The organism is Histidinibacterium aquaticum (assembly GCF_008710275.1).
Lineage (GTDB): Bacteria > Pseudomonadota > Alphaproteobacteria > Rhodobacterales > Rhodobacteraceae > Oceanicola > Oceanicola aquaticus.
Genome location: NZ_VYQE01000001.1, coordinates 993,308 through 1,047,205 on the forward strand (window position 1 = coordinate 993,308; position 53,898 = coordinate 1,047,205).

64 protein-coding genes and 1 tRNA gene (1 of these 65 running past the window's edge) are annotated in these 53,898 nt (G+C 67.3%); 16 read left to right on the top strand and 49 right to left on the bottom strand.

Annotation, left to right across the window (positions count from 1 at the left end; translation table 11 throughout):
- The 7 genes from F3S47_RS05050 to chvE all read right to left on the bottom strand — a co-directional run.
- Positions 1-1,310, bottom strand: the 5' portion of a protein-coding gene (locus tag F3S47_RS05050) for an aldehyde dehydrogenase (NADP(+)) (protein ID WP_150444094.1). The gene continues 217 nt to the left of window position 1, outside the view; 1,310 of the gene's 1,527 nt are visible here — the first part of the coding sequence; the start codon lies at positions 1,308-1,310; its stop codon lies off the left edge, out of view.
- A 13-nt stretch (positions 1,311-1,323) separates the two neighbouring features.
- Positions 1,324-2,238 carry a dihydrodipicolinate synthase family protein gene (locus tag F3S47_RS05055; RefSeq protein ID WP_150444095.1) on the bottom strand — a complete coding sequence of 305 codons (915 nt, stop codon included), beginning with the start codon at positions 2,236-2,238 and terminating at the stop codon, positions 1,324-1,326.
- Between the two features lie 7 nt (positions 2,239-2,245).
- Positions 2,246-3,187: a Gfo/Idh/MocA family protein gene (locus tag F3S47_RS05060; RefSeq protein ID WP_191090073.1), complete on the bottom strand. Its 942-nt coding sequence runs from the start codon at positions 3,185-3,187 to the stop codon at positions 2,246-2,248.
- Positions 3,187-4,926 (bottom strand): L-arabinonate dehydratase, encoded by a 1,740-nt coding sequence (araD, locus tag F3S47_RS05065; protein ID WP_150444096.1) that lies wholly within the window; start codon positions 4,924-4,926, stop codon positions 3,187-3,189. Before araD ends, F3S47_RS05060 begins: the two co-directional genes overlap by 1 nt.
- A gap of 38 nt (positions 4,927-4,964) precedes the next feature.
- Positions 4,965-6,173 carry a multiple monosaccharide ABC transporter permease gene (gene mmsB, locus F3S47_RS05070; protein ID WP_150444097.1) on the bottom strand — a complete coding sequence of 403 codons (1,209 nt, stop codon included), beginning with the start codon at positions 6,171-6,173 and terminating at the stop codon, positions 4,965-4,967.
- 10 nt (positions 6,174-6,183) lie between these two features.
- Positions 6,184-7,704 carry a multiple monosaccharide ABC transporter ATP-binding protein gene (mmsA, locus tag F3S47_RS05075; RefSeq protein WP_150444231.1) on the bottom strand — a complete coding sequence of 507 codons (1,521 nt, stop codon included), beginning with the start codon at positions 7,702-7,704 and terminating at the stop codon, positions 6,184-6,186.
- A 61-nt stretch (positions 7,705-7,765) separates the two neighbouring features.
- On the bottom strand, positions 7,766-8,836 hold the full coding sequence (chvE, locus tag F3S47_RS05080) for a multiple monosaccharide ABC transporter substrate-binding protein (protein WP_150444098.1): 1,071 nt from the start codon (positions 8,834-8,836) through the stop codon (positions 7,766-7,768).
- Between the two features lie 205 nt (positions 8,837-9,041).
- Here chvE and F3S47_RS05085 point away from each other — a divergent pair, with 205 nt between their 5' ends.
- From F3S47_RS05085 to F3S47_RS05095, 3 genes are read left to right on the top strand one after another with little or no spacing between them, the layout of a single operon-like run.
- Entirely contained in the window at positions 9,042-9,872 is an 831-nt protein-coding gene (locus F3S47_RS05085; RefSeq protein ID WP_150444099.1) for a BKACE family enzyme, read from the top strand.
- 32 nt (positions 9,873-9,904) lie between these two features.
- On the top strand, positions 9,905-10,372 hold the full coding sequence (locus tag F3S47_RS05090) for a low molecular weight protein-tyrosine-phosphatase (protein ID WP_150444100.1): 468 nt from the start codon (positions 9,905-9,907) through the stop codon (positions 10,370-10,372).
- Positions 10,369-11,136 (top strand): fructosamine kinase family protein, encoded by a 768-nt coding sequence (locus F3S47_RS05095; RefSeq protein ID WP_223877719.1) that lies wholly within the window; start codon positions 10,369-10,371, stop codon positions 11,134-11,136. The genes F3S47_RS05090 and F3S47_RS05095 overlap by 4 nt, the downstream gene beginning before the upstream one ends.
- Positions 11,137-11,162: 26 nt before the next feature.
- Here F3S47_RS05095 and F3S47_RS05100 read toward each other — a convergent pair whose 3' ends face one another.
- From F3S47_RS05100 to F3S47_RS05120, 5 genes are all read right to left on the bottom strand, one after another.
- Positions 11,163-11,645 carry a DUF411 domain-containing protein gene (locus F3S47_RS05100; protein ID WP_150444102.1) on the bottom strand — a complete coding sequence of 161 codons (483 nt, stop codon included), beginning with the start codon at positions 11,643-11,645 and terminating at the stop codon, positions 11,163-11,165.
- A 163-nt stretch (positions 11,646-11,808) separates the two neighbouring features.
- A tRNA-Arg gene (locus F3S47_RS05105) sits at positions 11,809-11,885 on the bottom strand.
- Between the two features lie 62 nt (positions 11,886-11,947).
- A complete protein-coding gene (locus tag F3S47_RS05110) occupies positions 11,948-13,348 on the bottom strand; it encodes a sensor histidine kinase (RefSeq protein ID WP_150444103.1) in 1,401 nt (466 codons plus the stop codon).
- A 13-nt stretch (positions 13,349-13,361) separates the two neighbouring features.
- Entirely contained in the window at positions 13,362-14,780 is a 1,419-nt protein-coding gene (locus tag F3S47_RS05115) for a dihydrolipoyl dehydrogenase family protein (protein ID WP_150444104.1), read from the bottom strand.
- 2 nt (positions 14,781-14,782) lie between these two features.
- Positions 14,783-15,517, bottom strand: coding sequence for a TVP38/TMEM64 family protein (locus F3S47_RS05120; RefSeq protein ID WP_150444105.1), 735 nt, complete (start codon positions 15,515-15,517; stop codon positions 14,783-14,785).
- A gap of 273 nt (positions 15,518-15,790) precedes the next feature.
- Here F3S47_RS05120 and rpmH point away from each other — a divergent pair, with 273 nt between their 5' ends.
- The 12 genes from rpmH to F3S47_RS05180 all read left to right on the top strand — a co-directional run bounded on the left by rpmH (position 15,791) and on the right by F3S47_RS05180 (position 27,176).
- Positions 15,791-15,925: a 50S ribosomal protein L34 gene (gene rpmH, locus F3S47_RS05125; protein ID WP_150444106.1), complete on the top strand. Its 135-nt coding sequence runs from the start codon at positions 15,791-15,793 to the stop codon at positions 15,923-15,925.
- A 3-nt stretch (positions 15,926-15,928) separates the two neighbouring features.
- Entirely contained in the window at positions 15,929-16,339 is a 411-nt protein-coding gene (rnpA, locus tag F3S47_RS05130; protein WP_150444107.1) for a ribonuclease P protein component, read from the top strand.
- Positions 16,336-16,557 carry a membrane protein insertion efficiency factor YidD gene (gene yidD / locus F3S47_RS05135; RefSeq protein WP_150444108.1) on the top strand — a complete coding sequence of 74 codons (222 nt, stop codon included), beginning with the start codon at positions 16,336-16,338 and terminating at the stop codon, positions 16,555-16,557. The genes rnpA and yidD overlap by 4 nt, the downstream gene beginning before the upstream one ends.
- A 67-nt stretch (positions 16,558-16,624) precedes the next feature.
- Positions 16,625-17,119 carry an NUDIX hydrolase gene (locus F3S47_RS05140; protein ID WP_150444109.1) on the top strand — a complete coding sequence of 165 codons (495 nt, stop codon included), beginning with the start codon at positions 16,625-16,627 and terminating at the stop codon, positions 17,117-17,119.
- The gene (locus F3S47_RS05145) at positions 17,116-18,597 is read left to right on the top strand and encodes an inorganic phosphate transporter (RefSeq protein WP_223877720.1); all 1,482 of its coding nucleotides are present in this window, start codon (positions 17,116-17,118) and stop codon (positions 18,595-18,597) included. The genes F3S47_RS05140 and F3S47_RS05145 overlap by 4 nt, the downstream gene beginning before the upstream one ends.
- A 48-nt stretch (positions 18,598-18,645) precedes the next feature.
- Positions 18,646-19,509 carry a tRNA 2-thiocytidine(32) synthetase TtcA gene (ttcA, locus tag F3S47_RS05150; protein WP_150444110.1) on the top strand — a complete coding sequence of 288 codons (864 nt, stop codon included), beginning with the start codon at positions 18,646-18,648 and terminating at the stop codon, positions 19,507-19,509.
- Positions 19,510-19,625: 116 nt separating this feature from the next.
- Entirely contained in the window at positions 19,626-21,080 is a 1,455-nt protein-coding gene (locus F3S47_RS05155) for a putative bifunctional diguanylate cyclase/phosphodiesterase (protein ID WP_191090074.1), read from the top strand.
- 173 nt (positions 21,081-21,253) lie between these two features.
- A complete protein-coding gene (gene yidC, locus F3S47_RS05160; protein WP_150444112.1) occupies positions 21,254-23,068 on the top strand; it encodes a membrane protein insertase YidC in 1,815 nt (604 codons plus the stop codon).
- Positions 23,069-23,137: 69 nt separating this feature from the next.
- Positions 23,138-25,084 (top strand): c-type cytochrome, encoded by a 1,947-nt coding sequence (locus F3S47_RS05165; protein ID WP_191090075.1) that lies wholly within the window; start codon positions 23,138-23,140, stop codon positions 25,082-25,084.
- A 40-nt stretch (positions 25,085-25,124) separates the two neighbouring features.
- The gene (gene yihA, locus F3S47_RS05170; protein WP_150444114.1) at positions 25,125-25,772 is read left to right on the top strand and encodes a ribosome biogenesis GTP-binding protein YihA/YsxC; all 648 of its coding nucleotides are present in this window, start codon (positions 25,125-25,127) and stop codon (positions 25,770-25,772) included.
- A 23-nt stretch (positions 25,773-25,795) separates the two neighbouring features.
- Positions 25,796-26,674: an acetylglutamate kinase gene (gene argB, locus F3S47_RS05175; RefSeq protein WP_150444233.1), complete on the top strand. Its 879-nt coding sequence runs from the start codon at positions 25,796-25,798 to the stop codon at positions 26,672-26,674.
- Between the two features lies 1 nt (position 26,675).
- Positions 26,676-27,176: a SixA phosphatase family protein gene (locus F3S47_RS05180; RefSeq protein WP_150444115.1), complete on the top strand. Its 501-nt coding sequence runs from the start codon at positions 26,676-26,678 to the stop codon at positions 27,174-27,176.
- A gap of 127 nt (positions 27,177-27,303) precedes the next feature.
- Here the strand turns inward: F3S47_RS05180 and F3S47_RS05185 are convergent, their stop codons facing one another.
- The 10 genes from F3S47_RS05185 to F3S47_RS05230 all read right to left on the bottom strand — a co-directional run bounded on the left by F3S47_RS05185 (position 27,304) and on the right by F3S47_RS05230 (position 37,010).
- Positions 27,304-28,101, bottom strand: a complete 798-nt coding sequence (locus F3S47_RS05185; protein WP_150444116.1) for an amino acid ABC transporter ATP-binding protein — start codon at positions 28,099-28,101, stop codon at positions 27,304-27,306.
- An 11-nt stretch (positions 28,102-28,112) separates the two neighbouring features.
- Positions 28,113-29,429 (bottom strand): amino acid ABC transporter permease, encoded by a 1,317-nt coding sequence (locus tag F3S47_RS05190; protein ID WP_150444117.1) that lies wholly within the window; start codon positions 29,427-29,429, stop codon positions 28,113-28,115.
- A gap of 1 nt (position 29,430) precedes the next feature.
- Positions 29,431-30,870 carry an amino acid ABC transporter permease gene (locus F3S47_RS05195; protein WP_150444118.1) on the bottom strand — a complete coding sequence of 480 codons (1,440 nt, stop codon included), beginning with the start codon at positions 30,868-30,870 and terminating at the stop codon, positions 29,431-29,433.
- Between the two features lie 145 nt (positions 30,871-31,015).
- Entirely contained in the window at positions 31,016-32,035 is a 1,020-nt protein-coding gene (locus tag F3S47_RS05200) for an amino acid ABC transporter substrate-binding protein (RefSeq protein WP_150444119.1), read from the bottom strand.
- A 207-nt stretch (positions 32,036-32,242) separates the two neighbouring features.
- The gene (locus F3S47_RS05205) at positions 32,243-32,953 is read right to left on the bottom strand and encodes an ATP12 family chaperone protein (RefSeq protein WP_150444120.1); all 711 of its coding nucleotides are present in this window, start codon (positions 32,951-32,953) and stop codon (positions 32,243-32,245) included.
- Entirely contained in the window at positions 32,950-33,996 is a 1,047-nt protein-coding gene (locus F3S47_RS05210; protein ID WP_150444121.1) for an RluA family pseudouridine synthase, read from the bottom strand. Before F3S47_RS05210 ends, F3S47_RS05205 begins: the two co-directional genes overlap by 4 nt.
- The gene (gene crcB / locus F3S47_RS05215; RefSeq protein WP_150444122.1) at positions 33,993-34,370 is read right to left on the bottom strand and encodes a fluoride efflux transporter CrcB; all 378 of its coding nucleotides are present in this window, start codon (positions 34,368-34,370) and stop codon (positions 33,993-33,995) included. The genes F3S47_RS05210 and crcB overlap by 4 nt, the downstream gene beginning before the upstream one ends.
- A gap of 31 nt (positions 34,371-34,401) precedes the next feature.
- Positions 34,402-35,712, bottom strand: coding sequence for a replication-associated recombination protein A (locus F3S47_RS05220; RefSeq protein WP_150444123.1), 1,311 nt, complete (start codon positions 35,710-35,712; stop codon positions 34,402-34,404).
- A 59-nt stretch (positions 35,713-35,771) separates the two neighbouring features.
- Complete coding sequence (locus F3S47_RS05225; protein ID WP_150444124.1) at positions 35,772-36,362, bottom strand: acyl-homoserine-lactone synthase; 591 nt, start codon at positions 36,360-36,362, stop codon at positions 35,772-35,774.
- A gap of 75 nt (positions 36,363-36,437) precedes the next feature.
- Complete coding sequence (locus F3S47_RS05230; protein WP_317978255.1) at positions 36,438-37,010, bottom strand: autoinducer binding domain-containing protein; 573 nt, start codon at positions 37,008-37,010, stop codon at positions 36,438-36,440.
- Between the two features lie 123 nt (positions 37,011-37,133).
- On the opposite strand from F3S47_RS05230, the gene F3S47_RS19300 reads away from it, so the two are divergent.
- Positions 37,134-37,286: a hypothetical protein gene (locus F3S47_RS19300; RefSeq protein ID WP_191090076.1), complete on the top strand. Its 153-nt coding sequence runs from the start codon at positions 37,134-37,136 to the stop codon at positions 37,284-37,286.
- Positions 37,287-37,360: 74 nt separating this feature from the next.
- Here F3S47_RS19300 and rplQ read toward each other — a convergent pair whose 3' ends face one another.
- From rplQ to rplB, 27 genes are all read right to left on the bottom strand, one after another.
- Complete coding sequence (rplQ, locus tag F3S47_RS05235; RefSeq protein ID WP_150444126.1) at positions 37,361-37,780, bottom strand: 50S ribosomal protein L17; 420 nt, start codon at positions 37,778-37,780, stop codon at positions 37,361-37,363.
- Positions 37,781-37,930: 150 nt separating this feature from the next.
- The gene (locus F3S47_RS05240; RefSeq protein ID WP_150444127.1) at positions 37,931-38,947 is read right to left on the bottom strand and encodes a DNA-directed RNA polymerase subunit alpha; all 1,017 of its coding nucleotides are present in this window, start codon (positions 38,945-38,947) and stop codon (positions 37,931-37,933) included.
- A 113-nt stretch (positions 38,948-39,060) separates the two neighbouring features.
- Positions 39,061-39,465: a 30S ribosomal protein S11 gene (gene rpsK, locus F3S47_RS05245; protein WP_150444128.1), complete on the bottom strand. Its 405-nt coding sequence runs from the start codon at positions 39,463-39,465 to the stop codon at positions 39,061-39,063.
- Between the two features lie 15 nt (positions 39,466-39,480).
- Positions 39,481-39,849 carry a 30S ribosomal protein S13 gene (gene rpsM, locus F3S47_RS05250; protein ID WP_150444129.1) on the bottom strand — a complete coding sequence of 123 codons (369 nt, stop codon included), beginning with the start codon at positions 39,847-39,849 and terminating at the stop codon, positions 39,481-39,483.
- Between the two features lie 214 nt (positions 39,850-40,063).
- On the bottom strand, positions 40,064-40,711 hold the full coding sequence (locus F3S47_RS05255; RefSeq protein ID WP_150444130.1) for an adenylate kinase: 648 nt from the start codon (positions 40,709-40,711) through the stop codon (positions 40,064-40,066).
- Entirely contained in the window at positions 40,708-42,078 is a 1,371-nt protein-coding gene (gene secY, locus F3S47_RS05260) for a preprotein translocase subunit SecY (protein WP_150444131.1), read from the bottom strand. The genes F3S47_RS05255 and secY overlap by 4 nt, the downstream gene beginning before the upstream one ends.
- A 104-nt stretch (positions 42,079-42,182) precedes the next feature.
- The gene (gene rplO, locus F3S47_RS05265; protein ID WP_150444132.1) at positions 42,183-42,659 is read right to left on the bottom strand and encodes a 50S ribosomal protein L15; all 477 of its coding nucleotides are present in this window, start codon (positions 42,657-42,659) and stop codon (positions 42,183-42,185) included.
- 142 nt (positions 42,660-42,801) lie between these two features.
- The gene (locus F3S47_RS05270) at positions 42,802-44,079 is read right to left on the bottom strand and encodes a hypothetical protein (protein ID WP_150444133.1); all 1,278 of its coding nucleotides are present in this window, start codon (positions 44,077-44,079) and stop codon (positions 42,802-42,804) included.
- A gap of 123 nt (positions 44,080-44,202) precedes the next feature.
- The gene (locus tag F3S47_RS05275; protein ID WP_150444134.1) at positions 44,203-44,988 is read right to left on the bottom strand and encodes an MBL fold metallo-hydrolase; all 786 of its coding nucleotides are present in this window, start codon (positions 44,986-44,988) and stop codon (positions 44,203-44,205) included.
- 70 nt (positions 44,989-45,058) lie between these two features.
- On the bottom strand, positions 45,059-45,682 hold the full coding sequence (locus F3S47_RS05280; protein WP_191090077.1) for a class I SAM-dependent methyltransferase: 624 nt from the start codon (positions 45,680-45,682) through the stop codon (positions 45,059-45,061).
- Positions 45,683-45,799: 117 nt separating this feature from the next.
- On the bottom strand, positions 45,800-45,988 hold the full coding sequence (gene rpmD / locus F3S47_RS05285; RefSeq protein WP_150444136.1) for a 50S ribosomal protein L30: 189 nt from the start codon (positions 45,986-45,988) through the stop codon (positions 45,800-45,802).
- A 3-nt stretch (positions 45,989-45,991) separates the two neighbouring features.
- Positions 45,992-46,573, bottom strand: coding sequence for a 30S ribosomal protein S5 (rpsE, locus tag F3S47_RS05290; protein ID WP_150444137.1), 582 nt, complete (start codon positions 46,571-46,573; stop codon positions 45,992-45,994).
- Positions 46,574-46,790: 217 nt separating this feature from the next.
- A complete protein-coding gene (gene rplR / locus F3S47_RS05295) occupies positions 46,791-47,150 on the bottom strand; it encodes a 50S ribosomal protein L18 (RefSeq protein ID WP_150444138.1) in 360 nt (119 codons plus the stop codon).
- Positions 47,151-47,161: 11 nt separating this feature from the next.
- Positions 47,162-47,695: a 50S ribosomal protein L6 gene (gene rplF / locus F3S47_RS05300; protein WP_150444139.1), complete on the bottom strand. Its 534-nt coding sequence runs from the start codon at positions 47,693-47,695 to the stop codon at positions 47,162-47,164.
- Positions 47,696-47,706: 11 nt separating this feature from the next.
- The gene (gene rpsH / locus F3S47_RS05305; RefSeq protein ID WP_150444140.1) at positions 47,707-48,099 is read right to left on the bottom strand and encodes a 30S ribosomal protein S8; all 393 of its coding nucleotides are present in this window, start codon (positions 48,097-48,099) and stop codon (positions 47,707-47,709) included.
- A 13-nt stretch (positions 48,100-48,112) separates the two neighbouring features.
- Positions 48,113-48,418 carry a 30S ribosomal protein S14 gene (rpsN, locus tag F3S47_RS05310; RefSeq protein ID WP_150444141.1) on the bottom strand — a complete coding sequence of 102 codons (306 nt, stop codon included), beginning with the start codon at positions 48,416-48,418 and terminating at the stop codon, positions 48,113-48,115.
- Between the two features lie 11 nt (positions 48,419-48,429).
- Positions 48,430-48,990: a 50S ribosomal protein L5 gene (rplE, locus tag F3S47_RS05315; RefSeq protein WP_150444142.1), complete on the bottom strand. Its 561-nt coding sequence runs from the start codon at positions 48,988-48,990 to the stop codon at positions 48,430-48,432.
- A complete protein-coding gene (gene rplX, locus F3S47_RS05320; RefSeq protein WP_150444143.1) occupies positions 48,990-49,295 on the bottom strand; it encodes a 50S ribosomal protein L24 in 306 nt (101 codons plus the stop codon). Before rplX ends, rplE begins: the two co-directional genes overlap by 1 nt.
- Positions 49,295-49,663: a 50S ribosomal protein L14 gene (gene rplN, locus F3S47_RS05325; RefSeq protein WP_150444144.1), complete on the bottom strand. Its 369-nt coding sequence runs from the start codon at positions 49,661-49,663 to the stop codon at positions 49,295-49,297. The genes rplX and rplN overlap by 1 nt, the downstream gene beginning before the upstream one ends.
- Before the next feature lie 75 nt (positions 49,664-49,738).
- Positions 49,739-49,969 carry a 30S ribosomal protein S17 gene (gene rpsQ / locus F3S47_RS05330; RefSeq protein WP_150444145.1) on the bottom strand — a complete coding sequence of 77 codons (231 nt, stop codon included), beginning with the start codon at positions 49,967-49,969 and terminating at the stop codon, positions 49,739-49,741.
- Positions 49,970-49,972: 3 nt separating this feature from the next.
- Positions 49,973-50,179, bottom strand: coding sequence for a 50S ribosomal protein L29 (gene rpmC / locus F3S47_RS05335; RefSeq protein WP_150444146.1), 207 nt, complete (start codon positions 50,177-50,179; stop codon positions 49,973-49,975).
- Positions 50,180-50,435: 256 nt separating this feature from the next.
- Positions 50,436-51,056, bottom strand: coding sequence for a TIGR02466 family protein (locus F3S47_RS05340; protein ID WP_150444147.1), 621 nt, complete (start codon positions 51,054-51,056; stop codon positions 50,436-50,438).
- 196 nt (positions 51,057-51,252) lie between these two features.
- Positions 51,253-51,666 (bottom strand): 50S ribosomal protein L16, encoded by a 414-nt coding sequence (gene rplP / locus F3S47_RS05345; RefSeq protein WP_150444148.1) that lies wholly within the window; start codon positions 51,664-51,666, stop codon positions 51,253-51,255.
- A gap of 12 nt (positions 51,667-51,678) precedes the next feature.
- Positions 51,679-52,383 (bottom strand): 30S ribosomal protein S3, encoded by a 705-nt coding sequence (gene rpsC / locus F3S47_RS05350; protein ID WP_150444149.1) that lies wholly within the window; start codon positions 52,381-52,383, stop codon positions 51,679-51,681.
- Positions 52,383-52,763: a 50S ribosomal protein L22 gene (gene rplV / locus F3S47_RS05355; protein ID WP_150444150.1), complete on the bottom strand. Its 381-nt coding sequence runs from the start codon at positions 52,761-52,763 to the stop codon at positions 52,383-52,385. The genes rpsC and rplV overlap by 1 nt, the downstream gene beginning before the upstream one ends.
- A gap of 5 nt (positions 52,764-52,768) precedes the next feature.
- Positions 52,769-53,047, bottom strand: a complete 279-nt coding sequence (gene rpsS / locus F3S47_RS05360) for a 30S ribosomal protein S19 (protein ID WP_150444151.1) — start codon at positions 53,045-53,047, stop codon at positions 52,769-52,771.
- Positions 53,048-53,050: 3 nt separating this feature from the next.
- Positions 53,051-53,893, bottom strand: coding sequence for a 50S ribosomal protein L2 (rplB, locus tag F3S47_RS05365; RefSeq protein ID WP_150444152.1), 843 nt, complete (start codon positions 53,891-53,893; stop codon positions 53,051-53,053).
- Between the last annotated feature and the right edge of the window lie 5 nt (positions 53,894-53,898).

A 53,898-nucleotide genomic window follows, 5' to 3' on the forward strand; every position in this document is an offset into this window, starting at 1 on the left:
CGCCGGCCGGTCTCGGTATCGCCCTCGTCCATCTGCAGCGTCGCGGTCAGCTGACCCTCGAAGCCGCGGGCGAGCGTCTCCATCTGCTCCGGGCCGTCGACGCGCACCACGAGCCCGAAGGGCCCGAAGACCTCCTCGCCCAGGGCGTGGTCCTGCAGGTAGGCGTCCGCGTCGGTCTCGTAGAGGTTCGGACTCGCGGTCCGGCCCTCGCTCTCGGTCCCGAGCACTTCGCGGACGGCGTTACGGGTACCGAAACGCTCCTTGCCCGAGCGGTAGGCCTCCGCGATGCCGTCGGTCAGCATGGTCTGTGCCGAGACTTCGCCCAGGGCCTCCTTCGCAGCCGCGACGAAGGCGTCACCCGCCTCGCCGCGCTCGACGACCGCGATGCCCGGATTGGTGCAGAACTGGCCCACGCCCATGGTCAGCGAGCCCGCCCAGCCCTTGCCGATCTCGCCGCCCCGGGCCTTCGCGGCCTCGGGCAGGACGAACATCGGGTTGACCGAGCCCATCTCGCCGAAGAACGGGATCGGCTCGTCGCGCTGCATGCAGAGGTCGAAGAGAGCCTTGCCGCCCTTGAACGAGCCGGTGAATCCCACGGCCTTGATCAGCGGATGGGTCACCAGCCGTTGGCCGGTCTCAAGCGTCCCGCCCTGAACCAGCGAGAAGACGCCGCGGGGCATCCCGCAGCTCTCGATCGCGGCGAGGATGGCCTCGGCGACGATCTCGCCGGTCCCGGGATGCGCGCCGTGTCCCTTGACCACGACGGGGCAGCCGGCGGCGAGCGCGGCTGCGGTGTCGCCACCAGCGGTCGAGAAGGCGAGCGGGAAGTTCGACGCGCCGAAGACGGCGACCGGGCCGATCGGCCGCTGCACCAGCTTCAGGTCCGGGCGTGGAAGGGGCTCGCGGTCGGGCAGCGCGGCATCGTGGCGGCGGTCGAGATAACCGCCATCTCGGATGTGGCTGGCGAAGAGCCGGAGCTGGCCGGTGGTCCGACCCCGCTCGCCCTGCAGCCGCGCCGCGGGCAGGCCGGTCTCGGCCGTGCCGATCTCGGTGATCCGGTCGCCGCGTGCCTCGATCTCGTCGGCGATGGCCTCGAGAAAGGCCGCGCGGTCCTCTCGGCTGGTCCAGCCGTAGGTCCAGAAAGCCTCCTCGGCGGCCTCGCAGGCCGCGTCAACATGCTTGGGCTCGCCGACCGAGTACTCATGCGGCGTGCCGCTTGCGGGTTCGCTGCTGAACGTCTCTCCGCCGGCGACCCAGTCGCCCGCGATCAGGTGCTTGCCGTGCGGGGTGAATCCCGTCGCTCCGTCCATGATCGTCTCCTTCTCACTTGCCCCAGGTCAGGGCGAGGATGTCGAGGTCCCGCGCGAGGCTCATGAGCCGCGCGCGCGTCCGGTCCGAGAGAGGGGCCAACGGGTGACGGACATGGTCCGAACCGATGATCCCGCCCTCCTTGTAGACCGCCTTGCAGGCGCGCAGCCCGCACTGGCGGTTCTCGTGATTGATGAGCGGCAGGCAGGCCTGCCAGTGGCCGAGAGCCGAGTCCGTATTGCCGGCCAGGTACTCCGCAACGATAGGCCGGATCCTGTCCGGGAACATGCCCGAGGTCATCGTGCCGGTGCAGCCCGCGTCAAGATCGGCCAGAAGGGTCACCGCCTCCTCGCCGTCGAAAGGTCCGACGATGTGCTCGCCGCCCGCCTCGATCAGCGCCGCGAGCTTGTCGGCGGCGAAGGGGCACTCGATCTTGAAGTAGGAGACGTTCTCGATCTCCTTCGCCATCCGCACCAGGAGCGGCACCGAAAGGTCGACGCCCGAGAGAGGCGCGTCCTGCACCATGATCGGGATCGAGATCGCGTCGGAAACCGCGCGGAAGTGCTCCATGATGCCCTCCGGCCCGGCCCTGAGACCGGTGCCGTGATAGGGCGGCATCATCATCAGCATCGAGGCGCCCATCGCCTCGGCCGACTTCGCCCGCTCGACGGCGATGTCGGTGGAGAAATGCGAGGTGGTCACGATCACCGGCACGCGGCCCGCGACCTGCTCGAGCGCGGTCTTCTGGGTCTCCTCCCGCTCCGCGTCGGTCAGCAGGAACTGCTCGGAATAGTTGGCCAGGATGCAGATCGCGTCGACGCCCGCGTCGATCAGGAAGTCGCAGGTGCGGCGCATGCCCTCGGGATCGAGCGAGCCGTCGTCGTGAAAGGGCGTGGGCGCCACGGGCAGAATGCCGGTCAGTCGGTCCATCGGGTCCTCAGAATTGGAAAGGGTCGGTCGTCAGCCGCCGGCCCAGGGTGAAGGCATCGGCCACATGGACCATGGGCGACAGGTCCACATCGCTCTCGCCGCGCGAGACCAGGTCGTGAAGGCGCGCGTAGAGGCCGGGGTACTCGCCGCCGAGGGCGTCGGCCTCGGGCGTCTCGAGCCGGTTGCCGTCGACATGCAGTTTCGCGCCACCCTCGGACAGCACCGCCTCGCCGGCGTCGGTCGAAATGCGGATGTCCCAGGCGGGATCGCCCTCCTTGCGCCAGTCGAAGTCGGCGGAGACCTCGGCGCCGCCGGGATCGGCAAAGGACAACCGGGCGGCGATGGGTGTGTCGCGGTTCTCGGGGAAGGTCAGCGTCGCGTTGGAGAGATGCAGCGCGCGTGGGTAGATCGCGGTCAGAATGGACAGCGCGTTGATGCCCGGGTCGAAGACGCCGAGACCGCCCGCCTCCCAGATCCACTCCTGCCCGGGATGCCAGTAGCGGACGTCCTCGTGCCAGGTCACCTCGAGGCTGCGGATCGTCTTGTCGGCGAGCCAGTCACGGGCCGCGGAGACCGCGGCCGCGTGGCGCGAGTGCCAGGTGGCGAAGAGGGTCACGCCGCTCTTTCGCGCGAGGTCGATCAGGTCATGCACTTCGGACAGGGTGGCGCCCGGCGGCTTCTCCAGCATGACGTGCCGCCCGGCTTCCAGCGCAAGCCGCGCGTCGGCGTAGCGGTACTGCGGCGGCGTGCAGAGCGAGATGACCCCGATGTCCGGCCGGGCCTCCAGCAGAGAGGCCAGGTCGGTATGCGCCTCGACGCCTTCGACCGAAGCATTGCGGCTGGCCGTTGCGGCGAGGGTCAGGCCCTCGTGCCCGGCAATGGCGGGGATGTGCTGGTCGCGGGCGATCTTGCCGACGCCGACGAGCGCGATTTTCATCGGTTCCGACATCAGTGCGAATCCTTCGGCACGGGCGCACCCCGGCACCCGCGCAGGAAGTCGAAGTCGGCGCCGGTATCGGCGCCCATGACATGCTCGTGAAAGAGCCGGGCGTAGCCGCCGACGGGCGTTTCGATCGGGTTGCGCCAGGCGGCGAGACGGCTCGCGATCTCCTCGTCGCTCAAGTCGAGGTGCAGCGTGCGGTTCGGGACGTCGACCTCGATCATGTCGCCGTTCTGCACGATTGCGAGCGGCCCGCCGGCCGCCGCCTCGGGCGAGGTGTGGAGGATCACGGTGCCGTAGGCCGTACCCGACATCCTCGCGTCGGAGATGCGGACCATGTCGGTGATCCCCTTGCGCAGCACCTTCGGCGGCAGACCCATGTTGCCGACCTCGGACATGCCCGGGTAGCCCTTGGGCCCGCAGTTCTTCAGCACCATCACGCAGGTCTCGTCGATGTCGAGATCCTCGTCGTCGATCTTGGCCTTGTAGTCGTCGATGTCCTCGAAGACGACTGCGCGCCCCCGGTGGACCATAAGCTCCGGCGTCGCGGCGGAGGGCTTCAGCACCGCACCGTCCGGCGCGAGGTTGCCGCGCAGCACGGCGACGCCGCCGCTCTTCGTCAGCGCCTTCTCGACCGGCAGGATCACGTCCTCGTTGTGGTTCCGGACGTCCTTCACCTGCGCCGCGGCCGTCTCGCCAGAGACGGTCAGGCAGTCGTTGAGCAGGCCGGCCTCGGCCAGTCGCTTGAGCACGACGGGCAGTCCGCCTGCGTAGAAGAACTCTTCCATGAGGTACTTGCCGGAGGGCATGAGGTTCACGATCGTCGGCACGTCCCGGCCCAGCCGGTCCCAGTCGTCGAGCGTCAGGTCGACACCCACCCGCCCGGCAAGCGCGAGAAGGTGGATCACCGCGTTGGTCGAGCCGCCGATCGCGGCGTTGGTGCGGATGGCGTTCTCGAAGGCCTCCCGGGTCATGATGTCCGAGGGCTTCAGGTCGTCCTTCACCATCTGGACGATCCGCATCCCGGTCATGTGCGCCATCATCCGGCGCCGCGAGTCCACCGCGGGAATGGCGGCGTTGCCCGAGAGGGCCATGCCAAGGGCCTCGGCCATGCTGGCCATCGTCGAGGCGGTGCCCATGGTGTTGCAGGAGCCGGCCGAGCGGGACATGGAATTCTCCGCCTCGGCGAATTCGTCCATGGTCATTTCCCCGGCCTTGATGGCCTCGGAGAACTTCCAGAGATGCGTGCCCGAACCGACCCGCTCGTTCTGGAAGTAGCCGTTCAGCATCGGCCCGCCGGTCACGACGATGGACGGCAGATCGGTCGAGGCGGCGGCCATCAGCAGCGAGGGCGTGGTCTTGTCGCAGCCCACCAGCAGCACCGCGCCGTCGATCGGCTGACCGCGCATCTGCTCCTCCACCGCCATGGCGGCGAGGTTGCGGAACATCATCGCGGTGGGGCGAAAAGCGCTTTCCGAGGCAGAAAAGGCGGGGACCTCCACCGGGAACCCGCCCGCCTCGTAGATGCCGTACTTCACCTTTTCGGCGAGGTCGCGCAGGTGCGCGTTGCAGGGCGTGAGCTCCGACCAGGTGTTCATGATCGCGATGACCGGTCGCCCGTCGAACAGGTGGTGCGGCAGCCCTTGGTTCTTCATCCAGCCGCGGTGGTAGATATGGTCGCGGGTATTGCCCCCGAACCACTCCTGCGACCGCAGCTTCCGAGGCCATTGGGCGGGTTTGAACGCCATGACACCAGTCCTTTTTGTCGTTCGGCAGAGGTCGGCTGTCAGGCCTGCTTCTGCTTGTTGTAGACGTCGAAGATGACAGCGGCGAGCAGCACGAGGCCCTTGATGACCTGCTGGTAGTCGATGCCGATCCCCATGATCGACATGCCGTTGTTCATCACGCCCATGATGAAGGCGCCGACGACGGCCCCGATGATCTTGCCCACACCGCCCGACATCGACGCGCCGCCGATGAAGACCGCCGCGATCACGTCCAGCTCAAGCGCGAAACCGGCCTTCGGCGTCGCGGTGTTCAGGCGCGCGGCGTAGATCAGGCCGGCCAGGGCGGCGAGGAAGCCCATGTTGACGAAGGTCAGGAACGTCAGCCGCTCCGTCGCGATGCCGGAGAGCTTCGCCGCCTTCGCGTTGCCGCCCAGCGCGTAGATCCGCCGTCCGATCGTCGTGCGTTCGGTGATGAAGGCGTAGATTAGTGTGAGAATGCCCATGGTGATGAGCACGTTCGGCAGGCCGCGGAAGGTCGCGAGCTTGTAGAGCACGAAGAAGAGCGCCCCGGCGATGATCGCGTTGCGGACGTAGAACAGGCCGACGGGCTCGTCCTCGATGCCGTACTTGCGGTTCTGCGCGCGCGTGCGCAGGCCGAAGTAGAAGATCAGGATGACGGCGATCACGCCCACCGCCAGAGCCGTCCCGTTGGGCCGGCCGATGCCGAAGATGTCGGGCACAAAGCCGGTCGAGAGCAGTTGGAACTCACGCGCGAAGGGCCCGACCGACTGGCCTTCGAGCAGCCAGAGCGACGCCCCGCGGAACACCAGCATGCCCGCCAGTGTCACGATGAACGAGGGGATCTTCCAGTAGGCCACCCAGTAGCCCTGCGCCGCCCCGATGAGCACGCCACAGAAAAGGCAGGCGAGGCTCGCCACGGGGACCGACCATCCCCAGTTGACCATCATCACCGCTGCGAGCGCCCCGATGAAGCCCATGACCGAGCCCACCGAAAGGTCGATGTTGCCGCCCACGATGACGATGAGCATGCCCAGCGCCATGATGATGATGTAGCTGTTCTGCAGGAACAGGTTGGTGATGTTGATGGGCCGCAGCAGCGTGCCGCCCGTCACGATCTGGAAGAACACCATGATCGCGATCAGGGCGAAGAGCAGCCCGTACTCTCGCATGTGGCTCGCCAGGTAGGAGCCGATGCTCTTCTGCGGCTGCGCCGCCGCCGTGTCCTGGCCCGTCAGGGTATCCGTCATCGTCCCCTCCCTAATCCGTCACGATGAGCGACATGATGCGCTCTTGGCTGGCCTCGTCGGCACTGAGCTCGCCGACGAACTCGCCCTCGTTCATGACGTATATCCTGTCACACATGCCCAGTAGTTCGGGCATTTCCGAAGAGATCATCACGACGCCTTTCCCCTGCTTGGAGAGGTCGTTGATGATCCCGTAGATCTCGAATTTCGCGCCGACGTCGATGCCGCGGGTGGGCTCGTCGAGGATCAGCACCTCCGGGCTCGCGAAGAGCCACTTGGAGAGCACCACCTTCTGCTGGTTGCCGCCCGAGAGGTTCATGACCTTCTGGAAGACGGTCGGCGTGCGGATGTTCATCGCGCGCTTGTAGCGCTCCGCCACGTTGGTCTCCTCGCCCGAGGAGAGAATGCCCGTGCGCGAGACGGCCGGCAGGTTTGCCAGCGTGATGTTCTGGCGGATCGTGTCCTCAAGCACGAGGCCGAGCTCCTTGCGGTCCTCGGTCACGTAGGCCAGTCCCGCGTCGATGGCGCGGGCGACCTTGGAGGTGTCCGCCGGCTGGCCGCGCACGAAGACCTCGCCCGAGATGTTCTGACCCCAGCTGCGGCCGAAGATCGACATGGCGAGCTCGGTCCGGCCCGAGCCCATGAGCCCCGCGATGCCCACGACTTCGCCCGCGCGGACGTTGAAGCTCACGTCGTGGATGACCTGCCGCTCCGCGTGCTCGGGGTGGAAGACGTTCCAGTTCTTCACCTCGAAGATGGTCTCGCCCGCCCGCCGCTCGCGGTCGGGATAGCGGGCCGACATGTCGCGGCCGACCATGTCGCGGACGATCCGGTCCTCGGTGATGCCGCCCGTCCGGGCGTCCAGCGTGGAGACCGAAGAGCCGTCGCGGATCACGGTGATCGTGTCGGCGATCCGGCGGATCTCGTTGAGCTTGTGACTGATGATGATCGAGGTGACGCCCTGCGCCTTGAGCTCCAGGATCAGGTCGAGCAGCGCCTGGCTGTCGCTTTCCGACAGGGCCGCGGTGGGCTCGTCGAGGATCAGCAGCCGCACTTCCTTGGAGAGCGCCTTGGCGATTTCCACGAGCTGCTGCTTGCCGACACCCAGCCGTTCGACCTTTGTCGCCGGGCTCTCCTTGAGGCCGACCTTGCGCAGCAGTTCCTCGGTGCGCCGGAAGGTCTCCTGCCACTGGATGACGCCGCCGGTGGCGCGCTCGTTGCCCAGGAAGAGGTTCTCGGCGATCGACAGGAGCGGCACCAGCGCCAGTTCCTGGTGGATGATGATGATGCCGCGCTTCTCGCTGTCGGAGATGCCGTTCAGTGCGAGCGCCTCGCCGTCGTAGAGGATCTCGCCCTCGTAGGTGCCGTGCGGGTAGACGCCGGATAGCACCTTCATGAGCGTCGACTTGCCCGCCCCGTTCTCGCCGACGAGGGCATGGATCTCGCCCTCCTCGACCTTGAGGCTCACCTCGTCGAGCGCCCGGACCCCCGGAAAGGTCTTGGTGATCGACTGCATCTCGAGAAGCGTCGGCATGGCGTCGGGCCTCATGGGCCGCGCGCCCCGAACCCGGGCGCGCGGCGGTCTTGGTTGGTGATTACTGCTCGATCTGGTCGCGGGTGTAGTACTCGGACCCGAGCAGTACGTCCTCCCAGTTGTCCGCGTCGACCGGAACCGGCTCGAGCAGGTAGGAGGGCACGACCTTCACGCCGTTGTCGTAGGTCGAGGTGTCGTTGATCTCGGGCTCGCCGCCCTGCAGGAGCGCGTCAACCATGCCCACGGTCACGCGGGCCAGTTCCCGGGTGTCCTTGAAGATGGTCGAGTACTGCTCGCCCGCGAGGATCGACTTGACCGAGGGAATCTCGGCGTCCTGGCCAGTCACGATCGGCATCGGCTGGTCGCCCGAGCCGTAGCCCACGCCCTTGAGCGAGGAGAGGATGCCGATGGAGAGGCCGTCGTAGGGCGACAGAACGCCGTGCACCTGGGCGTCGGTGTAGTGGGCCGACAGCAGGTTATCCATGCGGGCCTGCGCCACCGCGCCGTCCCAGCGCAGGGTGCCGACGGTATCCATGCCCATCTGGCCGGAGACGACGTTGATCGAGCCGTCGTCGATCAGCGGCTGCAGGACTGACATCGCGCCGTCGTAGAAGAAGTAGGCGTTGTTGTCGTCCGGCGACCCGCCGAAGAGCTCGACGTTCCAGGTCTCGGCATCGGGGAAGCGCTCCTCGAGGCCCTCGACCAGGCTGTTGGCCTGCTGCACGCCCACCTGGAAGTTGTCGAAGGTGGCGTAGTAGTCGACGTCGCCGGAATCGCGGATCAGGCGGTCGTAGGCCACCACCGGAATGTCGAGCGCGGCGGCGTTGGCCAGCGCGTTGGACAGCGTGGTGCCGTCGATCGCGGCGATCACGAGGGCATCGACGCCCTTGGTGATCATGTTCTCGATCTGGGCGAGCTGGTTCGGGATGTCGTCCTCGGCGTACTGCAGGTCCGTGTCGTAGCCGGCTTCCTCGAACTGCGCGACCATGCTCTCGCCGTCGGAGATCCAGCGCGACGAGGATTTCGTCGGCATGGCGATCCCGATGGTACCGTTCTCCTGCGCCGCGATGGGCGCCCCTGTCAGCGCGACGGCGAGCGCGAGGGCCGAAAGGCCCAGATGACGTCTGTTCATGATGTCCTCCCTGAGTCTGCCCATCGCGCTCGTGGCGATCGGCCGGGCCGAAACGTCGGGCCCGGTGCGCACTCTAGTGAAGGCCGCGCATAACCTACAATTCCAATCTCGGCTTTCCGACATAACATTTATGACATAGGTGATCTCGGCTTGCCTTCCCCCTTTCCCCCGGTATGGTCCGCGCCGGTACGGCGAAGGAGGTCCCATGTCCGATCCCTGCATCATCTGCGTGGCGATCACCGGTTCGCTGCCGAAGAAGGAAAACAATCCAGCCGTCCCGATCACTGTCACGGAACAGGTCGAGAGCGCGCAGGAGGCCTTCGAGGCCGGGGCAACCATCTGCCACGCCCACGTGCGCAACGACGACGAGACCCCTTCGTCCGACCCCGAAAAGTTCGCCCGCCTCAAGGAGGGCCTGGAGACGCACTGCCCCGGCATGATCGTCCAGTTCTCCACCGGCGGCCGCTCCGGCGCCGGCAAGGTCCGCGGCGGCATGCTTCCGCTGCGGCCGGACATGGCCTCGCTCTCGGTAGGCTCCAACAATTTCCCGACGCGCGTCTACGAGAACCCGCCGGACCTGGTGGACTGGCTCGCCGAGGAAATGAAGAATTACGAGATCACGCCCGAGGTTGAGGCCTTCGACCTCTCCCACATCCTCCAGGCGCTGAAGATGCAGGAGGAGGGCAAGCTCTACGGCCGCCTCTACGTCCAGTTCGTCATGGGCGTGAAGAACGCCATGCCCGCCGACCGGGAGGTCTTCGACTTCTACGTGAAGCTCCTCGAGTCGCGCGCGCCCGGCACGCCCTGGTGCGCCGCCGGCATCGGCCCCGCCCAGCTGACGCTTAATGAATGGTCCATCGCCGCAGGCGGCCATGCCCGCACGGGCCTAGAGGACAACGTCCGGTTCGACCGCGAGACCCTGGCGCCTTCCAACGCCGCCCTTGTGCGGCGGGCGGTCGAGATCTGCGAGCGCCACGAGCGGCCCGTCGCCACGCCGGCGCAGGCCCGCGAAATCCTCGGGCTTCGCCCGGCCTAGCCTCCCGCCGCGAAACCTGCTTGGGTCGGGCCATGAGCCCGCCCCGCGTCCTCTTCGTGTGTCTCGGCAACATCTGCCGCTCGCCTCTGGCCGAGGCCGCCTTCCGCGAGGCCGCCGCACGCGCGGGTCTCGAAGCCGAGACCGACTCTGCCGGAACAGGCGACTGGCACATCGGTGAGCCGCCCGACCGCCGCGCGCAGGCCGTGGCGGCAGCGCAGGGTCTCGACATCTCCGGCTACAGCGGGCGACAGGTCTCGCCCCAAGACTTCGAGCGCTTCGACCTCGTCGTAGCGATGGACACCCAGAACCTCGCCGATCTCCGGGCCATCGCGCCCCCCGAACGCCGCGACCGGCTGACCCTGCTCCTCGACCACGTCGAGGGCCGCGAGGGCGCCTCGGTTGCCGATCCCTATTTCGGCGGGCTGGAGGGCTTCGACGCCACATGGGCCGACGTCACCGCCGGTGCGGCGGCGCTCGTCGCAAAGCTACAGCGCCCGTGAGGGTGCTCGGCGAAGAGGTCGCGGCTTCGGATCGTCTGCATGGCGGCGATCTTTCCGAAGTCCGCCGTCTGACCCTCGACTCCGGTCGCAGCGTCATCGCCAAGACGGCCGGTGAGGCCGAAGCCGAAATGCTCCGCGCCCTGCGGGATGCCGGTGCGCCGGCTCCCGAGGTCCTCGGCGTCGAGGGCGATCTGTTGATTCTGGAAGACCTGGGGCAAGACGAGGGACCCGCCTCTGCCTGGTCCGATCTGGGAGCTGTCCTGGCCCGGCTTCACTCCACGCGGGCCGATATCAAAGGATGGCACCGGGACCACGCTTTCGGTCCCGTCGCGATCCTGAATTCCTCTTGCCCGACCTGGCCCGCCTTCTGGGCCGAGCGGCGCCTCCTCCCACAAGTCGCCCACCTGCCTCCGGAACTTGCCCGGCGGCTGGAGGCCCTCTGCGGGACGCTCGCCGAGCGCCTGCCTGACAGGCCGCCTGTTCTGCTTCACGGTGATCTCTGGACCGGCAACGTCATGGCTCGGTCCGGGCACGTCACCGGCCTCATCGACCCGGCGTGCTACCATGGCGACCCCGAGGTCGACCTCGCGATGCTTGACCTCTTCGGACGGCCGTCGGTGAAGTTCTGGTCCGCCTACGGTACGCCAGAAGGCTATGCAGGCCGGAGGCCGATCTATCAGCTCTGGCCCGCCATGGTACATTACCGGCTTTTCGGCCCCGGCTATCTCGGGCTGGTCGATAGCCTGCTCGACGAGACGGGATGAGACCGGTCGCGTACCGGCCCAGTCCTTCAGGCTGCGCCGTCGTAGCGCGTGAAGACCTCGGAACGCCCGTCCCGCAGGATCAGCATCACGTCGAAGGCCTCGCGCTCTTCCTCCGGTCCCATCCCCGGCGAGCCGTAGGGCATCCCCGGCACCGCAAGACCCACCGCGTCGGGACGCTCCTCCAGCAACCGCCGGATGTCCGCCACGGGGACGTGACCCTCGATCACGTAGCCGTCGATCATCCCGGTATGGCAGGAGAAGAGGTCGACAGGCACGCCGCTGTCGATCTTGTAGCGCGTCAGCATCGTCCCCCGCGCCTCTTCGACGGTGACCCCGAACCCTTCGCGCTCGAGGATCGCGACCCAGGCCGTGCAGCAGCCGCAGGTCGGGTCCTTCAGGACATGCATGGCGGGCACCGCCGCGCTTCCGCGTCCGGGCAGCCACATGCCAGCCCCGAGGGCCGCGCCCCCGGCCAGAACAGCGCGCCGGGTGAGTGTCGACTGGCTCATGATCTCGCTCCTCTCCACCGAACTCGCGGCCCTCGAAGGCCGCGATCCGAGCGATACGGTCCGCAACCCCTCTGAACAACCACCGCGCTATCACATCTCGTTCGGTGAGAGCGAAACAAGCCGCCGCATAGCGGGCAGATCGGTATTTTTTGACTAGGGAAAGTGGCGCGCTGGGGAGGATTCGAACCCCCGACCCCCTGATTCGTAGTCAGGTACTCTATCCAACTGAGCTACCAGCGCCCGGAGTGGGGGCGATGTAACCGGGCGGTGGGGGCTTTGCAAGGGGCCGCGAGGCGGATTCTTCACTCCGCCGCGTCGGGCAGCGCGGCTCCGTCCTTGGGGATGCGGATCGCGAACTCGGTCCCGGAGGAATCGCTGCGGCGAAGCTCCAGCGCGCCGCCGTGGCCGCGGACGAGGTCGGCCGAAATCGCGAGACCCAGCCCCGAGCCGCCCTTGGACGCGCGGCCGCTGAAGGGTTGGAACAGGTGTTCCCTGGCCTTCTCCGGCAGGCCCGGCCCCGTATCGGACACGTAGATCCACCAAGCCTCGTCGTCTTCGGCCGCCCGCAGGCAAATCTCGCCGGGCTCGCCGCTCGCGATGATGGCCTGGCGCGCGTTCCGAACGAGATTGGCGATCACCCGGAAGAGCTGTTCGCCGTCCGCGCGAAGCGACATCGAAGCGGGAACATCCTCGGAGAAGCTGATGTCGTGGTCGCCCGAGGCGAGCCGCTCGGCCTCGACCACGTCCGAGACGATGGCCGCCAACTGCACCCGGTTCAGCGTCGGCGGCGGCTCCTCCGCGCGGCCGAAGGCCAGCGTCGTCTCGCAGAGGTTGATGGCCCGGGTCAGCGAGTTCACCAGCTTGGGCGCCATCCGCTTCACCAGCGGATCGTCCGAGGCTTCCAGCCGGTCGGTGAAGAGTTGCGCCGAGGTCAGGATGTTGCGCAGGTCGTGACTGATCTTCGAAACCGCTCCGCCGAGTTGCGCCAGCCGGTCCTTCTGCCGAAGGGCGGCCGTCAGCTCCGTCTGCATCGAGGCCAGCGCGTCTTCGGCCTCGCGCAGCTCGCGGATCCCGGCACCGGGGACGATGATCCGCCGGCTGTCCTCGGGCGCCTCGGCGTAGCTCTGCATGGCGGCGATCACGCTCTTGATCGGCTTCACCAGGATCTGGCGGACCGCGAAGAAGAGCAGCGCCGCGGTGAAGACGGAGATCACCGCCGAGAGCACGAGAATCCGCAGACCGTAGTCGATCATCGCTTCGCGCAGCGGTGCCGTGCGTAGGGTGACCTCGATCAGCAGCCCCCCGTCCTGCACCGGGTTGCCCATCACCCGGACGATCCGATCTTCCGGATCCACGAGCCGGGCGATGGCGTCGCGGATCAGCGTCCAGGCCTCCGCGTCCCGCATGTCGAAGGTCTCGGCGACAGGCTCCGGGATGGGCGAGGAGAGCACGAGCTGACGCACCTCATCCCGTCGCAGCACCACGTTGAGCACCCCGGCGTTCTCCAGGAGCTCCTGCTCGAGCTCCTCGTCGATCATCTCGTCGGCCAACAGTGCGAGCGAGGCGATCTGCGCCCGCTCGAGGCGCAGCAGCAGGTAGTCCTCCCGGAACCGGGCGACCGAGGGCACGAAGATCAGGACCTCCGCCAGCATGACGAAGACCGTCGTGAGAACCAGGAACCGCCCGGACAGTGAGTTCAGCATACCGCTCCGCAGGTCACGGCAGCCAGCGCTGCACCAGCCCGACTGCCCGTTTCACCGTGTCGCTCTCGAAGAGCTTTGGGCTAAAGTAGGCCGACGCGGCCTTTTTGTTAATCTCGCTGAGTGTCGGATACGGCAGAACGGTGTTGGAAATGGCGGTCATCCGCAGACCGTTGGCGATGGCCATGGCCCAGTATCCGATCAGTTCGCCTGCCTGCGCCCCGACCATCGAGGCGCCCACGGGCTTGCCCCGCACGACCATGACCTTGAGCATCCCATCAGTCTTGCGCTCCGAGACGGCGCGGTCGTTCTCGCCGTACTCGGCGCGGACCACGGTGACGGCGGCCTTGCCGTATCGCTTATTCGCCTGTTCCTCGGTCAGGCCGACCTGCGCGAGCTCGGGATCGGTGTAGGTCGTCCAGGGGATGTGAGCGGTCTTCGCCTTGGCCGGCAAGCCCAGTACGGCGGAGCGGACGACGATCCCGGCGTGATAGCCGGCGAGGTGGGTGAACTGCAGCCCCCCCGCCACGTCGCCGACGGCATAGACCTTCTTGTTGGAGACGGACTTGAGGTCGGCGCCGACCCTGATCCCCGAGCGGTCGTATTTCACGCCAGCCGCCTCCAGCCCGAGGTCGTCGACCTTCACCTTGCGACCCACGGCCACGAGGAGGTGCGACCCGGTGTAGGAGCCGCCCTCGGTCTCGACCGTCACGCCACCCTCGGAGGTCACGCGCCTGGCCTCCTGGCCCTCGACGATCTCCACGCCCTCGGCCCGCAACCGGTCGAGCACGATGGCCGAAAGTTCCGGGTCGTCCTTGCCCAGCGCTTTCTGGCCTTCGATCACGGTCACCTTGGAGCCGAGCCGGGCATGGGCCTGCGCCATCTCCATGCCGATGTTGCCGCCGCCGATGACGATCAGGTGCTCGGGCCGCTCCCGCAGCTCGAAGATCGTCTCGTTGGTGTGCACCGTCACGCTGTCGAGCCCTTCGATGGGCGGGACGAAGGGACCGGAACCGGTGGCGACGACGAAGCGACGGGCCGCGATGACGGTATCGCCCGCCTGGACCTCGGTCTTGGAGATGAACCGGGCGTAGTCGCGGATGACTTGCACGCCGAGCCCTTCGAACCGCTCCTGGCTGTCGACCGGCGCGATGGTCTCGATCACGTCACGCACATGATCCTTGGCCGCGGCGTAATCGACCTGCGGCTCGGCCTTGGCGACCCCGTAGGCCTGCCCGTGGCCCAGCGCATGGGCCTGCTTGCCGCTGGCGATGAGCGCCTTGGACGGCACGCAGCCGTAGTTCAGGCAGTCGCCGCCCATCTTGTGGCTCTCGATCAGAACCGTGCGCGCGCCCATCTGCGCCGCGCCCGCCGCCACAGAAAGTCCACCGGAGCCGGCGCCAATCACACAGATATCCGTCTCGATCCGCTGCATTGTTACAGTCCTTTCTTTCCGCGAACGGCCTTCAGCACGATCGGCAGGGCCGCCAGTGCGCAGAGACCGAGAATCGGCAACAGGATTTGCGGCTGGAAGATGATTCCCAGATCGGGGGTCTCGCCGCGTTCGAAGACCTCGCCCAGCCCCGCGCCGACCGAGGTATAGACCACGGCTCCGGGGATGATCCCGAGGAAGGTGGTCACGGCGAAGCGCCAGAGCGGCACCGCCACGAAGGCGGGTACGAGGTTCGCCACGAAGAAGGGCACCGCTGGCACCAGCCTGATGAGAAAGAGCATCGACCACTGGTTCTCGTCGATGCCGGCCTTGATCCGGCGAACCAGCCCCTCCGAGGCATCCATCCGTCCGGCCAGCCTGTCGCCGGCGCCCATGCGCGCGGCGAGGAAGATGCCCACGGCCCCGATCGTCGCTGCCGTGACATTGTAGAGCGCGCCGGGAAAGACCCCGAAGAGGAACCCGCCTGTCAGCGTGGCCAGCGTCGCGCCGGGCAACGAGAAGGCCACGATCACGACGTAGGCCGCGATGAAGGCGGCGACCGTCCCGAGGTAGTTGGCATCGCGGAAGGCCAGGAGCCGCTCGCGGTTCTCGGAGAGCGTCTCGAAGCTCAGGTAGTCCCTAAGGAAGAAGGCACCCAGCGCCGCAGCAAGGAGAATCGCCAGGAGCGGAAGGCGGCGGAGCAGCCTGGATCGCTTGTCGCCTTCGGCATCGCTGGTCATCATCGCCTCTTTCCCGTCTCTGCGTCAGTCTGACGCTGACATGGACCGTTCGCGCGCCGACACCTAGCCTTGTCACGGGGCCTTGATGGCAGGGCCTCCGATGTTACAGGGCGGGTCGCCGCGCCCTCTCCGGGAATGCCTTCGCGCAAACCTGGTTTCATGGCGCGCTGGCGTTGACAGGATTGCTGACGCTCGCTAAGGGCAGGGCTTCGAATTGACGCGGCCTTCGACCCGCCAGACCGGGTCGGCCGCAGGAGTAGATGGAGAGACGCGATGAAGCGCACGTTCCAGCCGTCCAACCGCGTTCGCAAGAACCGTCACGGCTTCCGCGCCCGTATGGCCACCAAGGGCGGCCGCAAGGTTCTGAACGCCCGCCGCGCCCGCGGCCGCAAGAAGCTCAGCGCCTGAACCATGACGGGTGGGGAGATCGCCTCCCCGCCGGACGAGACGCGCCAGACCGCCGGGGCACAGCCCGCGGCGGTTTTTGCTCGTCTGGACCGGCTGAGGGCGCGGGCGGACTTCCTCCGCGCCGCGCGCGGGCGCGTGGCTCATGCACCGGGTTTCGTCCTTCAGGCGCGTGAGCGCGAGGAGGACGACGGGCCGGTTCGCGTCGGCTTCACCTGCTCCAAGAAGGTCGGCAACGCCGTGGCCCGCAACCGCGCCAAGCGCCGCCTGCGCGAGATCGCCCGGCTCGAGCTTCCGGCCAACGGGCGACCGGGATGGGATTACGTGCTCATCGGCCGCCGCGACCGCACCGCGGAGGCGGACTTCGCCGAGATGCGCCGCGACCTCGTCGAGGCCCTGGCCAAGGTGCACCCGTGACCCTCGCCGCGCATTTGCTCGCCCTGCCCGTCCGGGCCTACCGGTTGCTCTTCTCGCCCTGGGTCGGCCACGGCTGCCGCTACACGCCGACCTGCTCAGCCTACGCCCTCGAGGCGCTCGACCGGCACGGTGCGATCCGCGGCGGCTGGCTCACGCTCCGCCGCCTCGGCCGCTGCCACCCCTGGGGCGGCTCCGGGATCGACAACGTTCCCGACTGACGCCCGGGTTTGCAGTCGCACATCGGCCCCTGTAAGCCCGCGCGAAATCTCAGAAACGGACCTCCACGTGTTCAAGACAGTTTGGCAAGACTTCGTTGCGCCGCTCCTGCGCCGCCCCGCGCGGTTCCAGGTCGCGGCGCTCTGTTACCGGCATGGAGAGACCGGCCCCGAGGTGCTCCTCATCACCTCGCTGCACACCCACCGCTGGATCCTGCCGAAAGGCTGGCCCAAACGCGGGTTCGACGGTGGCGGGGTCGCGGCCGAAGAGGCCTGGGAAGAGGCCGGCGTCCGCGCCTCGTCACGTCCACCGCGCCGCATCGGGCGCTACCGCTACACCAAGCGGCTCCGGGGCGATGTGCCCGTCGGCACGGAAGTTGACGTCTATGCCATCGAGGTCGGTGCGTTGCGCGACAGCTATCCCGAAGAAGGACGTCGCCAGCGCCGCTGGATGACGCCCGACGGCGCTGCCGAGGCGGTCGACGAACCCGACCTGAGCGCGCTCCTGCGCCGGACCCCCGACTTGCTGGCCCAGGTCACCGAAACCGCGGGAGATCCGGCGTGAGCAGCCCCGACCAGGTCGACCAGTGGCAGACCCTCGACCGTGACCTGAACCGATTCTCGAGGCTCGAGCTCGCGACGATGTACGCCGCCCGGCCCCTGGTCGGCGTCGGGTTCTCCCTCGTCTTCGTGACCCTTTCGGCCCTGGCTGCCGCGGTCCTCACCGGGGCCGAGACAGGCAACCTCGCGGTCATCGTCGCGGCCGTCTTCGGCGCCTACATGGCTCTCAACATCGGCGCCAACGACGTGGCCAACAACATGGGCCCCGCGGTCGGAGCCCGCGCCCTTTCGCTGGCCGGGGCCATCGCCATCGCCGCGATCTGCGAAAGCGCGGGCGCCCTTCTGGCCGGCGGCGACGTCGTCTCGACCATCTCGAAGGGCATCATCGCGCCGGAACGGCTCGCCAGCGGCCAGATCTTCATCTGGGCGATGATGGCCGCGCTGCTCTCTGCGGCGATCTGGGTCAACATCGCCACCTGGGTCGGGGCGCCGGTCTCCACGACCCACTCGGTCGTGGGCGGGGTCATGGGCGCCGGTATCGCCGCTGCGGGTTTCAGTGCCGTCAATTGGCCGACCATGGGCGCGATCGCGGCGAGCTGGGTGATCTCCCCTCTGCTGGGCGGGGTCATCGCCGCCGCGATGCTCGCCTTCATCAAGTGGAAGGTGATCTACGTCGAGGACAAGATCGCCGCGGCCCGGACATGGGTGCCGGTTCTGATAGGGGTGATGGCCGCGGCCTTCGGCGTCTACCTCTCTATCAAGGGTCTGAAGCGGGTAGTGAGCATCGACTTCGGCACGGCTCTCCTGATCGGACTGGCTGCGGGCGTCGTCTTCACCTTCCTGTCCCGCCCGTTCATCCGGCGCCAGGCGGAGGGGCTTGAGAACCGGAACCGGTCGCTGAAGGTGCTCTTCCGGCTGCCGCTCGTGATCTCGGCGGCGCTGCTCTCCTTCGCCCATGGCGCGAACGACGTGGCCAATGCCGTCGGCCCCCTCGCCGCGGTCGTCGAGGCGACGCGAACCTCCGCCGTCGCGGCCCAGGTGAGCATCCCGCTCTGGGTGATGGTCATCGGCGCCCTCGGCATCTCCTTCGGCCTGATGTTCTACGGCCCGAAGCTGATCGGCATGGTCGGCGACCAGATCACGCGCCTCAACCCGATGCGCGCCTACTGCGTCGCCCTCTCCGCCGCGACGACGGTGATCGCGGCCTCGTGGCTCGGGCTTCCGGTCAGCTCCACGCACATCGCGGTCGGCGGGGTCTTCGGCGTCGGGTTCTTCCGCGAATGGCATACCGCCCGCCGAATGCGCCGGAACGAGGGCCTGAGCCCCGATGCGCTCCGCCTCCCGAGGGAAGAACGCAAGCGGCGAAAGCTCGTGCGGCGCTCGCACTTCCTGACCATCGTTGCCGCCTGGGTCATTACCGTGCCCGCCGCGGCGGTGCTGTCCGGCATCTGCTTCTTCGTGCTCTCCGCCGTGGGCTCCTGAGACGATTGCGCCTTCCCGGAATCGCGAGGCTCTGATTAGAGAGACGCCATGTTCGACAACGCAGACGATCTCCACCCGCTCTTCGAGGGCGCGCCCTCCTCAACGGAGTTCAAGAAGCTCCGCAAGCGCATCGTCCGCGAGACCCGCGAGGCGATCGAGCAATACGGCATGGTCGAGCGCGGGGCGAAGTGGCTCGTCTGCCTTTCGGGCGGCAAGGACAGCTACACCCTTCTCGCCGTCCTCCACGAGCTTCAGTGGCGCGGCCTGCTGCCGGTGGAACTGCTCGCCTGCAATCTGGACCAGGGCCAGCCCGGCTTCCCGGCGACGGTCCTGCCGGAGTTCCTCGAACGTATGGGTGTCCCCCATCGGATCGAGTACCAGGACACCTATTCCATCGTCACCGACAAGGTCCCGGCCGGCCGCACCTACTGCGCCCTCTGCTCGCGCCTGCGCCGGGGGCACCTCTACCGGATCGCCCGGGAGGAAGGCTGTTCGGCCGTCGTTCTCGGCCACCACCGCGACGACATCCTCGAGACCTTCTTCATGAACCTCTTCCACGGCGGCCGCCTCGCGACCATGCCGCCGAAGCTGGTCAACGAGGAAGGCGACCTCTTCCTCTACCGTCCCCTCGCCCATGTCGCCGAAGCCGATTGCGAGAAGTTCGCCAAGGCGATGAACTACCCGATCATCCCCTGCGATCTCTGCGGCTCCCAGGACGGCCTCCAGCGCCAGCAGGTAAAGCAGATCCTCGACCAGTGGGAAAAGAACTCCCCCGGCCGGCGACAGGTGATGTTTCGCGCGCTGATGAACGCGCGGCCTTCGCACCTTCTCGACCCGAAGCTCTTCGACTTCGTCGGGCTGAGTGTCGAGCCCCGCGGTGAGAGCGAGGAAAGCCCACCGGCCCTGCGTTAACCGGACGCTCAGCCCCTACGGCTAGGAGCCTTCCCGACGGCCCGGGGGCACGGGCGTGAGGACGGCAGATGGCACGGATGTGGGAAAGGTCGGGTTGGCGGAGCCGCGCTCTCGCGGTGGTACCGATCGTCACGCTCTCGGCCTGGATGGTCTTCCAGCAGCCAGGGTTTCTGATCGCCGCATTTCTACTCCCTGCCTTGCTCGCGGTCGGCTTCGACAGGCGTCCCGCGATCACCTCCGGCGACCAGATTACGGGTCTCGACCTGCAGGAGACCCTGCTCGCAGTGACAGACGAAGAGCTCCGGCAGGCGGCCCGCTCGGGGTCAGACACGACGGTCCTCGTCATCGAGATCGACGGTTTCAAGCGGCTGGAAGAAAGGCTCGGGCGTCCTGCGCTGGATGACATCCTGCGATCCACCGCCCGCCGCCTCCTCTCCTCTGTCCGGGACCTCGACACCTGCGCAAGACTTGAGGGTCCGACCTTTGCCGTCGTCATCGGGGGCGTCATGCCTCCCGGGCGGGCGGAGGCCCGGGATCTGGCGCGCCGTCTGCAGGAGGCGCTCTCGCGTCCGGTCGAGGTCGAGATGTCACCTGTCCCCCTCACCGTCTCGGTCGGCTACGCCTGCGCCTCGGACGTCCCCGGCGCCACGGGGGCGGCGCTCCTGCAGTCGGCACGGCTCGCCCTGATCCACGGCCAGCGGGCCGGCCCTTCCGCTCTCGCCGGGTTCGGACCCGAGATGCGCAGCCGCGTCGCCCGGCGTGGCGCTCTCGCCCGGCAGGCGGCCCGGGCCCTGGAGGCCGGCGAGATACTGCCCTGGTTCCAGCCTCAGGTCTCTGCCACCTCCGGTCGTCTTGTCGGGGTAGAGGCCCTTGCCCGCTGGCCGCGCGCGGGGGGACGCATGGTTCCGCCCGCGGCCTTCCTGCCGGCGCTGGAAGAGGCCGGGCTCACCGCCGCGCTCGGCCGCCATATCCTCTTCAAATCTGCCGAAGCGCTGTCGGACTGGCGGGAGAAGGGCCTGCAGGTCGGTCATGTCGGCCTCAACCTCGCGCCCGCCGACCTCACGGAGCCAGACCTCGCGGAGAGGGTCGCTACCACCCTGCGCCGCCTCGACCTGCCGCCGGAGGCCCTCTGCATCGAGGTGCTGGAAACCGTCGTCGCCGGCCAGGCGGAGGATACCGTGGTCGCCACACTCAAGGACCTCGCGCGTCTCGGTTGCCGGCTCGACCTCGATGACTTCGGCACCGGCCACGCCGCCATCACGTCGATCCGGCATCTGCCGGTTCACCGTCTCAAGATCGACCGCTCCTTCATCACGGGCGTCGACCGCGACCCAGACCAGCAACGCATGCTGTCGGCGATCCTGATCATGGCGGAGCGGCTCGGGCTGGAGACCCTAGCAGAGGGCGTCGAGACCGAGGGCGAGATCCGGCGACTGGCCGAGATGGGCTGCGGCGCGCTGCAGGGATTCGCCATTGCCCGGCCAATGCCCTTCGACCAGGCCACGGACTGGATCGCTGCGCGACCGGCCCTGGCCGCGCCTCGGCCGGAAGGGATCAGGCGCATCGGGTGAGAGGGGCCGGGATTCGAGCGACTTGCCGCCGCACTGGCGGCGCGGTGGCACGCCACAGACGCGTGAGGCCACCCGCTCTCGGGCCCCCACCCCTTGACCTTTCGGCCCCGCACAGGTTGAACGCCCGCAGCTTTCCCAACAGATCAGCGATGGCAAGGGCCGGGGCGACCGAGATGGACGATCAGAACAAGAACCTCATTCTGGCGACAGCGCTCAGCTTTCTCGTCATCCTCGTGTGGTTCCTGCTCTTCCCGCCACCGGAATCCTCCCCGGGCGCGACGGGCCCCGACGGCCAGCCCGTGGCCGAGCAGGAGGTGCAGGGCGACACGCTGACCCCGCCCGGCGACCCCTCGCTCGCGCCCGCCTCGCCCGACGCCACCGCCGCGAACACGCCCGAGACCGAGGTCGACCCGGACGTCACCGCCCCCGAAGCCGCCCGGATCTCGATCGACAGCCCCCGCGTGGTCGGCTCGATCAACACGCTCGGCGGCCGTCTCGATGACCTGTCGCTGCCCGGCTACCGCGTCACGCTGGACGAGGACAGCGACCTCGTCCGCCTCCTCTCCCCCACCGGGGCGGAGAGCCCCTATTACGCCCTGCACGGCTGGATCGCGGTCGACGGCGCCGAAACCGAGGACGTGCCCACCGATCGGACGCTCTGGGAGATCGAGGAGGGCGAGACGCTCTCGCCCGACAGCCCGGTCACGCTGCGCTGGGACAACGGCCAGGGCCTCGTCTTCCGCAAGCAGATCGCAGTCGACGACGACTACATGTTCACCGTCACCCAGTCGGTCGAGAACACCACCGGCGAGGACGTGACCCTGCGCCCCTACGGCCAGATCCGCCGCAACAACCAGATCGACACGACGAACTTCTTCATTCTGCACGAGGGCATCGTGCGGATGTCCGACGGCGAGCTGGAAGAGATCGACTACGACGACATCCCGGACCTCTCGGCCGAGGAAGGCCGGATCGAGGTCGCCGAGGACGGCTGGGTCGGCTTCACGGACAAGTACTGGATGACCACGCTCATCCCCGAGCCCGGCACCGCCTTCCGGTCGGTCGTGCGCGGCGTGGGCGACACCTACCTCGCCGAGAGCGTCTACCCGTCGGTCACCGTCGAGGCCGGCGCCACCGCGAGCGCCGAGAGCCAGATCTTCGCCGGTGCGAAGGAATGGGAGACCATCCGCGAGTACCAGCAGGGCGGGATCGACGGCTTTCTCGACTCGATCGACTGGGGCTGGTTCTTCTTCCTGACCAAGCCGATCTTCGCCCTGCTGCATTGGCTGAACGGTGTGATCGGGAACATGGGCTGGTCGATCATTGTGCTCACGCTGATCATCAAGGCCATTCTCTTCCCACTCTCCTACAAGTCCTACACCTCCATGGCGAAGATGAAGGAGCTTCAGCCGGAGATGGAGAAGCTCAAGGAGCGCGCGGGCGACGACCGGGAGCAGCTCCAGAAGGGCATGATGGAGCTCTACAAGAAGAACAAGGTGAACCCCGCCTCGGGCTGCCTGCCGATCCTTCTGCAGATCCCGATCTTCTTCTCGCTCTACAAGGTGATCTTCGTCACGCTCGAACTGCGGCATGCGCCCTGGATCGGCTGGATCCGCGACCTCTCCGCGCCCGACCCCTCGTCGATCCTGAACCTCTTCGGCCTGCTGCCCTGGGCGACGCCGGAACCGGGCTCGATCTTTGCGATCGTCTCGCTCGGGATCCTGCCGATCCTGCTCGGTATCTCGATGTGGCTGCAGCAGAAGCTGAACCCGGCCCCGCCGGACCCGACCCAGCGGATGATCTTCGCCTGGATGCCCTGGGTCTTCATGTTCATGCTGGGTACCTTCGCCAGCGGCCTGGTGCTCTACTGGATCGCGAACAACACGATCACGTTCATCCAGCAGTACGCGATCATGCGCAGCCACGGGTACAAGCCTGATATTCTCGGGAATATCCGGGGCAAGAGCCCCCCTGCGACAAAGAAGTAAGCAGCGCTCGGGAACGAAATGACCTGACGCAAGGTTCCCTCCGGGATGCAGATCGGAGGGAGTTCGCTCATGTCATTCTGGGTCCGTTTCGTCGTCGGCCTCGTCATCCTTGGCGTGATCGGGGTGGGGGCCGGCTTCGCGCTGATGGCCTCTGGGGCAATCAGCGTCGCAGCGGACAAAGGGCACGGAGAGACCTTCTACCGCGTCATGCACTACGCCTTCAAACGATCGGTCGCCGCGCAGAGCGCCGGGACCGAGGTGCCCGAGAACCTGGACGACGAGGGCCGGATCGCGCTTGGCGCGCAGCATTACGATCAGGTCTGCTCGCGCTGCCACGGTGGCCCGGGCCTCGGCCAGAATCCCCAGGCTCTCTCGATGACGCCACGTCCGCAGCATCTGCCGGCCGTGGTCGAGCAGTTCACGGATGCCGAGCTGCACTGGATCGTGGAAAACGGCGTGATGATGTCGGCCATGCCCGCCTGGCCCGCCGACGGGCGGACCGATGAGATCTGGTCCGTCGTGGCCTTCCTCCGGCAGCTGCCCGAAATGAGCGCCGAGACCTATGCCGAGTTGGTCTCTTCCGACGGGACCGAGGTCGAGGCGATGCCCTTCGGCGCGGTTGCCGAGACGCGGGACATGAACTTCTACAAGACCGGGCCCGCGATGGAGGAGTACGCCTACCGCACGCCCGCCGTCGGCTGGTCGGACCACCCGCTCGCCTCGATCCCGCTCGCCTCCTGCACCGCCTGCCACGGTAGCGACGGCACCGGCGGCGTGACCGAGGGCCTTGCCCCCAACCTGACGATCCAGAGTCCCGAGTATCTTGCCGCCACCCTGCGGGCTTATGCCGCCGCCGACCGGCACTCCGGCTTCATGCAGGTCGCGGCCTCGGGTCTTTCGAACAACCAGATCGACGCCCTGTCCACGTACTTCGGCGAGACCCTCCCCGACGCCGCAGGGCCACAGCGTCCGGTCGACGACGACGTCCTCGCGCTCGGCGAATCCATCGTGGAGGCCGGCCTCGACGGCAGCGGGGCGCTCGCCTGCAGCAATTGCCACAGCCGCTCCGGTGAGGTCGACGATATTCCGATCCCGGAGATCGCCGGGCAGAACCCGCGCTTCCTCACGACCCAGCTGGTGGCGTTCCGCGATGGCGGCCGGGGAGGTACGGGCTTCTGGCAGCCCATGCAGGGCGTCGCGCACGAGATGAGCAACGAGCAGATCGGTGCCGTCGCCGCCTACCTCGGCAGCCTCGAGCCCGGCGCCACCCTGCCCCGGTCCGAGCTCACCGGTGACCTCGACGAGGCGGCCGAACTCGTGGGCGGCGTTTGCGACGAGTGCCACCAGGACACCATGGCCGGCGTCCCTGAAGGCGAATATCCCAACCTGACGCTCCAGACCGGCGCCTACATCGGCCGGCAGTTGCACAACTTCCGCACCGAGCAGCGTGACTCGCGGCGGATGACCGAGGTGGCCGGGCGGCTCTCCAACGAGCAGATCGCCTCGCTTGCCCTCTATGTCGACCAGCTGGAGCCGGTCGCCGCTCCGCAGGAGATCAGCGACGCCGATATCGCCCTGGGCGAGCAGATCGCCAACGAGGGTCTGCCGGAGCGCAACGTTCCGGCCTGCCTGACCTGTCACGGAGCGGAGCCGACCGGTCAGCTGCCGGGCCTCGTCCGGCTCCACGGCCAGTACGAGGAGTACCTCGTCCACCGCCTGACGCAGTTCCAGAGCGACGCGCCCGAGGCGACGATCAGCCCGATGTACCGCATTGCGGACGTAATGACACCCGACGAGCGGGAGGCCGTCTCCGCCTGGTTCGCCTCGCAGGAGCCCTTGTCGAAGGTCGATCTCGTGGAGCCGACCGAGGCCTCTGCCGAGCAGCAGCCGCCCGAGCCCACCGATGCCGAACCCGACATCCCTCGGCCGGCGGAGACCGTGGACGAGGTCGTGACCGAGGAGGAGCCGACCGACGCTCCCGAGACCGAGGAGGGGGTGCTTGTCCCGACGGAGTGAGATTGACCTCCCCCGCCGCGCCGCCTAAGCCGGGCCGGTCATGAGCCTGCCCTTTCCCATCGCCGAGCCCGACCCCGCCGAGATCGAGCGGGGCCGGAGGCTGTTCGCAGGCGAGGTCGATTTCCTCAAGGGGGTCGTCGCGATGGACGGCCTGCCGCCCGCCGACCGGCCGGAGATCTGCTTTGCCGGACGATCGAATGTCGGAAAGTCGACGCTCATCAACGCGCTCACCGGCCGCAAGGCGCTCGCCCGCGCATCGAACACGCCGGGGCGGACGCAGGAGATCAACTACTTCACCCTGGGCGAGAGCCACTACCTCGTGGACCTTCCCGGCTACGGCTACGCGAACGCGCCGCTCGACAAGGTGCGCGGCTGGCAGCAGCTTCTGAAGCAGTACCTCTCGGGGCGCCCCACGCTGCGGCGGGCCTTCGTGCTGATCGACGCACGCCACGGGGTGAAGGAGGTCGACGAGGAGATCCTCGCGCTGCTCGATAGCTCCGCCGTGACCTTTCAGTGCGTGCTTACCAAGGCCGACAAGGTGAAATTGAAGGACCGCGAGCGGGTCATGGCCCAGGTCCGCGACCGGCTCTCGAAGCATCCCGCGGCCTTCCCCGAGATCGTGTTGACCTCCTCCGAAAAGGGGGATGGGATCGGCGAACTCAGGGGGATCATCGCCGGCATCGGCTGAGGACAGGGATGAGGACGCAGACCATGGACCGCGACTGGATCGCCACGGCCCGGACACTCTCCGAGGCCCTGCCTTACATGCAGCGCTATTCGGGAGCCGTGGTCGTCATCAAGTTCGGCGGAAACGCCATGGGCGACGATGCCGCGATGGCGGCCTTCGCGCGGGACATCGTGCTGATGCGGCAAGTCGGCGCGAACCCCGTCGTGGTCCACGGCGGCGGGCCGATGATCAACGACATGCTGGGCAAGCTCGGGATCGAGTCGACCTTCGTCCGCGGCAAGCGGGTGACGGACCAGGCGACGGTCGAGGTGGTCGAGATGATCCTCACCGGGCTGGTGAACAAGAAGATCGTCCAGGCGATCAACGACCAGGGCGGCCGGGCCGTGGGTCTATCCGGCAAGGACGACGACCTCATGGTCGCCGAGGCCGACGACCCGGAGCTTGGCTTCGTCGGCCGGCCGGTGGAGATGAACGTGCAGGTGCTGCGAGACCTCTTTTCGGCCGGGATCATCCCCGTGGTGGCGCCGGTCGCGACCGGGATGAACGAGAACGAGACCTTCAACGTCAACGGCGACACCGCCGCCGGCGCGATCGCCGGGGCGCTGGAGGCGGACCGGCTGCTTCTCTTGACCGACGTCGCCGGCGTGAAGGGCCCCGACGGCGAGGTCGTGACCGAACTGCATCCCGACCAGGTGCGCGCGATGACGGCGGACGGGACCATCGCTGGCGGCATGATCCCCAAGACGGAGACCGCGCTCAAGGCCATCGAGGAGGGTGTGCGGGCGGTCGTGATCCTCGACGGGCGCTTGCCGAACGCGACGCTTCTGGAGCTCTTCACGGACTACGGCGCGGGCTCGATCATCCGTTCGACCGAGCCGCGGGTGAAGCCACGGGTCCGCTGAGGTGCCGCGGCTTGTCCTCATCCGCCATGCCAAGTCGTCGTGGGACGACCCTCGGGCTGAGGATCACGCCCGGGTTCTGAACGACCGGGGGCGGGAAGCCGCGCCCAGGATCGGCCGCTGGCTGGCCGAGCGGGGCTTCGTGCCGGACGAGGTGCTCTGCTCCGACGCGGTTCGGACGCGGGAAACCTGGCAGCTGATCGCGGGTGAATTCGAGGTCGCTCCGGAGCCCAAGCTGCTGGGCGGGCTCTACCTGGCCGGGCGACAGAAGATGCTGGAGGTGCTGCGGCAGGCGACCGGCGAGACGGTCGCGATGCTGGGGCATAACCCCGGGATCGGAGACTTCGCCGGATGGATGGCCGCGGAGGCGCCCGCCCATCCGAAGTTCGGCTCCTACCCGTCGGCGGCGACGGCGGTCCTCGAGTTCGAGGAGGACTGGGCCGAGGTCCGACCGGGGACGGGGCGCGTTCTCGACTTCGTGGTGCCGAAGGACCTCGCAGGCTAGGCGTCCAAATTTGGACGCCTGGCCATCGTATTGATTTTATAAGAAATTCTGCGAAATCCGGAAAGCTCGGCCAGGCGCTCGTCCGCCCGGCGGGCGACCTCGCGGGTCGGAGCCGGGCGGACGGGGATCAGTGACCGAGGATCTGGCTGAGGAAGAGCTTGGTCCTCTCGCTCTGTGGGTTGTTGAAGAATTCCTCGGGCTCGTTCTGCTCGACGATCTGGCCCTGGTCCATGAAGATCACGCGGTTCGCGACCTGCCGGGCGAAGCCCATCTCGTGCGTGACGCAGAGCATGGTCATCCCCTCTTCCGCGAGGCCGATCATGGTGTCGAGCACCTCCTTGATCATCTCCGGGTCGAGGGCCGAGGTCGGCTCGTCGAAGAGCATGATGCGCGGGTTCATGCAGAGCGAGCGCGCGATGGCCACCCGCTGCTGCTGCCCCCCCGAGAGCTGGCCGGGATACTTGTGCGCCTGCTCGGGGATCTTGACCCGCTCGAGGTAGTGCATCGCCGTCGCCTCGGCTTCCTTCTTGGGGACCTTGCGGACCCAGATCGGCGCCAGGGTGCAGTTCTCCAGGATCGTCAGGTGCGGGAAGAGGTTGAAGTGCTGGAACACCATTCCGACCTCGGACCGGATCCGGTCGATGTTCTTCAGGTCGGAGCTGAGCAGCGTGCCGTCGACCGTGATGTCGCCCTGCTGGTGCTCCTCGAGCCGGTTGATGCAGCGGATCAGCGTCGACTTGCCCGAGCCCGAGGGCCCGCAGATGACGATGCGCTCGCCGCGGTAGACCGTGAGGTTGATGTCGCGGAGCACGTGGAACGAGCCGAACCACTTGTTCATTCCCCGGATCTCGATGGCGACCTCGTCGGAGACCGTCATGGCGCTCCGGTCGATGTGGCGCTCCGTCTCGATGTCGGTGGCGGTCATGTCGGATCTCCTTAGCGGTTCTCGCGGGTGAGCTTGCGCTCGAGTGCGAGGGAATAGCGGCCCATGCTGTAGCAGCAGATGAAGAACAGGATGCCGATGAAGACGAAGAGCTCCCAGTAGATCCCGTTCCAGTCGGTGGTGGCCCGGATCGAGTTCGACAGGCCGATCGGGTCGAGCAGGCCGATAAACACGACGAGGGTGGTGTCCTTGAAGAGGCCGATGAAGGTGTTGACGATGCCGGGGATGGCGATCTTCAGCGCCTGCGGCAGGATGATCAGCCGCATGGACTTGGCATAGTCGAGCCCGAGCGCGTCACCGGCCTCGTACTGACCCTTGGGCAGAGCGGCGAGGCCGCCGCGCACCACTTCGGCGATGTAGGCCGAGGCGAAGAAGGTCACCATGATGATGACCCGCAGCATCAGGTCGAAGTTCGTCCCCGGCGGCAGGAAGTAGTTCAGCAGCAGGGAGGCGGTGAAGAGCCAGACGATCAGCGGCACGCCGCGGATGATCTCGATGAAAGCGACAGAGACCTTGTTGATGATGAAGAGGTCCGATTGCCGTCCCAGCGCCAGCAGGATGCCCAGCGGCAGCGAGAGCGTGATGCCCGCGATGCCGATGATGAAGGAGAGCATGAAGCCGCCGAAGTCGTCGGAGGGCACGAACTCGATCCCGATGGGCAGGACCGACGCGAGGGCGCGGATCAGCGGCCCGGCGAGGAAGAGCCAGTAGAGGATCGGCACGACGATCGCGAGGATGCCGCCGAGCAGGGCGCCCTGAGCCCGGTTGCCCACCTGGAAGGCGAGCGCGCCGACGGCGAGCCCGAGCGCCACGACGATCGGGCCCCAGATCGAGCCGCCCCAGAGCAGCCAGTACATGACGAAGGGCGCGGCCAGCGAACCCCAGAGCAGCTTGCGCGGCAGGCCGGTGAAGAGCACCGGCGCGATACCCGCGAAGAAGACGAGCAGCGCAAGCACGGGACGGGCGTAGAGATCCCGCGGGTAGAAACCGAAGAGCAGCTGTTGCCAGCGGTCGGCGATGACCGCCCAGCAGGCGACCTCCATCCCCTCGCCGTAGCGGGCGTCGCGGATCTCGCGGCACCCGGTGAGGCTGTCCGCGTCCCAGATGCCGAGGACGGTCCAGGGCACTACCGTGCTGAGGACCACCCAGATGACGTAGAGCGAGACCACGGTCAGCAGGATGTTGAGCCAGCCGGAGAAGAGGTTCTCCCGCAGCCACTTCACCGCGCCCTTCTCGGCGAGCGGCGGCTCGGACTCGGGCAGCATCTCGCCCCGGACGAAGGGCTGGGTCTGGGCGTGTGTATCGCTCATCTCAGCGCTCCTTCAGCTTCACGGAGTTGTTGTAGACGTTCATCAGGCTCGAGATGACGAGGCTGAGGACGAGGTAGAAGAGCCCGAGCAGAAGCATCCCCTCCAGCTCGCGTCCGGTCTGGTTGATGGTGATGCCGCCCAGGGTCGAGCGGGCGTCCATGTAGCCAACCGCGATGGCCAGGGAGCTGTTCTTGGTCAGGTTGAGGTACTGCGAGATCAGCGGCGGGATGATGACCCGCAGCGCCTGGGGCAGGATGATCAGCCGCATGGTGCGGTTGGGACGCAGGCCGAGGGCGAAGGCCGCTTCGGACTGGCCCTTTGAGATCGCGAGGATGCCGCCCCGGACGATCTCGGCGACGAAGGCGCCGGTATAGAGCGAGAGGGCGAACCAGAGGGCGATCAGCGAATTGCGCAGGTGCACGCCGCCGTCGAAGTTGAAGCCGCCGAGCACGGGGTAATCGAACTGCGCCCCGAGCAGGAAGAGCGCGATGGCGGGGGCGACGAGGATCAGCGCGAGGTTGATCCAGAGCGTGCGGGGCCGCTTGCCGGTGGCCTCCTGCTTGCGCTTCGCCCAGGCGGTGACCATGCGCGCGGCGATGATGCCGAGAACCAGCAGGCCAAGCACGACGAGCCAGTCGAGAGCCGAGGAGGAGGGGACGATCTCTCCCTCCGCCGCGTCGTCCTCACCGGCCGCGCTCTGTGCGTTCCGGGCATCGGCCGCGTCCTGGTCATCCTGGCCGGTGGAGACGCCCGCGCCGCCGGTGGCGATGCGGCTGCCGCCGTAGGTCCCGGAGGCGACGCCGGTCGTTCCGGCGTCGTCAGGTTCCTCGGGTTCGGGCGCGACGACCTCGTTGCCGCCGAGCGAGCGGGTGAAGACGACGTTCGGAATGTAGATGCCGCGGTTGGTGACGGCGACGCTGTCGCCCACCAGCATCGAGGCGCCGCCGCCCTCGCGGAAGTCGCGGGGCTGGGGCATGCCCTCGGCCATGATGGCGAAGATCGCGATGATCCAGAGCAGGAGCGGGACGTTGCGGAAGCCCTCGACGTAGACCGCCGCGAGCCGGGCGACGAGCCAGTTCTTGGAGAGCCGCAGGACGCCGAAGAAGACGCCGAGGATCGTCGCGGCGGCACAGCCGAGCAGCGCGACGAGCAGGGTGTTGAGGATACCCACGAGAGCCGCACGACCGTGGCTCATCTGGGAATCGTACTCGATAAGCCGCTGGTTGATGTCGTAACCGGCCGGCTGCGTCAGGAAGCCGAAGTCGAAATCCTTGCCGAGCGCCTCGAGGTTCTGGACCGTGTTGGACACCAGCCAGGAAAGCCCCAGCACCAGCAGGATCAGCGCCACGACCTGAATGGTCAGGGACCGGTAGCGCGTATCGTAGATGAGCTGAGAGAGCCGGAAGCCACCGGCCTGCGGTTCGTGCGAAATCGCCGACATCTGTGTCTCCCCGGTTTCCGTTGCCTTCCCCGGGTGCCGCCCGGCTTTTGCACCGGTGCGTCCCGCTTTTGTCCGGAAACTCGTGTTGGCTTGCGCGAGAGGATGCGAAGAGGGCCCCGCGAACGGGGCCCTCTCGCGCTAGGTCTTAGCGGAACGGCGGAGCGTAGAGCAGGCCGCCTTCGGTCCACTGGGCGTTCAGGCCGCGGGCCAGGCCGATCGGGGTCGACTCGCCGATGTGGCGCTCGAAGAGCTCACCGTAATTGCCGCCGGCGGCAATCGCGTTCACGGCCCAGTCGTTGGAGAGACCGATCATCGCGCCGAGCTCGCCTTCGACACCGAGAAGACGGTTGATCTCGGGGTTGTCGGTGCCTTCCTCGGCCAGTTGCTCGACGTTCGCGGAGGTCACGCCGAGTTCCTCGGCGGCGATCAGCGCGTTGAGCACCCAGCGGGCGATGTCGCCCCACTCGTTGTCGCCGTGGCGGACGAGCGGACCGAGCGGCTCTTTCGAGATGATCTCGGGCAGGATGACGTGGGCCGAGGGATCCTCGAAGGTCGCGCGGGTCGCCGCGAGGCCGGAGGCGTCGGTGGTGTACACGTCGCAGGCACCGGCGAGGTACTGCTGCTGCGCTTCGGCGTTGGTCTCGATCGGGACCGGCTCGTACTCGATGTTATTCACGCGGAAGAAGTCCGCCAGGTTGAGCTCGGTCGTCGTTCCGGTCTGGATGCAGACGGTGGCGCCGTCCAGCTCGAGAGCGGAGGACACGCCGAGGTCACGGGGGACCATGAAGCCCTGCCCGTCGTAGTAGTTGATGCCCACGAACTCGTTGTTGAGGTCGGTGTCGCGGGTGAAGGTCCACGTGGTGTTCCGGGCCAGCAGGTCGATCTCGCCGGAGGCGAGCGCCGTGAAGCGGGTCTGACCGGTGGTCGGCACGAATTCGACGGCCATCGGGTCGCCGAAGATGGCGGCGGCGACGGCGCGGCAGACGGCGACGTCGAAGCCTTCCCAGACGCCGTTCGCATCGGGCGCGGCAAAGCCGACGAGGCCGGTGGTCACGCCGCAGTTCAGGTTGCCGCGGGACTGGACGTCGTCGAGCGTCTGGGCAGCCGAAGCGCCGGCGGCGAAGCCGGCCACGGTGAGCGCACCGAGGAATACGGATGTCTTCATAAGTTACCTCTTCCTGATCGGCCCTCCAGGGCGGCGGAGAGCCATTATGAGTGGACGCCCTGTTCCGGGCGCTTATGCGAGGAAGTCGCCCCCCCTCAACGCAGGGAAGCGTGGCCGGTGTCGCTCATGAGGTCAAGGCTAAGGTTGCCGCAGGTTGCACCAATTGCCTCAAATACGTGCACAATCCCAAGCGCTTTGGACGGTGCTTCAGCGCCCTGCGAGATCAAAGATGCGCGCTGCGTCGAGGAAGGCGGCCCGTTTCACGGCGGCGGCTTCGGAGGCCTCGGTGTCTTCGCCCCACTGTTCGATCTGCCAGTCCTCGTCGATCCGGCTCAGGGCCCAGGCGTCGGCCGGCGCACGCGCGCCCTCCGCCACGGCGAAGGCCAGGACGAGGGAGCCCGAAAGGCTCACCAGGTCAGCGAAAGGAGTCAGGCGGAAGGGGTCCAGCGCGCGGACCTGCGCGTCGAGCCGGCCGATGGCGTCCGGGTCCTGCGGCACGTACATCACGCCCGCCCCCGTCCGAAGCCGCGCGCCGAGGCGCTCCGCCGCCCAGTCGAGCAGCGGGTCCCACCCGTCCTGCTGGCGGCGGACGAGCTCATCCGGTGTCTCGGCGCGATAGCACAGCAGGTCGGTGCCGCCGTACTCGGCGATCATCTCGGCAACCTCGTCGAACTGCGGGATCACCTTGTCGATCGCGCTGTTCGCGGCCCGGGTGACCGGCATGGTCATAGGGTCGACCGCGCCCTCCTGGGCGTTCCACTCCTCGGCCGAGGCCTCTGCCAGGGCACGATTCGGCAGCCGGAGAGCCGCCTTGGCGGGCGTGCGCACCTGGCGTCCGTCCAGGCGAACCTCGTAGCCCCGCTCGGCCTCGACCACGGCGGCCTCGGTCCAGAAGCGTTTGAGTTTCCATTCGCTCATGGCTCGATCTCCTCGAAGGGATCGGCAGGCGCATCGGCGGCGCGCCAGCCGACGTAGTCCCAGGTGCGGGCCATGTGCTCGGGCAGCGGCGCGGTGAGCTGGAGACGCGCACCGGTGACGGGATGGGTCAGCGACAACGAGCGGGCATGCAGGTGCAGCTTGCGACTGATCTCGCCGCCGAGCTGCGCGCCCCAGCCGTCGCCCAGGTTCTCCTGCCCCGAGCCGCCGTACTTGCCGTCGCCCACGATGGGGTGGCCCAGCTCCGCCATGTGCGCGCGCAGCTGGTGCGTCCGACCGGTGACAGGCACGAGACCGACCCATGCGGCGCGCTGCGCAAGGCCCTCGATCACCGCGTAATCCGTCGTCGCGTGCTTGGCGTCCGGCGTGCGGGCGACCTCGTCGGGATGCAGGCAGCGCATCTTCTCGTTCTCGCCCCGCGCGCCGTGACCGGGGATCTTCACCAGGCCGAACTTGATCGTGCCCATGCGGGGAGTCGGCACGCCCGCGACGGCGGCCCAGTAGATCTTGCGCGTCTCGCGCGAGCGGAACGCCTCGGTCAGCGCCTTGGCCACCCGCCGCGAGCGGGCCAGCAGCAGGACGCCGGAGGTGTCCTTGTCGAGCCGGTGAACGAGGCGGGGCTTCTCCTCCGCGTCGAAGCGCAGGGCCTCTGCAAGCCCGTCGACGTGTCGGGTCTGCCCGGTGCCGCCCTGGGTGGGCAGGCCGGCGGGCTTGTTGATCGCGAGGATATCGGCGTCGCGGTAGATGACGCAGGCGCGGATCATCTCGGCGTCCTCGTCGCGGATGCGCGGTTCGGCCTTGGGCGCGGGCGCGGGCGCGTCGGAGACCGGCGGCACGCGCACCTGCTGCCCCGCCTCGACGCGGGTCGACGCCTTGGCCCGGGCGCCGTCCACGCGGATCTCGCCCTTGCGGCAGCCCTTCTCGATGCGGCCCTGGGTGATCTGCGGCAGGCGCCGCTTCAGCCAGCGGTCGAGGCGCTGGTCGCCCTCGTCCGGGCCGACAGTGAGGGTCTGGACGCCGCTCATGCGAGGCTCCGTGCGAGGGCGAGCCCGGCCAGGAGACCGCCGATGGAGAGAATGACCGAAAGCGCGACGTAGAGCGCGGCCTGACCCGCCTGCCCCCGCTCCCAGAGAATGACAGCCTCCAGAGAGAAGGCCGAGAAGGTGGTGAAGCCGCCGAGCACGCCGGTCATCAGGAAGGGATTGAGGTGGGCGAGCCCCCGGCGGGCGAGCGCGGCGGCGAGGATGCCCATGGCGAAGCTGCCCGCGACGTTGACCGTCAGCACGCCAAGCGGGAACCCGGTGACCCCGAAGGCGCGCGCCATCCCGACCCCGGTGAGATACCGGGCCGCGGCGCCGATCGCGCCGCCGAGGGCGACCTGAAGGGTGGTGACGAGCATGGGCGCTCTCTCCTGCCGGTGGCCGGTCTTGTCAACCTTGGCGCTTGGCGCGCAGCTTCACGAAGTAGTCCAGCCGCTTCTTCAGCTCTCGCTCGAAGCCGCGGTCGGGCGGCGTGTAGTACACGCCGCGCTTCATGCCGTCGGGAAAGTAGTTCTGCCCCGAGAAGGCATCCTCGGCGTCGTGGTCGTAGGCGTAGCCCTCGCCGTAGCCGAGGTCCTTCATGAGCTTGGTGGGCGCGTTGCGGATGATCTTGGGCGGCGGCTCCGAGCCGGTCTGCTTGGCGGCGGCCATGGCGCCCTTGAAGGCCGCGTATCCCGCGTTCGATTTCGGCGCGAGCGCGAGGTAGGTCACCGCCTGCCCGAGCGCCAGCTCGCCCTCGGGCGAGCCCAGCCGCTCGTACGTTTCCCAGGCGTGCAGGCAGATGGTCTGGGCCTGCGGGTCGGCAAGGCCGATATCCTCCACCGCCATGCGGGTGATACGGCGGGCGAGGTAGCGCGGGTCCTCCCCACCGGTCAGCATCCGCGCCAGCCAGTAGAGCGCGGCGTCGGGATCGGAGCCGCGGACGGATTTGTGCAGGGCCGAGATCAGGTTGTAATGCGCCTCGCCTGACTTGTCGTATTGCGCGGCGCGGCGGGTCAGGCGGGTCTGCAATCCGCCGGTGTCGAGCTTGCCCTCGACCTTCCAGCCCATGACCTGTTCGACGAGGTTCAGCAGCGCCCGCCCGTCGCCGTCGGCCATCTCCAGCAAGGCCTCGCGCGCCTCGCCGTCGAGCGGCAGCGCGCGGCCCAGCTCGGCCTCGGCCCGCTGGGCGAGGTGTTCGAGGTCGGCGAGGTCGAGACGCTCCAGCACCAGCACCTGCGCGCGGGAGAGGAGCGCGGCGTTGAGCTCGAAGGAGGGGTTCTCGGTCGTGGCCCCGACGAGGAGGATCGTGCCGTCCTCCATGTGCGGCAGGAAGCTGTCCTGCTGCGCCTTGTTGAAGCGGTGGATCTCGTCGACGAAGAGCAGCGTCCCCTGCCCGTTCCGCCGCCGCATCTTGGCCGCCTCGAAGACCTTCCGCAGCTCCGGCACCCCTGTGAAGATCGCGCTGATCTGGACGAAGTGCAGGTCGGTCTCGTCCGCCAGCAGCCGCGCGATGGTCGTCTTCCCGACACCGGGCGGGCCCCAGAACACGAGGCTGGAAAGCGCGCCGGAGGCCAGCATCGTACCGAGCGGCGCCTCGGGGCCGAGCACCTGGTCCTGGCCGATGACCTCCGCCAGGGCACGGGGGCGCAGACGGTCGGCGAGGGGGCGCGGGGCCTCTGACGAACGGTCGGCGCCGGGTTGATCGAAGAGATCGGACATGCAGCTCAGATAAGGGCGGGGCGGCCGGAAAGAAAGCGCCGCCCTGCCCTCGCCAAACCTCAGTGCAGCTGCGGCGCGAAGTCGATCCAGACAGCCTGGTAGTTGATGCCGCCCATCTCCATCTCGCGGCCGGCGGCCGTCATCTCGAGCTTGCAGCGCGCGGCCCAGCGGTGCCAGTTCGACGGCAGGAGCGCGAGCATACGGGTGATGCCCTCCTCCCGGCTGGTCCGCAGCATCTGCAGGACGAGGCGCAGGCGCACCTTGTGCCGCTGCGCGGCCGGAAGGTCGGAGACGACGAAGCCGCGCGTCACCTCCCAGACCTGCGGGTCGACGGGCGCCTCGCCATGCAGCAGGTCCCGCGGGATACTGTCCAGCAGGCCGGTCTGGGCGTCGCGGATCATGTAGGAATAGATGCCGCAGCGGGCGGTGGTCGGCGTCAGGCGGCAACCGGCCAGCGGGCGGCCGGCCCCATCGTGCACGGCAAGCCAGCGGGACGCGGGCGTGTCGTACTGGTCGTACTCCATGCCCATGCTCTCGGGCAGATCCCAGTTGCGCCGCACTATGAAGCTATCGCGTCTCGCGCGAAGGATATTCGCAAAAAGCTCGCCATGGTTGTGTAGATTGGCGAAGGATATTGTTGCGGCTTGCATGCCTGTTCTCTCCGTTTCTTGGGTTTTCTGGGTCGAAGGGCGCGAAACCCGGTCGGAGCGATCAGGATCCGGGGATCAGACGAGCTGCAGGCCCTGCGCGAGACGGACCGCCTCCGTCGTGGTCCGCGCCTTGAGCGACTCGCGGGCCGACCGCAGCCGGGCCTTGAGCGCGCTCTCGGAAATCGCGAGTTTCGCTGCCGCTGCCGCGTACCGATCCCCTTCCGCGATGCACCGAAGGGCCTCGATCTGGGCGTCGGTCAGCGCCTTGGGGGGCTCCGTGACATCGTGCATCCGGCGCAGGGTCTCCGCGAGGGTCCCGATCTCCTCCGCCGTGAATTCGCGGTCGGATCGGGCGATGGAGGCGATGCTGCGGGACGAAATCGGTCCCCATGCCGCCGAAGCGCCGAAGGCCAGCCCGTGCGCACGGGCCTGTCCGAGGATGTCGAAGGGATCGGGAAGGTCCAGCTCGCTCCAGCGGATGACGCCGGTCCGGCTGAAACCCCAGGCCACGATCGGGTCTCGAACTGCGTAGACCTCACGCTCGTAGACCTCCACCCAGCTCTCGGGAAAGGTCTGCTCGCGCAGGAGGGGGAGGGTCTTGCGGATGTGCAGAGCAAAAAAGTATCCGCTCGGCGCAATACGCGCCAAGACACCAGTGCAACGATCCAACCCCAGTCTGTAAGACATAGCCTTTTAGACTAGTTACGCGATTTTCGGTCAACTATAAATTGTATGACGAAAGGACGTCGCGTGACGACGTTGGGAGGCCGCATGGACAGAACCGTTAAGCACGGGATGACCCACGAGGAGGTCAGCGCCGCGGTGGTGAATCGCCTCAGGAAGCTCGACCCCGACGATCTCGACGCGCTGCTGGCCTACCTGCTGACGCGTCCGGTAAAACGGCCCGACACGCCCCCGCACTGACGCAAAAAGCCCCGCCGGAGCGGGGCTTTTCATTCGCGCATGCTGGCGGGCCGGGTTGCGGCCCGCGCTAGTGCTTACGCGTCTTCGTTCTCTTCCGCCTCGAGCCGGGCCCGGTCGGCGGCGCCCTTGGCGTCGACGTCGCGGTCGACCAGCTCGATGATCGCCATCGGGGCCATGTCGCCGTAGCGGAAGCCAGCCTTGAGGACGCGGGTGTAGCCGCCCTGGCGCTCGGCGTAGCGGGGGCCGAGGACCTCGAAGAGCTTCGCGGTGTGGGCGTCCTGCTTGAGCTGCGAGGCCGCGATGCGGCGGGCGTGCAGGTCGCCGCGCTTGCCGAGCGTGATGAGCTTGTCCATCACGCGCTTCAGCTCCTTGGCCTTGGGCAGGGTCGTCTTGATCTGCTCGTGCTCGATCAGCGAGCCGGCCATGTTTGCCCAGAGCGCCTTGCGGTGCTCGTGAGTACGGTTGAGGCGGCGGTATCCGCGGGCGTGACGCATATTTCTATCTCCGTCTTTGTGCTTTGTCCGGCCGGGGGTGCGTTGCCTCCGGCTCTCCTTGGTGGGGCGGGATTGCCCGGGTCGTTCGCGGGGTGCGGGGTGGGTCGGGCACCCACCTCACGTGGCGGGGGTCTCACCCCGCCGTTCCCCTTAGAACTGGTCTTCGAACTTCTTGGCGAGGTCCTCGATGTTGTCCGGCGGCCAATCCTCGACGTCCATGCCGAGGTGCAGACCCATGCCCGAGAGCACTTCCTTGATCTCGTTGAGCGACTTGCGGCCGAAGTTCGGCGTGCGCAGCATCTCGGCCTCGGTCTTCTGGATGAGGTCGCCGATGTAGACGATGTTGTCGTTCTTCAGGCAGTTCGCCGAGCGGACCGAAAGCTCGAGCTCGTCCACCTTCTTGAGCAGGAGCGGGTTGAACTCCAGACCGTCCTCGTCGGAGGAGGACGACGCGCTTTCCGGCTCGTCGAAGTTCACGAAGACGCCCAGCTGGTCCTGGATGATCCGCGCGGCATAGGCCACTGCATCCTCGGGGCTGACGGAGCCGTCGGTCTCCACCTTCATGGTCAGCTTGTCGTAGTCCAGCACCTGACCCTCGCGGGTGGGCTGCACGTCGTAGCTGACCTTCTTGACGGGGGAGTAGATGGCGTCGATCGCCATCATGCCGATCGGCGCATCCTCGGGCTTGTTCTTGTCGGCGGCGACGTAGCCTTTGCCCTGGTTGACCGTCAGCTCCATGTAGAGATCGGCGCCCTCGTCGAGGTGGCAGATCACGTGATCCTTGTTCAGGACCTCGATCCCCGCGCTCTCGGAGATGTCGCCGGCGGTGACGGCGCCCGGCCCCTTGGCCTGGACCGTGAGACGCTTCGGCCCCTCGACATCCATGCGGATCGAGACACCCTTGAGGTTCAGGACGATATCCGTCACGTCTTCGGCGACGCCGGACACGGACGAGAATTCGTGCAGGACGTTGTCGATCTGGACGGCCGTGATGGCGGCGCCCTGGAGCGACGACAGCAGGACGCGGCGCAGCGCGTTGCCGAGCGTCAGGCCGAAGCCGCGCTCGAGCGGTTCGGCGACGACGGTCGCGACCTTCATGGGGTCGTTGCCGGGCTTCACATCAAGCTGCGTCGGCTTGATGAGCTCGGCCCAATTCTTGTGGATCATGCGGCCCTCCATTCCCGTCCGATGCCCATGACCGAGACTCCGGACTCCCGAGGTTTCAAAATACGGCAGGGGAGACCGCGCGGGCCGCGGACTCCCCCGAAATAGCGTAGCGGTCAGACGCGGCGGCGCTTCGGCGGGCGGCAGCCGTTGTGGGCGATCGGCGTCACGTCGCGGATGGACGTGATGTTGAAGCCCACGGCGGCCAGTGCGCGCAGGGCCGATTCACGGCCCGAGCCGGGGCCCTGGACCTCGACCTCGATCGTCTTGACGCCGTGTTCCTGCGCCTTCTTGCCGGCATCCTCGGCGGCCATCTGGGCGGCGTAGGGGGTCGACTTGCGCGACCCTTTGAAGCCCATGGTGCCGGCCGAGGACCAGGAGATCGCGTTCCCCTGGACGTCGGAGATCAGGATCTTGGTGTTGTTGAAGGAAGAGTTCACATGAGCAACGCCGGCGGCGATGTTCTTGGAGACCTTCTTCTTGGTGCCGCCGCGGCGGTCACGGCTGGGTTGACGTGCCATAGCTGAGTGCCTCCCTTACTTCTTCTTGCCGGCAATGGCCTTCGCGGGGCCTTTGCGCGTGCGAGCGTTGGTGTGGGTCCGCTGACCGCGGACGGGGAGGTTGCGGCGGTGGCGCAGGCCGCGGTAGCAGCCCAGGTCCATGAGCCGCTTGATGTTCATCTGCGTCTCGCGGCGCAGGTCGCCTTCGACGGTGAAGTTCGCGTCGATGTGCTCGCGGATCGCGACCAACTCGGAGTCCGAGAGTTCGTTCACGCGACGGCTCTGATCGATATTCGCCGCCTCGCAGATCGCTTTCGCGGAGGAGGGGCCGATACCGGTGATGTAGGTGAGGGCGATCGGAACCCGCTTTGCAGTCGGGATGTTCACGCCGGCGATACGTGCCAAGGGTATGCGTCCTTTCGTTGCGAGCCCGTAGCTCCAGGCCCTTTTTTCACAACTGAGGCCCGCGGAATGCGCGGGCCGAAGTCACTTCGAGGTGGTCGGGCCTTTGGGCGGGTGCGACCCGCGATGGCCCACGATTCTCCCGTTCGGGATGGGGCTAACTATGGGGAGACGCCCTTCGGGTCAACCCCCCTGTCAAGCCGTTTCCACGGGTCAGTCAGGCGTCCAGCGCGGCCTCGATTTCGGCAGAGACCTCGTCGATCTCCTTCATGCCGTCGACGCGCCGCAGGAGGCCCTTCACGTGGTAGTAGCCGAGCAGCGGAGAGGTCTGCTTGTAGTACGCGAGAAGCCGGGTCTTGAGGCTCTCGGCGTTGTCGTCCTCGCGCCGCTTGAACTCCGTGCCGCCGCAGGTGGTGCACTTGCCGTCGGCCGGGATCGGCTTGGTCTCGTCGTTGTAGACCTCGCCGCAATTGCCGCAGGTCGAGCGGGCCGAGATGCGGGACACCAGGTCCTCGTCCTGCACGCGGATTTCGACGGCCGCGTCGAGCGTCTCGCCGAGTTCCGACAGCAGCGTGCCGAGCGCGTCCGCCTGGGCCAGGGTCCGGGGAAAGCCGTCGAAGATGTAGCCGCCGGTCGCGCCGCCCTCGGTGAGCTTCTCGCGGATGAGGCCGATGACGATCTCGTCGGTCACCAGCTCACCACGGTCCATCACGTCGGCGACGATCTTGCCCATCTCGGTGCCGGAGGTTCGCGCCTCCCGGAGCATGTCCCCGGTCGAGAGCTGAACCATGTCGCGGCCTTCGACGAGGCGCCGGGCCTGCGTCCCTTTTCCGGCCCCCGGGGGGCCCAGCAGAATGATGTTCATCGGCGCGCCGGTCCTTTTTTCTTCGTCTTCCCGCCGCTGCGACGACCGCGCAGCTGGCTCTTCTCGATCAGCCCTTCGTACTGGTGGGCCAGCAGATGGGACTGGACTTGCTGGATCGTATCCATCCCGACGGACACGATAATCAGGATCGAGGTGCCCCCGAAATAGAAGGGAATGGCGAGCTGGCTGCGCAGGATTTCGGGCAGCAGCGCGACGAGCGCCAGGTAGCCCGAGCCGAGAACCAGGATACGCGTCACGACGTAGTCGAGGTATTCCGCCGTGCGCTTGCCGGGACGGATGCCGGGGACGAAGCCGTTCTGGTTCTTCAGGTTGTCGGCGACGTCGTCGACCTTGAAGGCGACTTCCTTGGTGTAGAAGAACGTGAAGAACACGATCATCGCCGCGAAGAACAGCAGGTACAGCGGTTGGCCGGGGCCGAAATAGGCGAGGATCGTCGACATCACCGGGCCGGCGGTCTCGCCCCCCGAGAAGGTCGAGATCGTCGTCGGCAGCAGAAGCAGCGCCGAGGCGAAGATCGCCGGGATGACGCCCGCCGGGTTCACCTTGATCGGCAGGTGGCTGGAGCCACCGTCATAGACCTTCATGCCAACATTGCGGCGCGGGTACTGGATGTGGATCTTCCTGAGAGATCGCTCCATGAAGACCACGAAGGTCAGCACGACGGCGACCATAAGCAGCACCCCGATGATCACGGCCGGAGAGATTGCACCGGACCGGCCCTGGCTGAAGAACTGCGCCAGCGCGGCGGGGATTTCGGCGATGATGCCCACGAAGATGATGAGCGAGATGCCGTTGCCGATGCCGCGCGCGGTGATCTGCTCGCCCAGCCACATCAGGAACATGGTCCCGCCGACCAGCGTGATGACCACGGAGGCGCGGAAGAACAGTCCCGGATCGGAGGCCAGGTCGCCCGCCTCGAGCGAGGCGGCCAAGCCGTAGGCCTGGAAGGTGGCCAGCAGCACGGTGCCGTAGCGCGTGTACTGGTTGAGCTTCTTGCGGCCCTGCTCGCCCTCTTTCTTCAGCTGCTTCCAGGGCTCGTACATGGAGCCCATCAGCTGAACGATGATGCTGGCGGAGATGTAGGGCATGATGCCCAGGGCGAAGATGCCCATCCGGCCGAGCGCGCCGCCGGTGAACATCGACAGCACGCCGCCGAGACCCGCGGCGGCTTCGTCCATGAAACTGCGCAGGGCGGCGCCGTCGATTCCGGGGACCGGGATGTAGGTGCCCAGGCGATACACGCACAACAGGCCGATGGTGAACAGGATGCGCTGCCGGAGCTCGGTGGCGCGACCGAAGGCGCCCCAGCTCATGTTGGAGGCCATTTGCTCTGCTGCTGATGCCATGCGCGCTCTCTATGTCAGGTAAGCGCCGCCGGACCGGGATGCGGGCGGCGGCGCGTCAACGGAACAGGGGTGATGTAGGGGGTCGCGAAGACCCCCACAACCGCTTACGCCTCTGCTTCGGCCTTGGCCGGAGCGGTGACGGTGAGCGATCCACCCGCCTTCTCGACGGCTTCGCGCGCGCCGGCGGAGGCGCCGCTGACGGTGATCGAGGCCTTCGAGGTGAGCTCGCCCTTGGCGAGAAGCCGGACGCCGTCCTTCTTGCGGCGGACGAGGCCGGACTCGACGAGGCTATCCTCGGTGATGTCAGTGCCGAGCTTGCCGGCGTCGATGAATTTCTGGATCAGGCCCAGGTTCACGATGGCGTAGGTCTTGCGGTTCGGCTTGTTGAAGCCGCGCTTCGGCAGACGCTGGTAGAGCGGCATCTGGCCGCCCTCGTAGCCGTTGATCGCCACGCCCGAGCGGGACTTCTGGCCCTTGATGCCGCGACCGGCGGTCTTGCCCTTGCCGGAGCCGGGGCCGCGCGCCACGCGCATGCGCTTCTTGGCGGCGCCGGGATTGTCCCGGAGTTCGTTCAGTTTCATGTCGCTTCTCCTTTGCCGGACGACCTCCCCGAAGCGATGGTGGGAGGGACACGGCTTTCGACGGTTTCAGACGGGCCCGTGCCGGGCCACCGGGGGCGTATACGTCCCCGGGGCCGCGCGTTCAAGCCCCGCCTCTGCGGCGTTACGCCGTCGCGATGGCCGAGGTGACGTAGCGCTTGAGCCAGTCCAGCGCGTCCCGCGGGAGCCCGCCCGCCAGCCGCCGCTCGCCCCGGTCTGTCGAGAGCGAAAGCTGCCCTCCGAAGAGCGCGACCGAACGCCCCATGACCTGCGCGCCCTGCACGTCACGGACCTGCACGCTCTCGATTTCCGACAGCGGCACGGAGAAGCCGCGCGACTCGACGTTGGGCACGATGTAGGTGATCTCCTCGCGCGAGATCCGCACTTCGCGCGGGTTGCGCCGCTCCAGGTACCAGACCCCCGCCCCGGCGCCCACGAAGATCAGCCCGAAGAGCATGCCTCCGCCGTCGAGCGAGAAGAGGCTGGAGAGCAGCAGCAGGACGCCCATGCCGACGAACGCGCCGTAGACCCAGACCGGCACCTCGGTCGCGTGCAGCCGGACCCGGAGTTCCTGTGTCTCGGGCCGCGAGGGGTCGCCTGCCCGTTCCACCTCCAGCGGCCGGGGCGCGGGGGTCTCGGCCCATTCGGTTTCCTCAAGGCGTCCCTCGTCGGCAAGCTGGCGCAGCGACTTGTCGACGTCCTCCGCGGCACGCACTTCGCGGGCGCCGTCACGTTCGTCGATGGCGGGCAACCCGAGGAGCCGGGCGTAGCCCTCCCAGACCTCGCGCGGCTCTCCGGAGCGGGTCGTCCGCGCCATCCGGTCCGCCTTCTCGCGGATTTCGGCCCGTTCCTCATCCGTCGGCTCGCGGTCGGTGACCGAGTCGCGCAGGAGACTCATCGCCTGGAGAAAGCCGGGCGGCCGCACGAGCTCGCGGAAGAGCGTCACGTCCTTGGAGCTGTCCGGGTGGCTGAGATCGATGACGTGGATGTGGCGGTGCTTGTCCCGGTCGGAATCGTCACTGTGGTTCGACTGCAGGAACCGCCGCCAGCGCACACCCTCGTAGGACGAGAGCGGCTCGGTCCAGGTCTTCGTTCCCAGCAGGCCCCGTTGCGTCATCGCGACCTGCGTGCCGTCGATTCGGATGTCCTGCCGCTTCAGCAGGCCCAGAACGCCGCTCAGCGCGGCCCACAGGCCCGCCACCGCGGCAACTCCCACGACGACCAGCGCCATGCCCTGCCGGGCAATGCCCTGGTCCAGGAAGTTGTAGGCGACGACGAGAAAGATGCCGCCGAAGAAGACGCCGATCACGGCGCCGAACCAAGAAGGCCGCGCCTCGATCTCGATCGGCAACTGCCCCTCCGGGCTTTTTCGTCTGTAGGTGAGCGATGTCCGTCGTGCCATTGGCACCTCCCTGTCCGCACTCGTGAAACCGGCACGAGGCTAGGGAAGATCGGACGCGCGATAAAGTATTCGTGAGCGAAAACGGACACGCCGGGCATGGGCCCGGCGTGTCGAAGGACCGGATCAGATGACGTCGGGCTCGTACCAGTCGCCGATACGCACTTCGGAGGCATCGCCCACGAGCTCGGCGAACTCCTCCGGGTCCTGCGTGCCGCCGTCGCCGCCACGGTAGTGGTAGGGATAGACGTAGGTCGGCTGGAACTGCTGCACCGCCTCGGCCGCCTGCTGGGCGGTCTGGGTGTAGGGCAGGTTCATGCAGAGGAAGGCGAGGTCGATGTTCTCGAGCGCCAGCATCTCCTCGACCGGCTCGGTATCGCCGGAGATGTAGGTGCGGAACCCGTCGATGCTCAACACATAGCCGTTGTCCCGGCCCGGCGGATGGTAGTTCATCCGGTCCTCGGTGAGGTTGTGCGCCGGGATCGCGTCGATCTCCACCTCGTTCCAGGTGGTGCTGTCGCCGTTGGCGAGAGTTTCCGCCCCCTCGGCCAGGTCCTCCGGAAGCATGTCGGCCACGGCGGGGTTGGTGATGAGATGCGTCTCCTCGCCCATCAGCGCGCTCAGGGTCTCGGCGTTGTAGTGGTCGCCGTGCTCGTGGGTGATGAGGATCAGGTCCGGCGCGGGCAGGTCGGCATACTGCTCGGCGTCGCCGACGGGGTCGGTGTAGATCGTCCCCGCGGGCGTCTCCATCACGAAGGAGGCGTGGGAGATCGGATGCACGGTGATCTGGCCGCTCTCGGTCTCGAAGGTGTTGCCGGTATGGGCGGCAGCATGGGCGGCGTAGGGCAGAACGGTCACGGCACCGGCACTGGCGGCGGCGGTCACGAGAAAGCTGCGGCGTGTCTGGGTCATGTGTCTCTTCCTCCTGCGGTGGACTGACGCAGAGGTAACGCCATGGCCCGGGCCGGCAATCACGTTCGGGTCAGGTTCCCTGTTTGCGGGCGATCAGGAAGAGTGCGGACATGCGGGACGGCTTCCACCTGCGTTCGACGTGGAGCCCCGCCTCTTCGACTTCCGCGACGAGGTCCGCCTCGGAAAAGAAGCCGACCTCAGGGACGAATCCGAACAGCCCCGGCAAGGGCAGGACGAAGCGCAGGGGGTGCCACCGCCCCGGCGTGAAGGTGCTCGAGACGAAGACGCCGCCGGGCTTGAGCAGCCGGGCGCACTTGGCGAGGACCGCTGGCCGGTCGCCAACGAGGTGCAGGATGGAATGCGCCATGACCATGTCGAAGGGCCCGCGCCCCTCGTCAATCTCCTCGGCCGAGGCGCGCTCGAAGGTCACGTTGGTGACTCCGGCCTCCTCGGCCTTCTTCCGGGCGATCTCTAGCATACCCTCGGCGTAGTCGGTCGCGAGGATGTGCCTGGCGTGGGGCCCGTGGCGGATCGCGGTCGTCCCGGTGCCGCAGCCGATCTCGAGGACCTCGCTCTCGGGCGTCAGGTACTCCTGCGTCTCGCGCAGCTTCCGCTCGTAGATCTCCTCGTTCGGAATCTTGGACCGGGAATAGCGTTCGGCCATCCGGCTCCAGAATTCGGGTCGTGTCGCCATGATCGCCCCTCCCCCGCGGCTGCTCGCCGCATGATACGCCATCGCACGGTCCCTGAAACGAGAAACGCCCCCGAGCCTTTCGGCCGGGGGCGCTTCGATCTCGGGACGAAGAGGGCGTCAGCCGCGCTCTTCGACGATCTCGACCAGATGCGGGATCTTGTTGATCATGCCGCGGACGGAGGGGGTGTCCTCCAGCTCGCGCGTGCGGTGCATCTTGTTCAGGCCCAGACCGATGAGGGTCTGGCGCTGGATCTCGGGGCGGCGGATCGGCGAGCCGATCTGCTTCACGACGATGGTCTTGGCCATGGTTTAAGCCTCCTCGGCGACCTGCGACGAGCCCTGCGGGGTCTCGTCACGCTTGGGCAGGATGTCGGCCACCTTCTTGCCGCGGCGCTGCGCGACGGAGCGGGGGGACTGCTCCTTGCGGAGACCGTCGAGCGTGGCGCGGATCATGTTGTAGGGGTTCTGCGAGCCGAGCGACTTGGCGACGACGTCCTGGACGCCGAGCATTTCGAAGACGGCACGCATCGGACCACCGGCGATGATCCCGGTACCCTGAGACGCGGTCCGCATGACGACGCGGCCGGCGCCGTGGCGACCTTCCATGTCGTGGTGCAGGGTGCGGCCCTCGCGGAGCTGCACGCGGATCATGCCGCGCTTGGCCTGCTCGGTGGCCTTGCGGATGGCCTCGGGGACCTCCTTGGCCTTGCCCTTGCCGAAGCCGACGCGGCCCTTCTGGTCGCCCACGACGACGAGCGCGGCGAAGCCGAAGCGCTTACCGCCCTTGACGGTCTTGGAGACACGGTTGATCGCTACGAGGCGATCGGCGAATTCGGGAGCTTCGTCGCGGTCGCGACGGCCGCCTCCCCGGTTCTGCGGTTCTCTTGCCATAAAGCGGCATCCTTTCGCGTGGGCTTCCGCCCGTTGGTCCAATCGAAGTGGCCCATCCGGGCCCCCGATCATCGAGGCGGCCGCGCGGGCCGCCTTCCAGTTTCGTGAGGTGGGTTCGAAACCCACCCTGCGGGTCGTGCGTCGGCCCGGGCGTGGGGAGGGTTTTCAACCCACCGCACATCCGGGCCAAGGTGGGGCTTTCACCCCACCTTCGTCGTCACAGTTTCAGACCACCCTCGCGGGCGGCATCGGCCAAGGCCTTGATCTTCCCGTGGAACAGGAAGCCGCCCCGGTCGAACTGGGCCTCGGTCACGCCGGCGGCCTTGGCACGCTCGGCGATCGTCGCGCCGACCTTGGCCGCCGCTTCGAGGTTGTTCTTGCCGAAAACGCCGAGCTCCTTCTCCATGGAGGAGGCGGAGGCGAGCGTGGTGCCCGCGACGTCGTCGATCAGCTGAACGCTGATGTTCTTGTTCGAGCGGTGAACCGAGAGGCGCGGACGCCCGGAGTTCACCTTGCGAAGCTTGTTCCGGACGCGCAGGCGGCGTTTGATGAACAAGGTGCGCTTGTCTTGAGCCATCTGTCTCGTCCTTACTTCTTCTTGCCTTCCTTACGGAAGATATACTCGTCGACGTACTTGATGCCCTTGCCCTTGTAGGGCTCCGGCGCACGCCATTCACGGATGTTCGCGGCGACCTGGCCGACCTGCTGCTGGTCGGCGCCCTCGACGATGACCTGGGTCGGCTTCGGAGCCTGGATGGTCACGCCTTCCGGGGTCTCGAAGTTCACGTCGTGGCTGTAGCCGAGGTTCAGCTTCAGGGTGTTGCCCTGCATCTGGGCCCGGTAGCCGACGCCGTTGATCTCGAGCTCCTTCTTGAAGCCCTCCGTCACGCCCTGGACGCAGTTCGCGACCTGGGTGCGGGACATGCCCCACTGCTGGCGCGCGCGCTTGGACTTGCCGCGCGGGGTCACCGTCACGGCGTTGTCCTCGACGGTCAGCGTGACGTCGTCGGTGGCGGTGAAGGTCCGGGTGCCCTTGGGCCCCTTCACTTCGATGGTCTGGCCGGAGACGGAGGCCTCAACCCCCGACGGCAGCTCGACCGGTCGTTTTCCAATACGAGACATTGCCTTCTCCTCTAGAATACGGTGCAGAGCACCTCGCCGCCGACATTGGCGGTCCGGGCGTTCGCGTCCGACATCACACCCTTGGGGGTGGAGACAATCGACACGCCGAGGCCCTGACGGACCTGCGGGATGTCCTTGCACGCCATGTAGACGCGGCGACCGGGCTTGGAGACCCGGGCCAGCTCGCGAATGACGGGCGTGCCCTCGTAGTACTTGAGGCTGATCTCGTAGGCCGGATGTCCGTCGGGGCCCGTGGTCTTCTCGTAACCGCGGATGTAGCCCTCGTCGGCCAGCACATCGAGCACCCAGCCCCGCAGCTTCGACGCGGGGGTCGAAACCGTGGACTTGTGCCGCATCTGGCCGTTCCGGATACGGGTCAGCATATCGCCGATGGGATCGTTCATATGACTGCCCTCCTTACCAGCTCGACTTCACCATGCCGGGCACCTGGCCCGTGGAGCCCAGTTCGCGCAGGGCGATCCGGCTCATCTTCAGCTTACGGTAGTAGGCGTGGGGACGCCCCGTCAGCTGGCAGCGGTTGTGAAGGCGGGTGGGCGAGGAATTGCGGGGCAGCTTGGCGAGCTTGAGGCGCGCCTTGAACCGCTCTTCCATCGGTTTGCTTTCGTCGTTCGCGATCTCTTTCAGAGCCGCGCGCTTGGCCGCGTATTGCTCGACCAGGCGCTGGCGCTTCTTCTCGCGTTCGATCATGGATTTCTTTGCCATGGTCCTGGTCCTTACGCGTTAAACGGCATGTTGAAGTGCTTCAGCAGCGATTTCGCTTCGGCGTCGGTCTTCGCGGTGGTCACGATGATCACGTCGATGCCCCAGACCTCGTCGACCTTGTCGAAGTTGATCTCGGGGAAAACGATGTGCTCCTTGATGCCCATCGCGAAGTTGCCGCGGCCGTCGAAGCTGGGCTTCACGCCGCGGAAGTCGCGAATGCGGGGCATCGCGATCGTGACGAGGCGGTCCAGGAATTCGTACATCCGGTCGCCGCGGAGGGTCACCTTGGCCCCGAGCGGCATGTCCTCGCGGACGCGGAAGCCGGCGATCGACTTCTTCGCCTTGGTCACAACGGCCTGCTGGCCGGTGATGAGGGTGAGGTCGTCGGCGGCCGACTTGGCCTTCTTCGAATCCTTCACCGCCTCGGAGCCAGCCCCGATGTTCAGCACGATCTTCTCGAGCCGCGGGATCTGCAGGTCGTTCTTGTATCCGAACTCCTCTTTCAGCGCAGGCTTGATGTCGCTGCGGAAGAGGGTGCGGAGACGCGGGGTATAATCGGTCGTGTCGAGCATCAGATCACGTCTCCCGTGGTCTTGGCGTAGCGGACCTTCTTGCCGTCCTCGACGCGGAAGCCGACGCGGGTCGCCTTGCCGTTGGCGTCGACCAGGGCGAGGTTGGAAAGATCCAGCGGCATCGCCTTGGGCTGGCGGCCGCCCTGGTTGGTCTGGGACTGGCGCTGGTGGCGCACGGCCATGTTCACGCCGTCGACGACGGCCTTGCCCTTGTCGGGAAGAACGGAGGAGACCTCACCGGTCTTGCCCTTGTCCTTGCCCGCGAGCACGACGACCTTGTCGCCGGTCTTGATCTTGGCAGCCATCACAGCACCTCCGGAGCGAGCGAGATGATCTTCATGAAGTTCTTCGCGCGCAGCTCGCGGACGACCGGCCCGAAGATACGGGTGCCGACCGGCTCGTTGTTGTTGTTGAGGATCACGGCCGCGTTGCGGTCGAAGCGGATCGCGGTGCCGTCGTCGCGACGGACTTCCTTGGCGGTGCGCACGACGACGGCCTTGCGGACGTCACCCTTCTTCACGCGGCCGCGCGGGATCGCTTCCTTGACGGAGACGACGATGATGTCGCCGACCGATGCGTACCGGCGGTGAGAGCCGCCGAGCACCTTGATGCACTGAACCTTCCGGGCCCCGGAATTGTCAGCGACATCCAGATTGGTCTGCATCTGGATCATTTAGGTTTCTCCCGACCTTTGGGGGCTGTTCTCGTTAGCTCCCCCAGGGTTTCGTTCAAACCGGACTGTGGGGGCTTACTCGGCCACCACCTCCCAGCGTTTGGTTTTCGACTTCGGCGCGCACTCGATGATGCGGACGGTGTCGCCGACGTTGAACTTCTCCTGCTCGTCGTGGGCGCGGTACTTCTTCGACTTCCGGATCGTCTTCTTGAGAACCGGGTGCGTGAAGCGGCGCTCGACGGAGACCGTGACGGTCTGCGCGTTCTGCGTGGAGGTGACGGTGCCTTGAAGGATTCTCTTGGGCATGTCTTACGCCTCCGCCGCGGCCGATGCGGCCTTTTCGTTCAGGATGGTCTTCACGCGGGCCACGTCGCGGCGGACGGAGCGCATGCGCGCGGTGTTCTGGAGCTGGCCGGTGGCCTGCTGGAAGCGCAGGTTGAAGGCCTCTTTCTTGAGGGCGACAAGCTGGTCGCGGAGCTCGTCCGGAGTCTTGTCGCGCAGGTCGCTGGCGGTCATGTCGCCTCTTCCTTCGTGTTTTCAACATCACCGGAGGGCCCCAGCCCGTTTCGCGCGGGGTCACCCTGATTCCCGGTGGAGGATGGATGAGGGGGCCTCTTAGTCGCCAAAAGCCAACTTGGCAAGCCTTTCCGGGAGCCCTGCCCCGGCGCTCTTCCCGCGGCGGGCGGGTTTTCAAGCCACAGCCCCCCTTCGCCGCCGTGCCGAGCCCGTAGGGTGGGTTTTCAACCCACCACCCGCCAAGGCCCTGGCCGCCCTACTCCCACTTGTAGTTGAAGCTCACCGAGATCCGGTCGTCCTCGGCCATGTTCATCGGCACCTCGTGGCGCAGCCAGCTCTCCCAGAGCAGGACATCCCCGGCCTCGGTCGGCAGCGAGAGGAAGGTCTTCAGCTCCTCCCGCGCGCCCTTCTGCCGGGCGGGCGCGGCCATCATGAAGGGCAGACGCGGGTCCTCGAGCTTCAGCGCCGAGGTGCCCTCGGGCATCTGCACGTAGGTGGTCCCCGAAATGACCGAGTGGGGGTGGATGTGGCTGCCGTGCACCCCGCCCTCCGGCAGGATGTTGATCCAGAGGTCCTCGAGAACCAGTCCCTTGTCGCCGAGGTCGAACTCCAGGTCCTCGGCGAAGGCCGCGACGTGGGCATCAAGGCTCTTCACGAGGTCGGCGAAGATCGGGAAGCGCCAGGGCAGATCGGTGAGAGAGGCATAGGAGGTATAGCCGGGATATCCCTCGCGCTCACACCACTCTTGCCCCGCCTCGTCGTCCTCGGCGATGGAATAGCAGGAGGCCGCGAGTTCCGCGGTATCAACGGCGGGCGCATGCTCCTGGAGCCGGGCGCGGTAGAGGCGGGTCGCGAAGAGCGAGCGGATATCGGTCATGACTCAGCCATAGTCCAAGGCGGTTTGTCGGGAAAGGCCGGGTGCGGCGCGGAAAAGGTTAACGTTAACCCTTTTCTGCCACGAAATCATGGGGATGACCCACTGTCCAAGCTTGGACACCCCGAAATGAAAGCGCCCCCGCACGGGAGGCGGGGGCGCTCTGTTTCGACGGAGGGGCCGGCGACCGGCCGTCTCCTTACCAGTCTTCGCGCTGGATCGTGCGGGTCTTGATCGGCAGCTTCATCGCAGCGAGACGCAGGGCCTCCACCGCGACGTCCTCGGAGACGCCATCGATCTCGAACATGACACGGCCCGGCTTGACCTTGGCGGCCCAGCGATCGACCGAACCCTTACCTTTACCCATCCGCACCTCGATCGGCTTGGCCGTGACGGGCACGTCGGGGAAGATCCGGATCCAGACCCGGCCCTGACGCTTCATGTGGCGCGTCATGGCCCGGCGGGCGGCTTCGATCTGGCGGGCGGTGACCCGCTCGGGCTCCAGCGCCTTGAGGCCGAAGGTGCCGAAGTTCAGGTCGGAGCCACCCTTGGCGGCGCCGCTGATCCGGCCCTTGTGCTGCTTGCGGAACTTTGTCCGTTTCGGTTGAAGCATCGGTTCTACTCCTTACCGGCCGCGCGCGCCGCGCGGGGCGGGGCCGTCCTGAAGCTCCTGCGCCTTGCGGTCACGGGCCTGGGGATCGTGCTCGAGGATCTCGCCTTTGAAGATCCAGACCTTGATCCCGATGATCCCGTAGGGGGTCTGGGCTTCGCTGTGGGCGTAGTCGATATCGGCGCGGAGCGTGTGCAGGGGCACGCGGCCCTCGCGGTACCACTCCGTCCGGGCGATCTCGGCGCCGCCGAGGCGGCCCGCGACGTTGACCCGGATACCGAGCGCACCCATCCGCATCGCGTTCTGCACCGCGCGCTTCATGGCACGGCGGAACGAGACCCGGCGCTCGAGCTGCTGGGCGATGCTCTCACCCACGAGCTGGGCGTCGAGCTCGGGCTTGCGGACTTCGACGATGTTGAGGTGCAGCTCGGAGTCGGTGAGCTTGCCGAGCTTCTTGCGCAGCACCTCGATGTCGGCGCCCTTCTTGCCGATGATGACGCCCGGACGCGCGGTATGGATCGTGACGCGGCACTTGCGGTGCGGACGCTCGATGATCACGCGGCTGACGCCGGCCTGTTTGCATTCCTGCTTGATGAACTCGCGGATCTTGATGTCCTCGAGCAGCAGGTCGCCGTAGTCCTTGGTATCGGCGTACCAGCGGCTGTCCCAGGTGCGGTTCACCTGAAGGCGCATGCCGATCGGATTGACCTTGTTACCCATTAGGCTTGCTCCTCGACTTGACGCACCTTGATGGTGATTTCCGAGAACGGCTTCATGATCCGTCCGAAGCGGCCGCGGCCACGGGGCCGGCCCCGCTTCATCACCAGGTTCTTGCCGACCCAGGCCTCGGCGACGATGAGCTCATCGACGTCCAGGCCGTGATTGTTCTCGGCATTGGCGATCGCGGACTGAAGGCACTTCTTCACGTCCTCGGCGATCCGGCGCTTGGAGAAGGTCAGGTCCGTGAGGGCCTTCTCGACCTTCTTGCCGCGGATCATGTGCGCGACCAGGTTCAGTTTCTGCGGGCTCGTGCGAAGCATGCGGGTCTTGGCCATCGCTTCGTTATCGGCCACGCGGCGGGGGTTCTTTTCCTTGCCCATGACTCTTACTTCCGCTTCGCTTTCTTGTCGGCCGCGTGACCATAGTAGGTCCGGGTCGGTGCGTATTCACCGAACTTCTGGCCGATCATGTCTTCGGAGACGTTGACGGGGATGTGCTTCTGGCCGTTGTAGACGCCGAACGTCAGGCCCACGAACTGGGGCAGGATCGTCGAACGGCGGGACCAGATCTTGATGACGTCGTTCCGGGTGTTCTCGCGGGCCTTCTCGGCCTTCTTGAGCACGTAGGAATCGACGAACGGACCTTTCCAGACGGAACGTGTCATGTCTTAGCGCCCTTTCTTCCGAGCGTGCCGCGAGCGGAGGATCAGCCTCGAGCTCTCTTTCTTGACGTGGCGGGTGCGCTTGCCCTTGGTGGGCACACCCCACGGCGTGACCGGGTTCCGGCCGCCGGAGGTGCGGCCTTCGCCGCCGCCGTGCGGGTGGTCGACCGGGTTCATCACGACGCCGCGGACGCTGGGCCGCTTGCCGTAGTGACGGTTGCGGCCGGCCTTGCCGAGGTTCTGGTTGCTGTTGTCGGGGTTCGACACGGCACCGATCGTCGCCATGCATTCCTGGCGGACCATGCGCAGCTCGCCCGAGGAGAGCCGGATCTGGGCATAGCCACCGTCACGGCCGACGAACTGGGCGTAGGTGCCCGCGGCGCGCGCAAGCTGACCGCCCTTGCCGGGCTTCAGCTCGATGTTGTGGACGATCGTGCCGATCGGCATGCCGGTGAAGGGCATCGCGTTGCCCGGCTTGATGTCGACCTTCTCGCCCGCGACGATCTTGTCGCCGACGGCCAGGCGCTGCGGCGCCAGGACGTAGGCCTGCTCACCGTCCGTGTACTGGACCAGGGCGATGAAGGCCGTGCGGTTGGGGTCGTATTCGATGCGGACGACGACCGCCTCGACGTCGCGCTTGTGGCGCTTGAAATCCACGACGCGGTAGAGGCGCTTGGCCCCGCCACCGCGGCGACGCATGGTGATCCGTCCGGTATTGTTCCGGCCGCCGTGCTTCGAAAGACCCTCGGTGAGGGACTTAACAGGGCGTCCTTTCCAAAGCTCCGAACGGTCGATCAGAACCAGCCCGCGCTGGCCAGGCGTCGTCGGTTTGTACGACTTGAGTGCCATGTTTA

Coding starts and splice junctions, on each gene's coding strand:
- F3S47_RS05190 (WP_150444117.1), bottom strand. CDS start 29,429: ATGAGCGATACACACGCCCAGACCCAGCCCTTCGTCCGGGGCGAGATG.
- rpsN (WP_150444141.1), bottom strand. CDS start 48,418: ATGGCAAAGAAATCCATGATCGAACGCGAGAAGAAGCGCCAGCGCCTG.
- rpsS (WP_150444151.1), bottom strand. CDS start 53,047: ATGACACGTTCCGTCTGGAAAGGTCCGTTCGTCGATTCCTACGTGCTC.
- F3S47_RS05165 (WP_191090075.1), top strand. CDS start 23,138: ATGTCATTCTGGGTCCGTTTCGTCGTCGGCCTCGTCATCCTTGGCGTG.
- F3S47_RS05085 (WP_150444099.1), top strand. CDS start 9,042: ATGTCCGATCCCTGCATCATCTGCGTGGCGATCACCGGTTCGCTGCCG.
- rplF (WP_150444139.1), bottom strand. CDS start 47,695: ATGTCTCGTATTGGAAAACGACCGGTCGAGCTGCCGTCGGGGGTTGAG.
- F3S47_RS05270 (WP_150444133.1), bottom strand. CDS start 44,079: ATGGCACGACGGACATCGCTCACCTACAGACGAAAAAGCCCGGAGGGG.
- rplP (WP_150444148.1), bottom strand. CDS start 51,666: ATGCTTCAACCGAAACGGACAAAGTTCCGCAAGCAGCACAAGGGCCGG.
- rplV (WP_150444150.1), bottom strand. CDS start 52,763: ATGGGCAAGGAAAAGAACCCCCGCCGCGTGGCCGATAACGAAGCGATG.
- F3S47_RS05120 (WP_150444105.1), bottom strand. CDS start 15,517: ATGACCAGCGATGCCGAAGGCGACAAGCGATCCAGGCTGCTCCGCCGC.
- rplB (WP_150444152.1), bottom strand. CDS start 53,893: ATGGCACTCAAGTCGTACAAACCGACGACGCCTGGCCAGCGCGGGCTG.
- F3S47_RS05185 (WP_150444116.1), bottom strand. CDS start 28,101: ATGACCGCCACCGACATCGAGACGGAGCGCCACATCGACCGGAGCGCC.
- secY (WP_150444131.1), bottom strand. CDS start 42,078: ATGGCATCAGCAGCAGAGCAAATGGCCTCCAACATGAGCTGGGGCGCC.
- F3S47_RS05090 (WP_150444100.1), top strand. CDS start 9,905: ATGAGCCCGCCCCGCGTCCTCTTCGTGTGTCTCGGCAACATCTGCCGC.
- F3S47_RS05060 (WP_191090073.1), bottom strand. CDS start 3,187: ATGTCGGAACCGATGAAAATCGCGCTCGTCGGCGTCGGCAAGATCGCC.
- F3S47_RS05195 (WP_150444118.1), bottom strand. CDS start 30,870: ATGTCGGCGATTTCGCACGAACCGCAGGCCGGTGGCTTCCGGCTCTCT.
- F3S47_RS05255 (WP_150444130.1), bottom strand. CDS start 40,711: ATGAACATCATTCTGCTGGGCCCCCCGGGGGCCGGAAAAGGGACGCAG.
- F3S47_RS05205 (WP_150444120.1), bottom strand. CDS start 32,953: ATGAGCGAATGGAAACTCAAACGCTTCTGGACCGAGGCCGCCGTGGTC.
- F3S47_RS05280 (WP_191090077.1), bottom strand. CDS start 45,682: ATGGCGACACGACCCGAATTCTGGAGCCGGATGGCCGAACGCTATTCC.
- rplR (WP_150444138.1), bottom strand. CDS start 47,150: ATGGCTCAAGACAAGCGCACCTTGTTCATCAAACGCCGCCTGCGCGTC.
- F3S47_RS05340 (WP_150444147.1), bottom strand. CDS start 51,056: ATGACCGATATCCGCTCGCTCTTCGCGACCCGCCTCTACCGCGCCCGG.
- F3S47_RS05220 (WP_150444123.1), bottom strand. CDS start 35,712: ATGTCCGATCTCTTCGATCAACCCGGCGCCGACCGTTCGTCAGAGGCC.
- crcB (WP_150444122.1), bottom strand. CDS start 34,370: ATGCTCGTCACCACCCTTCAGGTCGCCCTCGGCGGCGCGATCGGCGCC.
- araD (WP_150444096.1), bottom strand. CDS start 4,926: ATGGCGTTCAAACCCGCCCAATGGCCTCGGAAGCTGCGGTCGCAGGAG.
- F3S47_RS05240 (WP_150444127.1), bottom strand. CDS start 38,947: ATGATCCACAAGAATTGGGCCGAGCTCATCAAGCCGACGCAGCTTGAT.
- F3S47_RS05210 (WP_150444121.1), bottom strand. CDS start 33,996: ATGAGCGGCGTCCAGACCCTCACTGTCGGCCCGGACGAGGGCGACCAG.
- F3S47_RS05225 (WP_150444124.1), bottom strand. CDS start 36,362: ATGCAAGCCGCAACAATATCCTTCGCCAATCTACACAACCATGGCGAG.
- F3S47_RS19300 (WP_191090076.1), top strand. CDS start 37,134: ATGGACAGAACCGTTAAGCACGGGATGACCCACGAGGAGGTCAGCGCC.
- F3S47_RS05200 (WP_150444119.1), bottom strand. CDS start 32,035: ATGAAGACATCCGTATTCCTCGGTGCGCTCACCGTGGCCGGCTTCGCC.
- chvE (WP_150444098.1), bottom strand. CDS start 8,836: ATGAACAGACGTCATCTGGGCCTTTCGGCCCTCGCGCTCGCCGTCGCG.
- rpsE (WP_150444137.1), bottom strand. CDS start 46,573: ATGGCAAGAGAACCGCAGAACCGGGGAGGCGGCCGTCGCGACCGCGAC.
- F3S47_RS05115 (WP_150444104.1), bottom strand. CDS start 14,780: ATGCAGCGGATCGAGACGGATATCTGTGTGATTGGCGCCGGCTCCGGT.
- argB (WP_150444233.1), top strand. CDS start 25,796: ATGGACCGCGACTGGATCGCCACGGCCCGGACACTCTCCGAGGCCCTG.
- rplN (WP_150444144.1), bottom strand. CDS start 49,663: ATGATCCAGATGCAGACCAATCTGGATGTCGCTGACAATTCCGGGGCC.
- rplX (WP_150444143.1), bottom strand. CDS start 49,295: ATGGCTGCCAAGATCAAGACCGGCGACAAGGTCGTCGTGCTCGCGGGC.
- rpsK (WP_150444128.1), bottom strand. CDS start 39,465: ATGGCACGTCAACCCAGCCGTGACCGCCGCGGCGGCACCAAGAAGAAG.
- mmsA (WP_150444231.1), bottom strand. CDS start 7,704: ATGCCGACGCTTCTCGAGATGCAGTCGATCACCAAGACCTTTCCGGGG.
- F3S47_RS05100 (WP_150444102.1), bottom strand. CDS start 11,645: ATGAGCCAGTCGACACTCACCCGGCGCGCTGTTCTGGCCGGGGGCGCG.
- rpmC (WP_150444146.1), bottom strand. CDS start 50,179: ATGACCGCCAGCGACCTGCGCGACAAGACTCCGGACGAGCTCCGCGAC.
- rplQ (WP_150444126.1), bottom strand. CDS start 37,780: ATGCGTCACGCCCGCGGATACCGCCGCCTCAACCGTACTCACGAGCAC.
- F3S47_RS05110 (WP_150444103.1), bottom strand. CDS start 13,348: ATGCTGAACTCACTGTCCGGGCGGTTCCTGGTTCTCACGACGGTCTTC.
- F3S47_RS05275 (WP_150444134.1), bottom strand. CDS start 44,988: ATGACCCAGACACGCCGCAGCTTTCTCGTGACCGCCGCCGCCAGTGCC.
- rpsC (WP_150444149.1), bottom strand. CDS start 52,383: ATGGGTAACAAGGTCAATCCGATCGGCATGCGCCTTCAGGTGAACCGC.
- rpmD (WP_150444136.1), bottom strand. CDS start 45,988: ATGGCCAAGACCATCGTCGTGAAGCAGATCGGCTCGCCGATCCGCCGC.
- rpsH (WP_150444140.1), bottom strand. CDS start 48,099: ATGAACGATCCCATCGGCGATATGCTGACCCGTATCCGGAACGGCCAG.
- F3S47_RS05055 (WP_150444095.1), bottom strand. CDS start 2,238: ATGGACCGACTGACCGGCATTCTGCCCGTGGCGCCCACGCCCTTTCAC.
- rnpA (WP_150444107.1), top strand. CDS start 15,929: ATGACGGGTGGGGAGATCGCCTCCCCGCCGGACGAGACGCGCCAGACC.
- rplO (WP_150444132.1), bottom strand. CDS start 42,659: ATGAAACTGAACGAACTCCGGGACAATCCCGGCGCCGCCAAGAAGCGC.
- rpmH (WP_150444106.1), top strand. CDS start 15,791: ATGAAGCGCACGTTCCAGCCGTCCAACCGCGTTCGCAAGAACCGTCAC.
- rpsQ (WP_150444145.1), bottom strand. CDS start 49,969: ATGCCCAAGAGAATCCTTCAAGGCACCGTCACCTCCACGCAGAACGCG.
- ttcA (WP_150444110.1), top strand. CDS start 18,646: ATGTTCGACAACGCAGACGATCTCCACCCGCTCTTCGAGGGCGCGCCC.
- mmsB (WP_150444097.1), bottom strand. CDS start 6,173: ATGACGGATACCCTGACGGGCCAGGACACGGCGGCGGCGCAGCCGCAG.
- yidC (WP_150444112.1), top strand. CDS start 21,254: ATGGACGATCAGAACAAGAACCTCATTCTGGCGACAGCGCTCAGCTTT.
- yihA (WP_150444114.1), top strand. CDS start 25,125: ATGAGCCTGCCCTTTCCCATCGCCGAGCCCGACCCCGCCGAGATCGAG.
- rplE (WP_150444142.1), bottom strand. CDS start 48,990: ATGCTCGACACGACCGATTATACCCCGCGTCTCCGCACCCTCTTCCGC.